The organism is Microbacterium sp. NPDC057741, from assembly GCF_042798735.1.
In the GTDB taxonomy this organism is placed as follows: Bacteria; Actinomycetota; Actinomycetes; order Actinomycetales; family Microbacteriaceae; genus Microbacterium.
This window is the reverse complement of record NZ_JBHVJW010000004.1, coordinates 1-54,315: the sequence shown is the minus strand read 5'-3', so window position 1 is coordinate 54,315 and position 54,315 is coordinate 1. Positions and strand designations below refer to the sequence as shown.

Here is a 54,315-nt window from a genome sequence, read left to right as displayed (position 1 = left end):
CGGCGCGAACATGCTGGCCGTGGCGCTTCGGCCGCACGGCGGCCTGGTGCTGTGGCGCGCCTTCGTCTACGACCACCACCAGGACTGGCGCGACCGGTCGACGGATCGCGCCCGTGCGGCATACGACCACTTCACCCCGCTCGACGGGGAGTTCGCGGACAACGTCGTGCTGCAGGTGAAGCACGGTCCGATGGACTTCCAGGTGCGCGAGCCGCTGTCACCGGTGCTCGCGGCGATGCCGAAGACCAGGCTGGCGCTCGAGCTGCAGGTCACGCAGGAGTACACCGGGCAGCAGCACCACGTCTGCTATCTCGGCCCGGCGTGGAGCGAGTATCTGCGCTTCCGGTTGGACGGGCGGCGCACGGTGGCCGAGATCGTCGCCGGCGAGGAGGGCCGGCCGTCGGGTGGCGTTGCCGCGGTGTCGAACGTCGGCACAGACGAGTTCTGGACCGGCCATCCGCTCGCGCAGGCGAACCTGTACGCCTTCGGCCGACTGGCGTGGGATCCGCTGCTCGACCCGTGCGCGCTCCTGGACGAGTGGATTGCGCTGACCTTCGCGGCATCCGATGACGTGTCGCTCGCGCGCATCCGCACTGCGCTGCACGCGATGATGGATGACTCGTGGCAGCGCTATGAGGCGTACACGGCGCCGCTCGGGGTCGGGTTCATGGTGACCGCATCGCAGCATTACGGCCCGGGTATCGACGACTACGAGTACTCGATGTGGGGCACGTACCACTTCGCCGACCGCGACGGCGTCGGGGTCGACCGGTCCGCGTCGACCGGCACCGGTTATGCCGCGCAGTACCCGTCGCCGTGGTGCGAGACCTATGAATCGCTGCAGGCGTGTCCCGACGAGCTGCTGCTGTTCTTCCACCACGTGCCCTACGGGCACGTTCTGCACTCCGGCAAGACGGTGATCCAGCACATCTACGACTCGCGATCGGATGCCGCGGAGCAGCTCGACCAGGTGCAGGACGCCTGGGACTCGCTCTCCGACCTGATCGGCTCGGCCGCCGTGCCGTCCGAGCTGGACGAGCGGATGCGGGAGCGCCTGGCCGAGCAGCGACGCAGCGCGATCGAGTGGCGCGATCAGGTGCGCAGCTACTTCTTCCGCAAGTCCGGCGTCGCCGACGCGACCGGCCGCACGATCTACTGACGGTGGCACCCGGGTAGGCTCGTCGGGTGCGTCTCGTCATCGCCCGCTGTGCCGTCGACTACTCCGGCCGCCTCAACGCCCATCTGCCCCCGGCCACCCGTGTGCTGATGCACAAGGGCGACGGCAGCCTGCTCGTGCACTCGGACGGCGGCAGCTACAAGCCGCTGAACTGGATGAGCCCGCCGTGCTCGCTCACCACCGAGGAGCCCGGTGAGGAGGAGGCGTCCGCCGGCGTCGTCGAGGTCTGGCGAGTGACGCACAAGAAGACCGGCGACGCGCTGCGCGTGCAGATCTACGAGATCCTGAGCGACTCGAACCACGACCTCGGCATCGACCCCGGCCTGCAGAAGGACGGCGTCGAAGCCGACCTGCAGCGACTGCTCGCCGAGCAGGTCGACCTGATCAGCGAGGGCGCGACTCTGGTGCGCCGCGAGTTCCCGACGGCGATCGGCCCGGTCGATCTCATGGTGCGGGATGCCCGGGGCGCAGCCATCGCGGTCGAGGTGAAGCGGCGCGGCGACATCGACGGCGTCGAGCAGCTCACCCGCTACCTCGAGCTGCTCGGCCGCGACCCGCACCTGGCGCCCGTGCAGGGCGTATTCGCGGCGCAGGAGATCAAGCCGCAGGCCCGTGTGCTCGCCGAGGACCGCGGCATCCGCTGCCTGGTCCTCGATTACGAGGACATGAAGGGTACCGAGTCGGGCGCTCCGCGCCTGTTCTGAAAACTGAGCCCATGATGTTCGGCTCCGAGATCAGCCGTATTGAGGCCGAGATGCGGGCAGCCGGCTGGGCCGGTCACACGAGCCTGAGGCAGGAGCTTCAGATATGGAGACGCCTCGCTGCCGAAGTCGCCTCGTATGCGGCGACGATCGACGACTACACGAACGACCTGTGCTCACGGGATTACGTCGCAGAGTTCTCAGTGGCGGCATCGGCCGAGGTGCAGGAGTACATCGCACGTGAGGTTGCGGCGGCCGATGAGCGATTCAGGGCTTCAACCATGCCCGACATCGAGGGCCTCATCGGCGAGTATTTCAGGATTGACACCCGCGATGGCTGGTGGTGGCGTCGACGTCCAGTCGACGGCCCCCTGGCGCACTACCTGACCGAGGACTGAGGAAGCCCGGACCGCGGCACAAGCGCGGGGTGAGCTCTTCACCGGCACGCCTGCAGGCGCCGATCATGGATGCGGGCCAGAAGCCTCTCGATTCCGCCTGCATCCGTCGTTCCTGCCTGCAGATGTTGACGGAGATCAGCCGACGTCCGGCGCCACCGTCTTCGCGTCCTGCGCGGGGATCGTCACCTGACGGATGATGATCAGCACCGATGCGGTGATCGGGATGGCGACCAGTGCGCCGAGCAGGCCCATCAGGGCCGCTCCGGTCATCGCGCCGATGATCACGAGCACGCCCGGCACGGCGACGGCCTTGCCCATCACGCGCGGAGTGACGTAGTAGGCCTCGATCTGGATGTACGCCAGGTAGCCCACCAGGAAGATGACCGCCTGCCACGGACCGACGAAGAGCGCGGCCACCGTGCCGACCACGAGGAAGATCATCGAGCCGATCATCGGCACGAGCGTGATGAAGAACGCGCCGATCGCCAGCAGCACGGCGATGTTCGACCCGATCACCAGCTGCAGCACGAAGACGACGGCGGCGTTGATGGACGACAGCGTGATGCCGCCTGCGACGAACCCGCCCACTGACGCCGTGATCTGGTCGGTCAGGCTCGAGAAGGTCGCCCGGCGGTATTGCGGCACCAGCATCGCGAGCGCGCCCTTCATGGTCTCGAGCGACGCGATGAAGTACAGGGTCAGCACGACCACGAGCACCGTGCTGGAGATGCCGGCGACGATCCCGCCGGCGGCCTTGAGCACCCCGCCCGAGATCGCGAGGAACGACGAGATGCTCACCACGGAATCCAGACCCTGCGCGATCGCGGCGCTGAGGTCGATCCCGAGCGCGTTCTCGATATTCTGATACCAGTCCGTGGTCTGCGCGTGAGCGAGCCATTCCGGTGCGGTCTCCACGATGTGCACGAACTGCTTCACCGTCGCCGGCACGACGATCAGCACGATCGCCACGACCAGCACGAGCACCGCGAGTGCGACGGTGACGATCGCCCACGGGCGCTTCATGCCTGTGCGCTGCAGCTGCCGAACGGCGGGGTCGAGCCCCAGCGCCAGGAACAGCGCGAGGAACAGCGACATCAGCACCGACGACAGCGAGACGAACACGAGGGCGAGGGCGATCGCGAGCAGCACACCGATCGCCACGAGGAATCCGGAGCGCAGCGGAGCGGCCGGCAAGATGCGCCAGGGGCGGGCCGACTTCGACGGGCGCTGCGCGCCGCCCTCGTCGATCACCGCGGCGGCCCGGTCCTGCTCGCGCTCTTCGCTGTTGCTCACCCAGGCACAGTATCCCGCGCCGTGCGGCCGCGTCACGGGACTCGCCCGGCCCGGATGACCTGCGTGCGCGCTGGGCGCGCGAGGTGTCAAGATGCCGCCACCCGGAGGCGGACGGCGCCTCCTGTCACCGGAGGGGCAATGAACACTCTCGCCGCCATGCGTGATTCCGTGTTCTTCGAAGGGCCGGATGCCAGACACCGCGACTCGCGGTTCTGGATGCTGCTCGTGCTCGCGAGCATCATCGCCAGCGCCGGCGTCGTCGGGGATTCGACGGCGACGGTCATCGGCGCGATGATCGTCGCGCCGCTGATGACCCCGATCCTCGGCATCGTCCTGGCGACGGTGCTCGGAAGTCGGCGCAATCTCATCCGCTGCTGGATCCTGGTGATCACCGGCGCGCTCTGCGCCATCGCGATCGGCTATCTCGTCGGCCTGTTCGTGCAGTCGCCGATCATCGCGCAGACGGACTCCCAGGTCGCCGGGCGCGTCTCGCCTCATCTCATCGACCTGCTGGCGGCACTGGCCACCGGTGTCGTGGGCGCCGTCGCCCTTGTCCGAAAGGACATCTCCGACACCCTCCCCGGCGTCGCGATCGCGATCTCGCTGGTGCCGCCGCTGTGCGTGGTCGGGCTGACGATGGAGTCGGGCGCGTGGGACGAGGCCGGGGGAGCACTGCTGCTGTTCGCGACGAACGTCGCCGCCATCCTCGGCTCGGGCATCGTCGTCCTGGCGCCGCTGCGTGCGAAGTGGGAGGGGATCGCCGAGGAGGATGCCGCGACGCCGGCCCGCCCGTACCGTGCGCTGATCTCGATCATCGTGTCGCTGGCGATCATCACGATCCCCCTCGCCAGCACCTCGGTGCGGTTCACGACGGATGCCGTGCTCGAGTCGAAGGTGCGTGCCGCGGCGGAGCCCTGGGCGGACAAGGCAGGATGGCAGATCGACGCGCTCACCGTCAACGGCGGTCGCGCCGAACTGACACTGACCGGCGCTCCCCCACTGCCGAGCACGGAAGATCTCGCCCGCACTCTGCTGGACGCCGGCGTGGATCCCGCCGACGTCGACGCGGAGTTCGTCCCCGCCTACCGCGTGAACCTCGGCGACGAGCCCGCTCGCTGAGCGCCCATAGGGTGGACGCATGCCCCGTTTCTCCTGCATCCTCTGGGATGTCGACGGCGTGATCGCCGACGCGTCCGCCGGCATCCTGCCCCGCCTGCGCGAGGTCTTCACCTCCTACAGCATGCAGCCGCCGGCCGCGGAGGAGCTGTCGCGCTGGATCGGGCCGCCGATGTACGAGTCGTTCCAGCGCTCCGGCATGAGTGTGGAGCAGTCGCTCGAGGCCGTCGCCCGCTATCGCGAGCTCGCGGCGCGCGACGGGTATGCGGCATCCGTCGCGATCTACCCGGGTGTGCCCGAAGTGCTCTGCGCGGTGCGGGACGCCGGCATCCCGCAGTCCACGGCCAGCTCGAAGCCTGAGAACCAGGTGCTCGCGATCCTGGAGCACTACGAGCTGAAGGATCTGTTCACCGTGGTGGCCGGGTCGCTGCCCGATCCGACGACCGGCGGCAACGAGGACAAGGCGACCGTGATCGGGCGTGCGCTGACGCTGCTCAAGGCCGCCGGCGCCGATGTCTCGAGGCCTGTACTCGTCGGCGATCGGGTGCACGACTTGGAGGGCGCGGCGCAGTACGGCATACCGGTGATCTTCGCGGAATGGGGTTTCGGCGAGTCCGGCGAGGCGGAAGGGGCGATCTCCCGGGTCTCGAGTGCCGCCGAACTGAGCCGCGAACTGCTCTCCTGACAGCGGGGTACTGTACCGTGATCTAGGGCGTGTCGACGATTGTCGCGCGATGCGGAGCGCGATCAGAGACGAAGGAGCAGCAGTGGCTGAAGTGCCATCCACTCGCAAGGTGCAGATCACCGTCCCCGTCGCCGACACCAGCGTGATCGAATGGCTCGACCTGCAGTACTCGGCATCCGACTCGTTCCGACGCCTGATCCGCGAAGCGATCGCCCGCGAGGGCTACGTCGACGTCGCGAATCGTCCTGTACGCCCTCCGGCCGAGCCGGTGCACGTCGCGGAGGAGTTCGCCGACGACGTCGAGGCACCCGCACCCGCGCGGCGCCCCGCCAAGACGGATGCCGCGAAGCCGGCCGCCGCCAAGGCCGCGGCCCCGGAGCGGCAGGAGCCCGAGACCGCGGACGCGAAGCCCGCGGTCGCGAAACCTGCGGCCGCGAAGACCTCCGCGCCCAAGGCCGAGGCTGCCTCGGCCACGATCGACGATCTCCTCGGTCTGTAACCCGCTTCCCCCCATCTCATCCCGACACTCGGAACGAAAGGTCTCCCCCATGAGTTCGGACATCATCAACCTCACCGGCGGCATCGACGTCGGCAACGGCTACGTCAAGGGCATGATCCTGAACACCGACAACGGTGTGCGCGATCGTATCGACCTGCCCAGCGCCATCGTGGCCACCCCTCGGCAGTCGCCGAAGGTGCCGCTCGAGGACGCCGAAGCCGCTCAGACCATGAACGACGCCGACGAGGACTTCTACAACCGCCTCGATGCATCGTTCTCGTCGCCGCTGGTCTCCGACAGCGACCGCCGCATCTTCGGCCGTTCCGCACTCAGCGTGCGCGGCTCGGTGTTCAGCGAGTTCGAGGTGCACGACGGACACGCCAGCAAGGCCGACCAGCAGCTGAGCAAGATCCTCGTGCTGGGCGTGTACGCCGCCAAGGCGCTCCGCGACTACGTGCGCGAGCACGACGCGCTGCCCGACCACGAGCTGCGCGTGAAGGTGCGTACGGGTCTCGCCCTGCCGATCAGCGAGTTCGTCGCGCGCCGCTACGGCTACGCCGGCGAGTTCATCGGCTCGAAGGGCTCGGCCGTGCACCTGGTCACGATCAAGAACTTCAACACCCCGGTCAGCATCCGTCTCGAGTTCGTCGACGTCCAGGTGGTCGCCGAGGGCGCCTCGGCGCAGTACGCGATCTCCGACAAGGGCGAGCCCCTGGCCGACGCGCTGCTCACCGACCTGCGCTCCCGCGAGGCCGACGTGCTGCCCGGTGTGACCGGCGCCGACCTGGTCGCTGCGCAGAACACGATCGGCATCGACGTGGGCGAAGGAACCGTGAACTTCCCGGTGTTCACCAACGGCCGCTTCAACGCCGAGGCCGCGTCGACGCTCGACATGGGCTACGGCACGATCCTCGAGAACGCCCTCGACCGTCAGGACGAGGCGGAGCTGCGCTTCACCAGCCGCAAGCAGCTCGCCGACTTCCTGCAGTCGACCCCGTCTGTGCTTCAGCGCAACCGCCACCAGCGCGCGGTGGTCCTGGTCGAGCCCGACGTGAAGCACCTCGTCGAGCAGATCCGCCGTTCGTTCAGCGAGACGCTTAGCCAGTCCGGTGAGTCCACCGAGGTCGTGTACGTCTACGGCGGCGGCTCCGGCCCCATCAAGGACGAGCTCTACCCCGAGCTGATCCGCGCCGCCGGCGACGTGCCCGTGCTGTACCTCGACGCCCGCTACTCGCGTCACCTCAACCGCGAGGGCCTGTTCCTCGCCGCGCGCGCCGCTGAGGAGGCGGCCGAGGCTGCCGCCGCGGCTGTCGAGCAGGTGGCCGCCGAGAACAGCCGTCGCGCCGCCCGGAAGAGCGAGAAGGCCTCTGCCTGACCGGCATCCGCACTGACAAGAACCCCGCCGCGCTGCGTGAGCAGCTCGGCGGGGTTCTTTGTTCCCTCTGGGAGGATTCCTCCTCAGAGCGGACGGATGTTCTCCGCCTGCAGGCCCTTGGGACCCTGCGCGATGTCGAACTCGACGCGCTGGTTCTCCTCAAGAGTGCGGTAGCCGGAAGACTCGATTGCGGAGTAGTGCGCGAACACGTCGGCGCCACCCTCATCAGGGGAGATGAAGCCGAAGCCCTTCTCCGAGTTGAACCACTTGACCGTGCCCTGGGTGCTCATGTACTGCCGTTCTGCTTGTTGCGAAGCCGACGCGGGCTGCACCGACTGTAGAGCTAACGCTAGCCGAGGCAGGGGATCGGTGGACATCCCCATTTCGAAGGTGACGAAAATGTTGCATCCGGGAAAAGTGATGGCCCTCATCGCGGGGGGAGCGATGAGGGCCGAAGACGACCGGAGGGTGCGTCAGATACAGCGTACAGCCTTTGTCCCCCTTTTGGGGGACTTTTGTCCCCCAAAAGGGGGACAAAATCCGAGAAAAGGTGGCATCATAGATGCACGACCTTCCGAGCGGTCCAGTGGGGACTGGGGCGCGAAGCAGGACGTAGGGGATTCCAGCACTCGTTCTGGGGAACGAGGTTCATCTTCTGGGGAGATGTGGGAATCCGGGAGGCGGGAGCAGCCGGGGGAGGGCCCGACACAACCGCAGACACAACGAAGGCCGGGAGAGACGCCTCCCGGCCTTCGATGTGTCTCAGGCGATCACTTGGCTCCGCGGGCCGCGGAGACCTCGACTGCCTTCTCGATCTGCTGCGAGACGGTGTTCCCCGCCTCGTCGACACCGGTCACGCGCAGGTCGATGAACCCGCCGGCATCCGGCACAGGCAGCCGGGCCGAGAAGGATGCCACGAACACGTGCCCGTTCGCGAAGATGCCGGTCATCTTGCCCGGTCCGTCCTTGCTGATGGACTCGGTCTTCAGGGCGACCTTCTTCCACTCGCCGCCCGGCAGGCGCATCTCCAGCGTCGCGGACTTGACCGGCGCGCTGCCGACGGCGCCCTCGAGGTGCGAGACCTGCAGGGTGAACGGCACGGCGGCACCCTTCTTGCGGTTCGCACCCGCGGTGCCGTCGGCGGCGAGGTCGAAGCCGTAGTACGCCTGCAGCATCGGCAGGAAGCCGTCGCCGAGGTCACCGCCGGACTCGAACTCCCACGCGGTCTCGACCTGCGTGCTGGTGCTCAGCCAGGTGCTGTCGTGACCGGTGCTGATCTCGTAGCGCAACCGGTGCTGACCGGCGGGCACGTCGGTCCACGGCGGAGCCTGACCCGTGACGTCGCGCACCTTCTTGCCGTCCGCGTACAGCGCACCCGTGTAGGTGGTGCCTTCCGCGTCGAGCGCTCCGGTGCGGTCGGGGTTCGCGCCGTCGGCCTGGGCAGGGATGTTGATCGACAGCGAGTCGTCCTGACGTCTGGGCGCCCAGTACCCGTTGCCGATGTAGGGTCGCACGACCGGACCGAAGTACGAGGTGCTGACCTTCTGCCCAGGCTTGTAGGAGCGCACGATGTCGCGCACGTTCCACATGCCACCCGCGGCGTACGCGTCCTGGTACCACCGGATGTTCTCGGTGCTCACCCAGTCCACGCGGTCGGTTCCGCGCTCGACGGCGTTGGCCGGCCCGGTGCCGTGTGTGGTGCCGGGCACCATGTCGACGCGCAATTCGGCGGCGTCCTGGCCCTTCTCTCCGTAGTAGCGGGTGTCGATCCGAGCAAGCTTCGGCTTCCACCCGGTGAGGTCCTGCGGGATCTCGCCGTCGGCGTAGCGCGCGATATCCCAGATCTCATCGGCCAGCGGCGTGCCTGCGGCGACGATCTGCTGGTTGCGAGCGATCTTCTTCAGCAGGTCGCGACCCTGGATGCCGCTGATGCCGGCGACCGGGATCGCCGTCTCACCGACCCAGGTGAAGTACTCCTGGTCGGCGCTGTTGATCAGCACCAGCATCCGTGCCCCGGCTTTCGCGGCGCGCGCGGCGATCTCTTCTGGCGTCGTCTCGGATGACAGCGTCGCGATCGCGACCGTCCCCTTGACCGACTTGCCGGCGAACCCGGCGTCCGTGCCCGTGCCGACGTCGACGCCCTTGGCCTTGAGCCGACCGTCGAACGGCACGGCACCGGCCTGCGGGATCACGTCGAGCCTGGTGCCGCCCACCGACAGTGTCAGCGCCGGGTGCTGCATCCGCCAGCGCGCCGTGAAGCCGAAGCTCTCGGCGTCGGCGACCTTCTGCGGCTGGGCGTAGATGTCGTCGGCCCAGATCGGCACGACCGCGGTTCCACCGATGCCGTCGGCGGTGTAGTCCATCCGCCGGTAGGTCGGCTCGGCGTCGGCGTCACCCACGTCGGCGGTCACCTTGACGGCTGTGCGGGCGTCGAGCGAGACGGACTTCGCGCCGTCCAGCACCACGTCCGGGTCGCCGACGAGCGCGACGCCCTGGGCATCCGGCTGCGGGAAGATGTCCATCATCGACATGATCCCGTAGCGGCCGGCCGGCATCCGGAGTGTCGTCTCACCGTCGACGGCGAGCACGCCCGCGATCTCCTCGGGGAAGTTGCTGGTGATCCACGCGTAGGTGCTGGCCGGCTTGCCGTCCAGCCCGGTGGCCGAGACCTTCAGGTCGTAGCGCTCGGCCTCGACCGAGACGCCGAGCGCACTGCGGGTGACCGCCTCGCCGTCGATCGACCCGATCAGGTAGCCGGTGAACCGTGCCCCCGCGGGCACCTCAGCGGGGTCGACGTCGATCGTGACCGAGCGGGTCTCGCCCGCGGGCACGACCAGCGAGTCGGCGCTGAGCTTCAGCACGCCGCCGGTGTCACGGCCGCCGCCATCGCCGGTCGCGTCGACCAGCTTCGCGTCCAGCGCGATCGTCACGTCGGCGTCGCCGCGGTTGGCGTACTCGAAGGTGCGCTGGACAGGCTTCGCGTCGCCGCCCCACGGCACCATGCCGAAGTCGCCCGAGCCGGACGCCACGACATCCGTCTTGATCGCGCGGGCGACATCCAGCACGCCGGCGCCGATCTGGTACGAGCTCAGCGCACCGTCTTCACGTGTGCTGCTGGTGAGCAGCGTGCGCAGCTGCGCACCGGTGAAGTCCGGGTGCTGCTGCTTGAGGATCGCCGCGGCGCCCGCGACGTGCGGGGTCGCCATCGACGTGCCGCTCATCGTCACGTAGTCGCCGCTGCCCGGGCTCATCGACGAGCGGGCCGCGGTGACGTCGTTGCCGGGGCCAGCGATGTCGGGCTTCAGCGCGCCCGAGCGGAACACCGGACCCTGGCTGGAGAACCAGGACAGGTCGCCGGAGGGGTCGTCGACCGATCCGACGGTGAGCGCGCCGGAAGCGGCGCCGGGCGAGCCGACGCTCTCGGGCGACGACGCGTTGCCCGCAGCGACGATGAACAGCGTGCCGTTCTGCTCGGTGAGGTTGTTCAGCGCCTCCGACATGACGTCCTTGCCGTCGGAGGGCTCCTGGGTCCCGAGGCTCATCGACACGATCGGGGCGTTCTTCGACGCCCACTCCATGCCCGAGATGATCCAGGACTCCTGGCCGTACCCGTCATTGCCGAGCACCTTGCCGAACAGCACGTCGGCGCCGTCGGCGACGCCGCGGTTCTTCCCGTCGGATGCCGCACCCGTGCCGACCACGGTCGACACGACGTGCGTGCCGTGCCCCTGCACGTCGTCGGTGTAGCCCTCACCGGGTACGAAGCTCTTCGAGTCCGCCGAGACCTTGTCCTTGAGGTCGGGGTGGGCGGTGTCGACACCGGTGTCGAGCACGGCGACCGTGACGCCCTCGCCGTCGAAGCCGGCCGCCCACGCCTCGGGCGCGCCGATCCACGGCACGCTGGAGTCGAGGGTCGCGGCGACCTTGCCGTCGAGGTGGACCTTGGTGATGCCGCCGGCCAGCTGGCCGGGCTTCGACGCTCGGGCCTTCGAGGTGGTCAGCGCCTGCCAGGTCTGCTCGGCGGCATCCTTGTCAGCGCTGGCGGCTGCCCCCTCGACGCTGGGCAGGGCCTTGCCCACGTCCAGTCCGGGGACCGATGCGGAGCGCTGCTTCGGATTCTGCTCGACGATGAGCGGGATCGCGTCGACGGAGGCGTCGTCGTAGCCGTCGGCGATCAGCTTGGTGACGTTGAAGAGGTCCTGGTCAATCGAATCGGCCGCGAGGAACGGCATGGCGGCATCCGGCACGACGAGCAGGTCGTCGCCGGCCTGGATCTTCTGCCAGCCGGCGCCCGGGATCACGGTGTCGACGTCGACGGTGGTGATCCCTCCCGCTTCGGCGACGTGCACGACGTCGCCGGTGAGGAGCGTGATGTCATGCTCCTCTCCGTCTGCCGCGTCGATGTTCGGATGCGTGGTGGGCGGCTGCACCGGCGGCTGGGCGAACGCCGGTGCGACGCCGAGTCCGGCGACGCCGATGGCGATCGTTCCGACGCCGGCGACGAGGGCTCTGCGCCCGCGCCGTGGCTGTCTGGGGGAGGTGGACATACCTGGGTCCTTCCTTGCTGGGGAATCTGCACTGGGGATGCACTCAAGAACCTGTCACAGCGGCATCATTGGATGGGTGGCGTTCTGACGCCATGACGACGATCCGCCAGCGTCCGGCGGCTGCACGCTCGAGGAGGCGCTGTGCTCGATCCGATCGGTCTCGATGAGCTTCAGGTCGCGGTGTACCGCTCCCTGCTCGGGGTGCCCTCCGCGAGCGTCGACGAGGTGGCTGTGGCCGCGCAGCTCACACGCGAGCGCACCCTGCAGGTGCTGGGTGCGCTCGAGGAGCAGGGGCTGGCCGCGCGCCGCGCCGCAGATGCGGGCCGCTATGTGGCATCGCCGCCCGGACTGTCGCTCGGGCCGCGCCTGGACGAGCAGAAGCACCGGCTCGCGCAGGCGCAGGAGACGCTGGAGTCCCTCGCCGAGCTGTACCGCGAGGGAGCAGTGCACCGCGTGGCGCCGGATGTCGTGGACGTGGTCGTGGGGGCCGATGCGCTGCGGCAGCGGGTGTTCCAGGTGCAGAGCTCGGCGGACACCCGCATCGACGTGTTCATGCTCAGCGACGTGGCCGTCGTCTCGGCCGAGGAGAACGATGCCGAGGCCCAAGCTCTCGCCCGCGGCGTGCGGTACCGGGTGCTGGCGGAGCCGGATGTCGTGGCGCGCCCTGGCTTCATCGAGAGTGCGCGGGAAGTGGTCGCGCACGGCGAGGAGATCCGCGTGCTGGCCGGGCTGCCGACACGGCTGATCATCGCCGACGGACGGCTCGCACTGCTGCCGATGTTCTCGCAGGCGGACCAGGGATCGATCGGTGGCCTGCTGGTGCGACCGAGCGGTCTGCTCGACCTGGTGAACGGCATGTTCGAGCGGTGCTGGGAGGCGGCGACCCACCTGATCGATGACGACACCAACACGCTCGCCCGCGAGCACGGCATCGACCGCGAGCTGCTGTCGATGCTGCTGCTGGGCATGACCGACCCGGCCATCGCCGACCAGCTCGGCGTCTCGGCACGCACGGTGCAGCGGCGCATCGCAGACCTCATGGAGTCGGCGGGCGTGACCACCCGCATCCAGCTCGGTGCCGCCGCGGTGCGCCTGGGCTGGGCCTGAGTAGAGTCGGAGCACGCATCGTCCCCCGGTTCGTCCCTGAAGGAGCATCCGTCATGAGCACACCTTTCGCCGTCGTCGGCACGACCATCGTCACCGGTGATCGCGAGGGCACGCTCCTCGCCGACCACACCGTCATCGTGGACGGCACGGGCACGATCAGCGCCGTCGGCCCGAGCGCCGAGATCACCGTGCCCGCGGGACACCGGTCGATCGACGGGGCGGGGCTCTTCCTCACCCCTGGACTGATCAACGCGCACGCGCATCTCTTCGCCGACGGCAAGCCGCTGCCGGCGTTCATGACCAGCGAGACGATGGAACAGGCCGTCGCGTGGTTCATGCACGGCCCGCTCGGACGCCCTCTGCTGGACTCCCGTACGAAGAAGAACGTCGTCACGCAGCTGAACAGCGGCGTGACCACCATCCGCAGCCTGGGCGACGCCCGCTACGAGGTGGTCCGTGCGCGCAACGCGATCGAGGCCGGGAAGTATCTCGGCCCGCGACTGTACCCGTCGGGTCCGCTGCTCGCGGTGAGCGGCGGCCATGGCGCCCCGCAGATCGCGCTGATCAGCGATGACCCGTGGACGGCGCGCAAGAACGTGCGCATCAACCTGCGCAAGGGCGTCACGGCGATCAAGATCGCCGCGACCGGTGGAGTCACGGATGCCAGGGCGATCGGCGAGGCCGGGCGCCCGCAGATGACCGAGGAGGAGATGCTCGCGATCTGCGAGGAGGCGCACAATGCCGGCATCCTGGTCGCCGCCCACGCGCAGAGCGCGGAGGGCATCGCCGCCTGCCTGCGGGCCGGCGTCGACACGATCGAGCACGGCGCGGGAATGAACGACGAGATCATCGCCCTGTTCAACGACAACCCGCGATCGCTGCACGGCCGCTCTGCCCTGATCCCCACGCTGCAGGCGTGCCTGCCTCTGGTGAAGCTCGACCGCAGCGTCACCGGCGTCAACGAGATTGTCAAGGCCAACGCCGAGATGATCCTGGACGAGATGCTGCAGGGCATCGCCGACGCGCTCGCGAATGATGTGACGATCGGCATGGGCACCGACTCGGCGCTCACCTACGTCACGCACTACAACACCTGGCGCGAGGTCGATTTCCTCACCCGGCACGGTGGCCTGACGCCCGCGCACGCGCTGAACGCGGCGACGCAGACGAACGCCGGTCTGCTCGGGATCGACGGCATCACCGGATCGATCGAGACGGGCAAAGCGGCGGATCTGGTGCTGCTCGAGAGCAATCCTCTGGACGGTTTCCGCGCCTTCGACGAGCCGATCCTGGTCGCGGCCCGCGGCGAGCTGATCGAGACCCCGACCGTGACCCGGTTCCCCGAGATCGATCGGCTGCTGGACGGGCTCTGAGCCGCCGCAGCACACACCGATGAGCGGACGATGAGCGGTTCAGAGGCGGTGCCGACCGCCGGGCGCCGCCTTCTGCTGCTGTCGGCGCTGGCCGTGGTCGTCGCGATGGTCCCCGTCGGAGGGGCGTGGCTGCTCGGCGGTGCCCTCGTGGCACAGGCGCTGTACCTCGGCATCGTGCTCACCTCAGCGGTGGTGCGCTCGCTTCCGCTCGGGATGCAGGCGGCGAGCGCCGTCTGGTTCGCCGTGGTCTCTGCGGCCGGCATGCTGATCGGGCCGCGGCCCATGCCGCTGCTCATCGCAGTGGTGCTGTGCTGCCTCGCGCAGGCCCCGATCACCCGGATGGATGCCAGAGCCGTGGCCGTCGCCCCGGCGATCCTGGTGTTCTACGCCCTCATCCCGCCATCGGGATCGGCCGGAACAGTGGCGGTGGCCACGTTGATCGGTGCGGCATTCATGATCGGCGTGGCACGTCTCGCGAAGATGGTGCCGGTGGCGCAGCCGCTGGACACGACCCGCGCCGTCGTGCACTCGGTGCTGCTCGCGGTCGGATGCGCTGTGCTGCTTCTGCTCGGGCCGGTGCTGGGCATGGGGCGGATCAACTGGGGACTGCTCGCGTTCTGCCTGGTGTTCGTGCCGGGTCGCGGCTCGGCGGCCGACGCGCTGCGCTACGCCGCGGCGACCGCCGCCGGTACCGTCGCCGCGGTGCTCATCGGGCTGCTCGCCCCGCCGTGGCTGGTGCTCGTGGCCGTCTTCGCCGGCGCCGTGCTCACCGTCGCCTACTCGCTGCAGCGCCGCTCCACGTTCGCGATCGCCTTCATCGCGGGCACCGTCATCCTGCTCGGCACGCTCGCTCCGGGCGCGGATGCGACGCTGCTGGGCGCCCAGCGCCTGGCGTCCGCTCTTCTCGCCGTCGCGATCGCGATCGTCCTGATGGCGGTCGCCGACCCCGCCGAGCGGATGCTCGCGCGCCTGTTCTCCCGAAACCAGCCGGAAGGATCCTCCTCGTGGACCCGCTGATCACCACCTTCGTCGTGCTTGCGGCGGCGATCGTCGTCTTCATCTCGAACCGCCTGCCCGCGCCGCTCGTCGCACTGCTGGTGGCGCTCGCGCTGTTCGCCTTCGGCGCGGTGACCTTCGAGCAGGCGATCGCCGGGTTCGGCGACCCGATCGTCGTCTATCTGGCGGGGCTGTTCGTGGTGAGCGAATCTCTCGAGGCCACCGGCGTCACCGCCTGGGCCGGGCAGCAGCTGACCAGGCGGGTCGGTGATCGGAAGTCGGCGGTGCTGATCGCGCTGATGCTGCTCTCGGCGCTGCTGACCGCGCTGATCAGCGTCAACGGCGCGGTGGCCGCACTGGTGCCCGTGGCGGTCGCGCTGGCCGCGCGGATCAAGCAGCCGCCCTCGCAGATGCTGATGACGGTGGCCTTCGCCGCGCATGCGGGTTCGCTGCTGACGATGCTGGGCACACCGATCAACGTGCTGGTCTCCGAGCTTTCGGTGAACGCCGGCGATCGGGCGTTCGGCTTCTTCGAGTTCGCGATCGTGGGCGTTCCGCTGCTGGTCGGCGTGATCATCATCTGCGTGCTGCTCGGCCCGAAGCTGCTGCCGCACCGCACGCCGGCGAACGCGCCCTCCGACCTCAGCGACTACGCGGCGACGATCGCCGCGCAGTACGGGCTGGACCCGAAGGTGGCTGTCGCGGGCGCGGACTACGGCCTCGCCGAGATCGTGATCCCGCCGCGGTCGCCGTACATCGGCGACCACGTCTTCCCCGGCATGCAGATGGAGTCGGCGAACCTCATGATCGAGGCGGTGCAGCGCGGTGGCTCGCAGGTCGAGGCGACCGACCTGCGCGCCGGCGACGTGCTGGTCGTGCGCGGGGCCTGGGACGAGCTCGGCCGCGGCGCGACGCAGCGCGGTGTCGTCAGCGTGGAGGATCCCGACCGGCTGCGCCGCAGCACTGTCGCCTGGAGCACGCGCGCCACGGTGGCCGTGTCGATCCTCGGCGCGATGTGCGTGCTGCTGGCCACCGGCCTGGTGCCGCCGGCGATCGTCGTGATGGGCGCCGGCGTGCTGCTCATCGGCCTTCGCGTGATCACGGTCGGGCAGGCGCAGCGCTCGATCTCGCTGACCACGCTCGTGGTGGTGGCGGGCATGATCCCGCTGTCCACGGCGATCCAGACCAGCGGCGCCGCCGACCTGATCTCCGACACCCTGCTGTCGTGGTTCGGGCAGGGTTCGCCGACGATCCTGCTCGCCGGCATCGTGGTCGTGGTGATGGTGCTGGGCCAGTTCATCAGCAACCTGGCCACGGTGCTGATCGTGGCGCCGATCGCGATCGCCGTCGCCGAGACCGCACACGTCTCGCCGCTGCCGATGATGATGGCGATCACGGTCGCCGGTGCGGCATCCTTCCTCACGCCGGTCGCCACCGCAGGCAACCTGATGGTGCAGGAGCCGGGCGGCTACCGGTTCGGCGACTACTGGAGGCTCGGTCTGCCGTGCCTGCTGCTGTTCGCCGCGGTCGCGATCTTCGTGGTGCCGCTGATCTGGCCGTTCTGAGCGTCTCTGCGCTCAGCGCAGCGAGGTGTGGCGCTCGACGGAGCGCGCGCCCCACCAGGCCAGCACCACCATCACGACGAGGGTCGTGAACACGAAGCCGAGACCCAGCACCTCGGGCTGGTAGCCCGGGTTGTCGATGGCCTTCATCACGTCGTCGAGCATGCTCTGGGGCACCAGCTGCCCGGCATCCGGGCCGCTCAGGCGGATGCCGAACGGGATGAACAGGATGCCGATGAACGTGACCACCTGCATGACGAGGTACAGCACGATCGCGCCGATGACCGGAGCGCCGAACCCGAGGTGGTTGAAGCGGCCCTCCGCGCCGATCGTCATCATGGCGGATCCGGCGACGACGAGATAGGCGAGCTGCAGGATGATCGCCAGCGCACCGAGCCAGGCCATCCACGGCTCGACGGCGGAGAGCCCGTCGACGACGAACCCCCACGGGTCGTCGCTCTCCGGCATCGCGAAGACGAGGGCGCCCACCAGCAGTCCGGCTGCGGTCACGATGAGCGCGACCAGCGAGCTGACCAGACCGTAGAGCAGCTTCGCGGTGAACAGGGTGCGGCCGCGCACGGGGATGGCCATGGTGAAGTAGCCCTCGCGGCCGTACATCGTGCGCCAATAGTTCTCGGCGAGCAGGACGAGCACGATGGGCACGAGCGCGATGAACGCCACGATGCCGAGATACAGGCCGAGGCCGCCGAGAACCGGCACGTTCAGCGCGGCGAACACGTACGAGACCCCGGCGACCAGGACGACGGCGCCGATGACGGTGAGCAGGCCCTTCTTCGTGGAGCGGAAGTCCTGACCGAACAGCGTGCCGATCATGATGCGTACACCTTTCGGAAGAGAGCGTCGAGACTGACGCCGTGCTCGGCGCGCAGGTCGTCGGCGCCGCCCTGCAGCAGCACCGCGCCCTCGCGCAGGAACAGGACGGAGTCGACGATCTGCTCGACGTCCTGGATCAGATGGGTGGAGATGAGCATGAGCGCGTCCTCATCGAAGTTCGACAGGATGCCGCGCAAGATGACGTCGCGGGAGGCGGGGTCGACGCCCGATATCGGCTCGTCGAGCAGGTAGATCTTCGCGCGGCGTGACATGGCCAGCGAGATCTGCAGCTTCTCGCGCATGCCCTTGGACATCTCCTTGAGCGTGCGGTCCCACGGCAGGCCGAAGAAGTCGATCATCTGCCGGGCCTTGGCCTCGTCGAAGTCGGCGAAGAAGCGGGCGAACTGCGCGATGGAGTCGCCCGGCCTGTGCGAGTCGGGCAGGAACGAGGCGTCTGGCAGGAACGACACCAGCGCCTTGGATTCCGGTCCGGGAATATGTCCGGCCACGCGCACCTCGCCGTCCCACTCTGCGAGCACGCCGGCGAGGATCTTTAGCAGCGTGGTCTTGCCCGAGCCGTTGTCGCCCATGAGGCCGACGATCTGACCCGGCGCGAGGGAGATGTCCAGGCCCGCCAACGCGGGCCGTCCTCGGTAGGACTTGGTGAGGCCCGTGATCTCGATGACGTTCATCGGGTCTCCTTTCTGTCGTTGTCGTGGGGTGCGTCGCCCTGCGCCCAGCGCAGGGCGAGCAGGTCGGATGCCTCGGCGAGGGTCATCCCGATGCCGCGAGCCGCGGCGACGAAGCCGTCGGCGGTGGATGCGGCGAGCGCTGCGCGTCCGTCCGCGACGGCGTGCTCGTCGCGGGTGACGAATCGACCCGCGGTGCGCTCGGTGGTGGTCAGCCCGAGTCGGTCGACCTCGCCGAGCGCCTTCTGCACGGTGTTGGGGTTGACGCCGAGCTCGAGGGCGAGTTCGCGCACGGACGGCACCTTGGCCCCGGGCGACCACTCGCCCGCGGCGATGCGCCGACGGAACTCGTCGACCAGCTGCACCCAGATGGGGCGGGACTCGTCGGTCTGCATGTGTCTTACTGTATTACGACACTAATACAGATGCAAGCAGGACCTCTCAGAGAGGCATCAGCAGCGGCACGAGCAGCACGCTGACCACCAGCGTGACCAGTGTGAACGGGGTGCCGATCTTCACGAAGTCGGCGAACCGGTAGCGGCCGGGTTCGACGACGAGGGTGTTCACCGGCGACGACACCGGGGTCATGAACGCCGACGACGCGGCGAGCGCCACCATCATCGCGAACGGGTACGGCGAGACGCCCAGGTGCACGGCGGTCGAGATCGCGATCGGTGCCATCAGCACGGCGGTCGCGGTATTCGACACGAACAGGCCGATCACCGCGGTGAGCAGGAAGATCGCGCCGAGCAAGATCGTCGGACCCGCGCCGCCGAGAGCCGCCAGCAGTCCGTCGACCACCAAGTCGACACCGCCGGTGCGCTGCAGCGCCAGCGCGAAGGGCAGCATGCCCACGATCAGCAGCAGGGTGGGCCAGTGGATGGCGCGGTAGGCGCTGCGCATGTCGACGCAGCGGAAGATGCCCATCAGCAGACAGGCGATGAGCGCGGCGATCACGTTGGGCACAAGGCCGGTGACCATCAGCACGACCATAATGAGCACGCTCGCGATCGCGAAGATCGCCTGGTTCGCCGCGGGGGCAACTTCGGCCGATTCCGCCGGAAGGTCGAGCAGGATGTAGTCGCGGCGGGTGCCGCCGAGGGCCTTCACGGCGTCCCAGGATCCGGTGACCAGCATCGTGTCGCCGGCCGCGAGGCGCACATCGGCGAAATCGCTGTCGACTGTGCGGCCGCGGTGCCGGATGCCGACCACCTCCAGCGCGTGGGCGGCATTGAAGCGCAACATCCGCACGCTCTTGCCGATGGCGGCCGAGTCGGGGGCGATCAGCGCCTCGGCCATGCCGACCTGGCGGGAGTAGCCCTCGAGGTACTCGTCGGTGGCGGGCTGCGCCTCCAGGCGCAGCCCCCTCAGCTCATCGGCCGAGAGCTCAGCATCCGTGAAGAGGGTGTCGCCCTTGGCGACCTCGACGTCGTCGGCCGTCAGGTGCACGGTCTTCCGGAACAGCCGGGAGCGCTCGATCATCAGCACCCGCGCGCGCCGGCCGGCCCGCAGGTCGAGGTCGGCGAGCCGAGTGTCGATCAGCGGCGAGCGCGACGCGACGCGGAAGCGGTGCGTCCTGGCATCCACACGGTAGTCGGTGAGCAGACTGCGGAAGGTGCGGCGCGAGTCCTCGGCGCCGTCGGCGTCGCCGGCGAGGAACCGCCGGGCGAACAGCATGTAGCCGATGCCGAGCGCGAGGATCACGATGCCGAACGGTGTGATGGCGAAGAACCCGAAGCCCTCCATGCCCGCGCGCTGCAGCTCGGCGTCGATCACCAGGTTCGGGGTGGTGGCGATCAGGGTCAGCATGCCGCTGATGAGGCCGGCGAAGCTGAGCGGCATCATCAGCATGCGGGTGGGGATGCCGGTGCGGGCGGCGATGCTCACCGCGACCGGGATGAAGATCGCGACGACGCCGGTCGAGCTCATCACCGCGCCGAGCAGCGCGACCGAGAGCATGAGCAGCACGATCAGCCTGGTCACGCTCGCACCCGCGGTGCGGGCCAGCCAGTCGCCGAGCCGGTAGGTGACGCCGGTGCGGGAGAGCCCCTCACCGACGACGAAGAGCGCGGCGATGAGCACGACGTTCGGGTCGGCGAAGCCCTCCAGCGTCTCGGTGACGGTGAGGATGCCGGTGAGCGGCAGCGCCACGATCATGATGACCGCGACCACGTCCATGCGCGGCCGTCCGATCGCGAACATCGCCACCGCTGCGACGAGCAGCACCAGCACCATCGCGAGATCGGTCGTCATCGGTCGTCTCTCACATCACTCGACGTGAACGGATCGACCTGCCGCCGCCGGATGCCCGGTCGGCGGCAGGTCGCAGGTGATCAGGCGAGGGCCTTGGCCTTCAGCTTCTCGTACTCCTCGGTGGTGATCGTGCCCGCTGCGAGCAGCTTCGCGGCATCCGCGATCTCGTCCGCGGCGCTCTTGCCGGCAGCCTGACGGATGTAGGCGTCAGTGGCCTGCTGCGCCTGTCGCGCCTGCGCGGCGCTGCGCTCGGCCATGCCCTGGCCGCGAGCGATCAGGTAGACCAGCGCGGTGATCCACGGCACGAAGATCAGGAAGATGATCCACAGCGCCTTCCACCACCCGTTGAGCTTCCGGTCGCGGAACAGGTCGCCGAAGATCGTGAACAGCACCATCAGCAGCGCGATGAAGAGGAAGATCTCGACGAAGATCCAGATGGTTTCCCAGAAGTTCATGGCGACGCCTTTCAAGTATTTGAGTCGTTGTCTCGAACGTTAGTGGTTTCGGGCTGCGATGTGGGGTGTGCGAGGGCGATCCGGGCCATAATCGAGCCAGAAGAGGCGGGACGGGGCCATCATGAGCGACGTTGAGTCGGGTTCGACCGAAGCGGATGCCGCGGTGCCGGAGGACGCGCCCGCCCGGACCCCATGGTGGCGGCGCCCCTGGGCGCTGGCCACCGGAGCAGGCATCGCAGTGATCGCGCTCGGCATCGGCGGCGGGCTCATCGGTTCCGGCATCCTGAACGGGTCGGGAGGTGCGGGCGCCTGCAATGCGATCTCCGTCTCGGAACGCGCGCTTCCCTCGGTGGTCACGGTGTGGGCGACCGGACAGGGAGGAAGCGGCAACGGCAGCGGCGCCGTGATCGACTCCGACGGGCTGATCGTCACCAACGACCACGTGATCGCCGCCGCCGTCAGGGGCACGCGTGTCACCGGCACGCTGGCGGTGACCCTGGCCGACGGCGAGCGCCTGGATGCCAAGCTGGTCGGCCGCGATCCGCAGACCGACCTCGCGGTGCTGCGCGTCTCGCGCGACGGCGGGCTGCCGCAGATCCGGTTCGGCGACTCCGCGCAGGTGCGCACCGGGCAGCCGGTGGTGGCGCTGGGCGCACCGCTGGGGCAGTCGAACACCGTGACGGCGGGCATCATCAGCGCGCTGAACCGCTCCCTCACCCTGCCCACCGGAGACGGCGGCGTGACCGTCATCACCGGGGCGCTGCAGACGGATGCCGCGATCAACCCGGGCAACTCGGGCGGCGCGCTGGTCGACTGCGACGGACGCCTGATCGGTGTGAACACGGCGATCTCGACCGTGCCCGACAGCGAGGGGAACGGCTCGGGCGGCAGCATCGGCATCGGGTTCGCCGTGCCCGCCGACACCGTGCAGGCGATCACCGACGAGCTGGTCGCGAGCGGTCGGGTGGATCATCCGTCGTTCGGGATCGAGGTCAGCACGCTGACGCCGCAGGCCGCCGCGCAGTTCGGCGTGCCGCCGGGGCTGGTCATCACCTCGGTCGTCGACGGCGGCTCCGCCGACCGCGGCGGGCTGCGGGTCGGCGACCTGATCACCCGGATCGGCGGTCAGTCCGCGCCCACCGCCGCGCACCTCGCGGCGGTCACCGTGCGCGCAGCACCGGGCGACGAGGTCGAGGTGACGTTCCTGCGCGAGTCGAAGACACGCACTGTGAAGGTCACGCTGCAGCCGAACCCGACGTCCTGAGCCAGGGCGTCAGCTCGGGTGCACCACCCGGAAGATCTCGCAGACGACGGGCATGTTCGGCTCGTAGCCGCGCGGGTTCTCGGAGTTCTCGCGCCAGTAGCGCTCGTGGATGTCGCGCCAGGCCTGCAGGGTGCGATCACCCTCGCCCTCGGCGAAGGCGTGCTCGGCGCTGACCTCGTCGAAGGGCACGGTGCGCACGGAGGTGGTCTGGATCACCGCGCGCGGGGAGCCCGTCCCATCGAGGATGATGCTGTAGTCGCCCTCCGCGGGCAGCGGTTCGTCGGCCACCTCGTAGTCCCAGAGGGAAGATGCGGTGCCGGTCTTCACGCCGGCGAGGACGAGCTCGAGCAGGCTGTCGGCATGCTCGGGTGTCGCGCCGAAGCCCCACGCTTCGGGCGCGGCATCCGGCAGTTCGGGGTGCGCGGCGCGCGCCGCGCGCCAGTACGCGTCGATCTCAGGGTTCTCGTCCACACGACGACTCTACGGATGCCGCTGATGCTGCATCGCATCGCCGACGAGCCGGACGAGGCCGGCCAGGGCCGCGCCGACGACCGCGCCGACGGTGTTCCAGAGGACGTCGCCGATGTCGGGCACGCGGCCGGGGATGCGGTTCTGCATCATCTCCACGCCGAACGAGATCGCGAACCCGATGATGGGCGCGAGGATCCACCAGCGACGACTCAACAGCAGGGCGAGCGCGGCGCCGAGCGGCACGAACAGGAGGGCGTTGAGCGTGCTCTCGACCTGCAGGAAGGTCATCGGCTCGACCACCGGCCCCGCCCACCCGCGAGCCACCCTCATAAAGAGGCTCCTCGCCGGCGCCACGATCCAGCGGGGTGAGAACGTGAGTGCGAGGACCGCGCCAAGGGTCATGAACGTGGCGACGATGCGGGGGCCGAAGGAAGTGCTCATGCTTTCAGTTCACGCGAGCGGATGTTGCGTGAGCGTATGCGTTTGCGTGCCCGGAGCTCGGTGACGAGCGCGGGACTCGCCCATCTAGGATGAGCGGCATGGGACGCACCGGTCCGCATTCGTCCACCCGCGCAAGGGGCCGCGTCTCCGCCGAGGGCGACGACCTCTTCTACAAGGTCACCGGCGACGGCGCGCCGATTCTGATGATCGCCGGAGGCGGCGGAGACGGAGACTCGTTCCTCCCCCTTGCGGATCAACTTCGCGACCGGTTCATGGTCATCACCTACGACCGGCGGTCGAACGCACGCAGCACGGCGAACGACCCGTCCGCGTTCAGTGTCCCGCAGCAGGCCCGGGACGCCGTCGCCGTGCTGCGTGCGGTCGGCCTGGAATCCGCAGACATTCTCGGCAGCAGCAGTGGCGCCGTCATCGCACTCGAGCTGGCGCGTGCGCACCCCGATTCGATCAGGAGGGCGATCTTCCATGAACCGCCCCTGACCCGATGGGCACGGGACCCCGAGAAGTGGCAGGCGTTCTTCGAGGACTGCTACCGCGTCTCGCAGACGAAGGGAGCGTCCAAGGCGGCGACGAAGTTCGGCGCGGGCGTTCTCGGCAGGCTGACCGTCGCGCCGCTGCTGGCAGATCTGACGTTGAAGCGCTACCTGCGTGACGAACCGAAGCAGGCGGACGAAATCCGAATCCCCGCGCGAATGACCGATTCGATCTTCATCGATCACGAACTGCTCCCGGTGACCGGGTACGAGCCCGACGTCGAGGCCCTTCGGCGGATGTCGAAGAACCTGACCTTCACCGCCGGCGAGTGGACCGTCCGCAAGGGCATTTGGCTCGCGGACGTCGCGCAGTCGCTTGCCGACGAGACCGACAGCGCCTTCCTCACTCTTCCCGGCTCACATGTCTCCTACATGGATAAGGCGGCGCGGTGGGCCTCAGTCGTCGCGTCGACGTTCACCGCAGGGAGACAGTGACATGTCCGGGCACGCGAGCAAAGTCACACCGGAGAGCATCCTCACCGGCGTGCAGGCACAGCTGCAGCGCGCCGGACGGTTCGTCGACACGATAGATCCTGCCGCCGCGTTGAAGACGTACGGGCGGCTCATCGACCTGCTCAAGCCTCGACTCGCAACCCTGCGCGTCGCCGCCGGCCTGCCGCCGGAGCCTCCCGCCTGGGCGAGCTGGCGTGCGAGAGAGACTCACCGCTACCGCAGCCTTCCGGCGCCCTCCGATCGCGTCTTCACCTATTGGGACAGACCGATTCACACCGCGCCGCCCCTCGTGCAGGCGTGCATCGCGCAGATGCGTACCGTCTATCCCGCACTGCGAGTTCTCGACGGGGCGTCGGTTCGGGAGCTGATCACCGTGCCGGAACGTGTCGAAGAGCTGCTGGAGAAGGAGCGCCCTGCGCACTTCTCCGACTACATCCGCACCAGGCTGCTGGAGGTGCACGGAGGAATCTGGGTCGATGCGACCGCCTGGGTCGGTCGCAGCCTCGACCGAGAGCTTGAGGGGAAGTATCTTCGGAGCGGCACGGTCTTCCCACGCTGGACGAGACGGGCCATTGCGAACTGGTTCATCGCCTCGCATCCTGGTTCACCTCTGATCGCGATGCAGCGCATGGCACTGGAGACCTGGTGGGAGGAGAACGACGACCTGCCGGAGTACTTCCTCTACCACCGCGTGTTCGAGGTGCTCCAGGCCCTCGTTCCCGAACTGAGAGGGCAGTGGAATGCGACACCGTTCTTGTCCGCGGCCGACGCTCACCTGCTGCAGCTGGAGATGATGCAGCCCTGGCGGCCGCAGACGCTGGAGACGATCGTGAGCATCGCCCCGCTGCAGAAGCTGAGCTACAAGTACGACACGGTTCCGGAGGGATCCGTCTTGGAGCACCTCACGCGCGACTATCTGGGGTGAGCCTCCGGCGTGGTGGAGTCCTGATCGAGATGGCATCATCCTGCGCGCACAAATGAGTAGGACCCCTAGTCATCGACCCGGGGTCCTACTCGTCTGTGCGCGAGGGGGGACTTGAACCCCCACGCCCTTGCAGGCACTGGCACCTGAAGCCAGCGCGTCTACCTATTCCGCCACTCGCGCATGTCGGTCCGTGACGAACCAACCGCACAAGCCTAACATGCGTTTTCGGCGCCGATGAACACGCCTGCGCGCCCGGCATCCCGCGAGAAATGGGCCCGGGCGCGAGAAAGGGCGGCATCAGGCATGTCCCGTGCCAGGAGACGTTTCTCGCGGCAGGGCGACGAGGCAGAGGCGTTCACTCAGCCGGGCTGGCTACGATGTGCGTACCGGTCAGCCATGCCTTAGGAGCCCAGTGGGACTACTTGACAGCTTCGAGAAGGGTCTCGAGCGCGCCGTGAACGGCGCGTTCGCGAAGACCTTCCGCAGCGGCGTCCAGCCGGTCGAGATCGCCTCGGCCCTGCGCCGCGAGGCCGACACCACGGCCGCGGTGGTCAGCCGCGACCGCATCATCGCGCCCAACGAGTACCTGGTGCGCCTCGCGTCCGACGACGCCCAGCGGATGCAGGCGCTCGGCGGCGCACTCACAGACGAACTCCTCGCACTGATGACCTCGCACGCCACCGCGCAGGGCTACAGCTTCGCCGGCCCGCTCATCATCAGGCTCGAGGCCGACGACAAACTCAGCACCGGCACCGTCCGCGTCGACTCCGGCTCCGTGCAGGGGAAGGTCACCTGGCAGGGCGTGGTCGAGGTCGGCGGACGCCGCGTTCCGCTCACCAAGGCGCGCACCGTCATCGGCCGCGGCAGCGATGCCGACATCACCATCTCGGACGCCGGTTCCAGCCGGCGTCACGCCGAGATCCTCTGGGACGGCGAGCGCGCCCTGCTGCGCGACCTCGGCTCCACCAACGGCACGAAGATCGACGGGCAGAAGATCCGCGAGGCTGCGCTGCCCACCGAGACCACCTTCATGATCGGACGCACCGATCTCACCTTCCGCGTGGTCCCCGTTGCCGGCCACGACGACGCCACCCGCGCGATGGGCGCGATCTCGTGAGCGCCCTTCGTCTGGGGAGCGCCCTTCGTCTCGCTTCGCTCGCTCAGGAGCCGGTGATGCGATGAGCGAACTGGTCCTGCTTCTTCTGCGCATCGCGTTCCTCGTGCTGCTGTGGTTCTTCGTGTTCGGCGTCATCTACTCCCTGCGGGCCGACCTGTTTGGCGTGCGCGTGCGCAAGATGCCCGCCGGCGAAGCCGCAGCATCCGCTCCGGCCGCTCCCGCCAAGCCGCGCTCGACGGGACCGGCGACCACGGCGACCGCGACCAAGCTCGTCATCACGTCCGGCCCGAAGTCCGGGCTCGAGGTGCCGCTCGGCACCGAGCCGCTGAGCATCGGACGTTCCAGCGAATCCGGTCTGGTCATCCGCGACGACTACACGTCCAGCCACCACGCGCGCCTCGTGCCGCGAGGCGGCACCTGGACCATCCAGGATCTCGAGTCGACCAACGGCACCTATCTGAACGGCCAGCGCCTCACCGGCCCGCCCGTCCCGATCTCGATCGGCATGCCCATCAAGGTGGGCGCCACGACCTTCGAGCTGCGAGCCTGACCGCGGACATGGTCTTCGAGGGCTCGAGCGCAGCGATCTCCCACACCGGGAAGGTCCGCTCCAACAACCAGGACTCCGGATACTCCGGGGCCAACCTGTTCGTCGTCGCCGACGGCATGGGCGGCCACGCCGGCGGAGACGTGGCCTCGAGCATCGCCATCCACCGCATCGAGGGCCTCGACCACGCCTACGAGTCCACCGACGACGCGCAGGCCGAGCTGCAGGCGGCGGCCACCACTGCCGCGGCCGACCTGGTGCGCGCCTCGAAGGACCGCCCAGAGCTGGCGGGCCTCGGCACCACCCTCAGCGCCATCATCATGGTCGACGACTACGCCGTCATCGGCCACATCGGCGACTCGCGCATCTATCTGTTCCGCGACGACGAGCTCACCCAGATCTCGGCCGACCACACCTTCGTGCAGCGTCTCGTCGACTCCGGCCGCATCACACCGGAAGAGGCCCGCTACCACCCGCGTCGCTCGGTGCTCATGCGCGTGCTCAGCGACATGGACATCGACCCCGAGCTGGACATGTTCGTCATGCCCACACATCCGGGCGACCGATGGCTGATCTGCTCGGACGGCCTCTCCGGGGTCGTCGACGAGCTGCACATCGCCAAGGCGATGCGCCTGGGCCTGGCCCCCGGCCGCACCTCCGACATCCTGCTCAAGCAGGCGCTCGACGGCGGCGCCCCCGACAACGTCACCATGGTGCTCGTCGACGTCGGCGGAGCGCACCCGCTCTCGTCCGGCACGCCCACGGTCGTCGGCTCCGCCGCCAACCCGCAGGGCGTCATCGTGCCGGCCGCCCGGTCGACGCTCACCGGATGGCTGCACCCGGTGCGTCAGGCCGCCAACGAGCCCACCCACTTCGAGCCGGCCGCCGACTACCTCGAGGAACTCATCGAGGAGGACCGCCGCCGCTCGCGCCGCCGCCGGATCGGCTGGATCACCGCGCTGGTGGCCGCGCTCGCTCTGCTCGTCGGCGCAGGATTCATCGCCTACAACTGGACGCAGACGCGCTACTTCGTGGGTGCCGATGACGACAGCGTCGTCATCTTCCGCGGCGTGCAGCAGAGCATCGGACCGTTCACGCTCTCCACCGAGATCGACGACACCGGCATCCTGCTCGCCGACCTGCCGCCGTACCAGCGCTCGGCCGTTGAGCGCACGATCAACGCCCGCTCCCTCTCGGATGCCGAGGCGATCGTGAACCGTCTGCGCGCGAACGCCGACGAGGTCACCGGCGAGACGCCGAGCCCGACTCCGACTCCGACTCCGAGCGGGGTGCCGACACCATGACATCCGTGACCGCCGACACCACCGTCGTCAAGGCGCTGAAGAAGATCCGTCAGCCGCAGAAGCAGCGCAACCGCGAGTTCTGGCTGCTGCTGTTCGCCTGCGCGATCTCCGGCTTCGCGCTCACCCTCGTGCAGCTGGGTGCGCTGGACCGCATTGACCCGATGATCCTCGTGATCGGCGGCGGCCTGGCGGTGCTGGTGTTCGCCCTGCACATCGTGCTGCGGGTCGTGGCGTCCGACGCCGACCCGTTCGTGCTGCCCATCGCGACCCTGCTGACCGGGCTGGGCATCGCGATGATCTACCGCCTCGACATCGCCGAGAAGTTCATCGGCTGGGGCGCGTACTCCAACAAGCAGCTGGTCTGGACGGCGATCTCGATCGCCCTCGCGATCGCTCTGGTGATCGCACTGCGCAACTACCGCGTGCTCTACCGGTACACCTACATCTTCGGCCTCGCCGGAATCGTGCTGCTGATCCTGCCGTTCATCCCCGGTCTGCGCATCGCCGACGCGAACGCCCAGGTGTGGGTGTCGGTCGGCGGGCTGTTCTCGTTCCAGCCCGGTGAGCTGGCGAAGATCTGCCTGGCGATCTTCTTCGCCGGCTACCTGGTGCGCACCCGCGAGAGCCTGGCAACGGTGGGCAAGAAGTTCCTCGGGATCACCTGGCCGCGCATGCGCGACCTCGGGCCGGTCATCGTGGTCTGGGCGCTCTCGCTCGGCATCATCGTCATCCAGCGCGACCTCGGCACCGGAATGCTGATCTTCGGCATGTTCATCGCCATGCTCTACGTCGCCACCGGCAAGACCAGCTGGGTGCTGATCGGACTGGCCGGCGTCGCGATCGGCGTCTTCCTGGCCGCACAGGTGCTGTCGTACGTGCAGGGTCGCTTCTCGGCCTGGCTGCACGCCTTCGACCCGGCGCTGATCGAGAGTCTCGGCGGCAGCTATCAACTTGTGCAGGGCATCTTCGGGCTCGCGCACGGCGGTCTGATCGGCACCGGATGGGGTCAGGGTCGCCCCGACATCACTCCGCTCGCGCACAGCGACTTCATCATCCCCAGCCTCGGCGAGGAGCTCGGCATCGTCGGCCTGTTCGCCATCCTGTGCCTGTACATGGTGTTCGTCAGCCGCGGCATCCGCATCGGCCTGGCCGGACAGGACGACTTCGGCAAGCTGCTCGCGATCGGGCTGTCGTTCACGATCGCCCTGCAGGTGTTCATCATGGTCGGCGGCGTCACCCGGGTGATCCCCCTGACCGGCCTGACCACGCCGTTCCTCGCGGCCGGCGGTTCGTCGCTGGTCGCCAACTGGCTCATCGTCGCGCTGCTGCTGCGCATCAGCGACGGCGTGCGCCGCCAGCCCAGGGTGGTGATCGGATGACCAAGGAACTGCGCCGCCTCACCATCGTGATCCTCGCGATGTTCCTCGCACTGTTCGTCGCCACCAGCTGGATCCAGGTGGTCGCCGCCGACACGCTCGCCCAGAACCCCGAGAACACCCGCACCAGGCTGGACACCTACCAGATCCAGCGCGGCGCGATCATCGCCGGCGGCACGGCGATCGCCTCGTCGACTCCGGCCGACGACAAGTACCGCTACCAGCGGGTTTACAAGGATGCCCCGATGTGGGCGCCCGTCACCGGCTACTTCAACCCCGCGCTGGGCTCTGCCACCGGCATCGAGAAGGCCCTGAACGCCGAGCTCTCCGGCACCGGCTCCAGCGCCTTCTTCGCCGAGGTCGAGCGGATCTTCTCCGGTCAGCCGCAGCAGGGCCTCAGCGTCGAGCTCAGCCTCGACCCCAAGGTGCAGAAGGCCGCCTGGGACGCGATGGGCGACCTGCAGGGCGCGGTCGTCGCGATCGAGCCGAAGACCGGCCGCGTTCTCGCGATGGTCTCGAAGCCCAGCTTCGACACGAACACGCTCGCCGTGCACGACGCGGATGTCGCGAACGCGGCGTACAACGCGCTCGACGAGAACCCCAAGAACCCGCTGTACAACCGCGGCATCGGCGGTGACCTCAACCCGCCAGGATCCACGTTCAAGGTGGTGGTGGCCGCGGCCGCGGTCAACGGCGGCGACTACACGATGGAATCCACGCTGCCGAACCCGGCCCGCTACACGCTGCCGGGAACGAAGACACAGATCTCGAACGCGTGGGGCGGCACCTGCGGCTCGGGGGCCACAGTGACGATCGCCCAGGCGATCCGACTCAGCTGCAACATCCCGATGGCGGAGCTGGCGGTCGAGCTCGGCGACAAGCGCATCCGCGAGACGGCCGAGGCGTTCGGATTCAACAGCTCCTTCGAGACACCGCTGAAGTCGACGCCGTCCAGTTACCCGAGCGGGCTGAGCGACGACGAGACCGCGCTCACCGGATTCGGCCAGGGCAAGGTCACCGCGACGCCGCTGCAGATGGCGATGGTGTCGGCAGGTCTCGGCAACGGGGGCGTCGTCATGAACCCGCGGATGGTGGATGCCGTCATCGGCGACGACTTCGCCGTGCACAAGGAGTACGAGAACACCGAATACGGCCGCGCCGTAGACCAGGACACGGCTGCCGCGGTGACGGCGGCAATGGTCGCGAGCGTCAAGGACGGCGCCGCGCAGAATGCAAGAATAGACGGTGTCGATGTGGCCGGTAAGACGGGCACGGCAGAGAACGGCAAGTCCAAACCGTACACACTGTGGTTCACGGGATTCGCTCCGGCGGTGAACCCCGAGGTGGCGGTTGCAGTCGTCGTGGAAGACGGCGGTGGTAAGGGTCAGTCCGGATCCGGCGATGCGATCGCCGCTCCGATTGCGAAGAAGGTCATAGAGGCGGTGCTGGGCAGATGAGGCCGACGCAGGGTGTGTCGTTCGGTGGTCGCTACGAGCTGCAGTCGCGGATCGCGATCGGCGGCATGGGCGAGGTGTGGGAGGCGACGGATCACGTCATCGGACGCATCGTCGCCATCAAGATCCTCAAAGACGAGTACATGGGCGACCCGGGCTTCCTGGAGCGCTTCCGCGCCGAGGCCCGCCACGCCGCGCTCGTCAACCACGAGGGCATCGCGAGCGTGTTCGACTACGGCGAGGAGAACGGCTCCGCCTACCTCGTCATGGAGCTCGTGCCCGGCGAGGCGCTCTCGACCCTGCTCGAGCGCGACGGCGAGCTGAGCGCCGACAAGACGCTCGACATCGTCGCGCAGACCGCCTCGGCACTGCAGGCCGCGCACGCGGCCGGCCTGGTGCACCGCGACATCAAGCCCGGGAACCTGCTGATCACGCCCGACGGACGCGTGAAGATCACCGACTTCGGCATCGCCCGCATCGCCGACCAGGTGCCGCTGACGGCCACCGGTCAGGTGATGGGAACGGTGCAGTACCTGTCACCCGAGCAGGCATCCGGCCACCCGGCATCCCCGGCGACCGACATCTACTCGCTCGGAATCGTCGCCTACGAGTGCCTGGCCGGCAGGCGCCCGTTCACGGGCGAGTCGCAGGTGGCCATCGCGATGGCGCAGATCAACGAGCAGCCCCCGCCGCTGCCGGCGACCGTGCCGCAGCCGGTGCAGAACCTCGTGATGGCGATGATCGCCAAGAAGCCGGCAGACCGGCCGTCCTCGGCGGCGACCGTGGCCCGCGCCGCACAGGCGCTGCGACGCGGCGACCTGAACTCCGCTGCGATCGCCGTGCCCGCCATCGCGGCCGGTGTCGCGGCCGCCGGCGTCGACGACGCCACCCGCATCCTCGGCGTGGACGACTCGACCAGCATCATGCCGACCACCGCCCCGCTGCCCGCCGAGGAGGCGGCAGAGGAGGCCGAGGCCGAGAAGAAGAAGCGCAGCCCGTGGACCTGGCCGCTGATCGCTCTGATCGTGCTGCTGCTGCTGGTCCTCGGCGGCACGCTGTTCGCGCTTTTCAACAACAACGGATCGCCTGAGCCGAAGAAGACCACGCCGACGGCGATCGAGACCACTCCGGAGAACTCACCGACGCCGAGCACCCCGCCGCCGCCCACGCGCGCCGACGTGCCCGGCGACCTGGTCGGGCTCAGCTGCGACGCCGCCACCGCGAAGGTGAAGGCCGCGGGCCTCGAGGCCAACTGCACCACCGGCAACACTCCGGCCGGCTCGAAGGAGCAGGTCGGCACCGTGCAGAGCGTCAACCCGACCGGAACCGTGCCGCTGGACTCGATCATCACGCTGACCCTGTACGCCGACATGGTCGCCATCGGTGCGCCTTCGACGCCGCCGACCTTCGCCACCGACCCGGTGATCGAGGGCCAGCCGGCCACGCTCAACTGGGCCGCCTTCAGCTGCCCCTCGGGCGCCGGCGACGTCACCTCCTACGAGGTCACGCTCACCAACGCGGTCTTCGCAGGCGGAACCGAGACGACGAAGAGCTTCGGCCCCGGTGAGCTCACCGCGCAGGTGACCGCCGGTGCGGCAGGCCAGCCCATCGGAGCGACCTACAAGGCGTTCTGCGACAACCGCGCCTCGGGCGCCTCCCCCGCGGGCCAGTCCGGCGTGGTGCAGCCCGCCGTGGCCGACGGTTCGGGCGACCAGCCGCCCGCAGGCTAATCTGGATCAGTCGCCACCGAGGTCATCATCACGCAGTCAGAGATCGTCACAGAGGGGAAGCAGCCCGTGTCAGCAGAGCCGCAGATCCTCGCCGGTCGCTACCGTGTCGATGAGATCATCGGTCGCGGCGGCATGGCGAAGGTCTACCGCGGGTACGACCTGACGCTGGGCCGCCAGGTCGCCATCAAGATCCTCGATCCCGAACTGGCCAGGGATGCTGCATTCCGCACCCGGTTCCGCCTGGAGGCGCAGGCCGCATCGCGGATGTCGCACCCGTCGATCGTTCGCGTCTTCGACGCGGGGGATCCGTCTGACGGCAACACCGCGGGTGAACCGCCGTACATCGTGATGGAGCTGGTGCACGGCACCCTGCTGAAGGACATCATCGCGGCCGGCCCCGTGCCGCCCGAGGTCGCCGTGCGGTACACCGACGGCATCCTCGAGGCGCTGAACTACTCCCACCGTGCCGGCGTGGTGCACCGAGACATCAAGCCCGGCAACGTGATGATCACCGAGAACGGTGCCGTCAAGGTGATGGACTTCGGCATCGCGCGCGCGGTGTCCGACTCCTCGTCGACGGTCGCCGAGACCACGCAGATCATCGGCACCGCCGCATACTTCTCGCCCGAGCAGGCGAAGGGCGAGCCGGTCGACGCCCGCACCGACGTGTACTCCACCGGTGTGGTGCTCTACGAGCTGCTCACCGGCCGCCAGCCCTTCCGCGGGGACTCGCCGGTCGCCGTCGCCTACCAGCACGTCAGTGAGACCCCGGTGCCACCCACCGAGGTCAACGAGGCCGTTCCCGCTGGCCTCGACGCGATCGTGCTGCGCGCTATGGCGAAGGACCCGTACCAGCGGTTCCCGGATGCAGCGAGCTTCCGCAAGGCGCTCGACGGTGCGGTCTCCGGCCGCGCACCGAGCAAGAAGGAGATCGGCGCTCTCACCAGCGAGCTGTACGGTCCGAACCCGCGCCAGGCGCAGGAGACCGCCCGATCGCTGCGTCAGCTGAGCACTGACACCACGATGACCCGCACGCAGTCCGGTCCGCCGGTGGCGTGGATCTGGGCCGGTGTCGCACTGCTCGCGGTGCTGCTGATCTCGGTGCTGTTCTGGGTGATCAGCATGAGCATGCGTCCGCCCGAGGTGCCCAGCACCTCTCGCACCGTGCCGAACCTGGTCGACCAGACCTCCGAGTCCGCGCAGAAGCAGCTCGAGAACCTCGACCTGTTCTCGAAGGTCGTGAAGGAGTCGAACTCCGACTACGACGAGGATCACGTGTTCCGCACCGATCCGGTCGCGGGGCAGACCATGAACAAGGGCGAGACCGTCACGATCTACGTGTCCACGGGCGCCGAGCTCGTCACCGTTCCCGTGCTGGAGGGCCTCTCGCAGGATGCCGCGAAGCAGGCGATCGAGGGCGCGGGTCTGGTCTTCGGCGAGGTGCGCACACAGAACGACCCCGCCGAGAAGGCCGGCACCGTGCTGCAGGCGAGCCAGGACGCCGACGCGGAGGTGCCGCCGGAGACCGTGGTCGACCTCGTGGTCGCGAGCGGCGTGATGACGGTCGACAACATGACGGGCTGGACTCTGGACGCCGCCACCGCGCGGCTGAAGACTCTCGGGATGACCGCGAACCCGGTGAAGGACGACAGCTGCCCGGCGTCGAACCCGGCGACGGTGAAGTCGATGTCGGTCGCTCCCGGCGACGTGCCGATCGGCACCACGGTCGACCTGAAGTACTGCAGCGGCGGCGAGTAGCCCGTTTCGTCTCGGTCGCTGCGCTCCCTCGCTCAACGACCGGTGATGGAGCCCAGCCAGTTGCCCAGTAGTCGGTGACCGCTCTCGGTGAGGATGCTCTCGGGGTGGAACTGCACCCCGGCGATCGGCAGGCTCTCGTGCGCGAGCGCCATCACCGTGCCGTTCGCGGTGTGCGCGGTCACGCGGATCTCGGGAGGCAGGTCCGCCTCGTCGAGCGCCAGGGAGTGGTACCGCCCGGCGTCGAAGGGCGAGCGGATGCCGGCGAACAGCCCGGTTCCGTCGTGCTGCACCTCGGACACCATGCCGTGCATGAGCTCGGGCGCCGCGACGATCGGAGCACCGTAGGCGACGCCGATCGCCTGATGCCCGAGGCACACGCCGAGCAGCGGCATCCGCTTCACGGCCGCGAGGCGGACGATGTCGACGGATGCCCCGGCCTCCGCGGGCGCCCCGGGGCCGGGGGAGATGAGCACTCCGTCGTACTCGTCGATCAATGCGGCGAAGAACGCCGCGTCACCGGCATCCGCTTCGATCATCGTGACCTCGGCGCCGAGCTCGCGCAGATAGCCGATCAGCGTGTGCACGAAGCTGTCGTGGTTGTCCACGACGAGGACGCGCGCGGTCACTGGACGTCGACCTCGCCGGGGGTGATGAACGGGCTCACCCAGGGGAAGACGCAGAAGAACAGGCCGTAGAGCACGGCCGCCAGCACGACCAGCAGGATGATCGTGCGCACCCACCAGGGCCCCGGCAGCAGGCGCCACAGTGCGGCGTACATCAGCGGACTCCTTCGGCGGAGGGGGTGGCGACGTCGACGGGCGCCAGGGATGCCGGTGGGCCGTCCGCGCGCGGCTGGAAGCCCTCGAAGACGCCGTAGGCGACGATGCGCTCGGCGAGCGAGTACAGCGGCGAGCAGGCGGTGAGGGTGATGTACCGCTCGTCGGTGGAGAGCTCGGGCATCTGCGGCACGTCCAGCAGCACATCGGTCTGCGTGGGCTTGACGTACTCGAGCGTACGGAACCGGTAGGTGTACCAGCCGTCGCGGGTCTCGACCACGATGGCGTCGTCCAGCTTCAGCTTGTCGAGCTTGTTGAACGGCTTGCCCCAGGTGGTGCGGTGGCCGGCCAGGGCGAGGTTGCCCACCTCGCCGGGCATCTTCGACTCGGTATACAGGCCGATGCCGATCTTGTCCAGGGTGCGAGCACGGCTGGTGCCGCCGGCCATGTTCACGTCGTAGTCGTCGCCGAAGCGGGGGATGTGCATGTTGGCGAAGATCTCGGCGTCGGCCGGATGCGGAGGAGTGGGCGGCAGCGCGACGGTGGTCGTGCCGTCGGGAGCCTTGGTGGGTGTCGGCGGCGCGGGGGCCGGCATCGACTCCCATTCCTGCGACAGCGCCGAGCCCTTGGCGTTGTTCTGCGCGCCGATGATGATGTCGCCCACCCACAGCTGCCAGACCACGAACAGCAGCACCAGCGCGCCGGCGGTGAGCAGCAGTTCGCCGAGCACGCTCGCGAACGTCGCGCGCGAGCGACGTCGAGGAGGTGCATCGGCCATGATCAGAAGTCTATTCCGGCGCGTGAAAGCGCCAGGTGTGCGCAGGTAGACTGTCGGCATGGCACGTTCCCGCAAACCCGAAGAGCCCGCCGTCGAGCGCGCCGAGGGCGATGACGCCCCCAACGCCGTCTGGTTCAAGCCCGTCATGGTCGGCTTCATGCTGCTCGGCCTGATCTGGATCCTGGTCTACTACATCTCCGGGCAGGGCTTCCCCATCCCCGGGATCGGCGCCTGGAACCTTGCCATCGGCCTGGGCATCGCGCTGATCGGCTTCCTCATGACCACACGCTGGCGCTGACCGGCCTCCGCTTCTCGACACGAAGAAACCCCCTCACCGAGGGGGTTTCTTCGTATATGCGGGCTGTGGAATCACATGTGTGTAATTCTCCCCATGCTGTGCACAACCCTGTGGATAACTCTGTGTGTCAGGCGAAGACGCCGGCAAGGATCAGCGCCGGCGGCACGAACGCGACGATCACGAGCAGGCCGACGACCACGGCCGAGAGCAGAGCGATCTGCAGACCTCGCTGCTTCGGCCGCTTGGTGCGGGTGTAGATGAACGCGACCAGCGCGCCGACCAGTGCACCACCCAGGTGCGCCTGCCAGGAGATCGTGCCGCCCTGCGTGAATCCCCAGGCGAAGTTGATCACCAGGATCACCAGGATGCCGGTGACATTCGCGCCGAGGTGGCGCCCGACGATGAGCAGCGCTGCCATCAGGCCGAAGATCGCACCGGATGCACCGACGGTCGGAGAACCGGGTGCGATGCAGGCCACGGCGACCGAGCCGCCGAGGGTGCTGATCAGGTACAGGGCGAGATAGCGCCAGCGGCCGAGCATCGGCTCGAGCGAGCGTCCGATCATCCACAGCGCCAGCATGTTCAGCGCCAGGTGCACGAATCCGCCGTGCACGAGCGCCGTCGTCAGCAGACCCCACGGCTGGAAGGGCCCCGCGAAGAGGTTCGGGTAGAGATTCGGCGCGAAGAACCACAGCGCGTGCGTGATCGAGGTGCCGATGCCTGGGATCATCGCGATCAGGCTGACCAGGCTGGTCACCGCCATGATCGCGTAGGTGACGATCGGCTTGCCGTCGGCGGCCGACGACATGCCCCACTGCCGGCGCGCGCGGCGCTGGGCGGGGGTCTCGGCCTTGCGCTGTGCCTTCAGGCACTCAGGGCAGATGACGCCGACCGGCCCCTGCGTCTGGCACTCCGGGCAGATGGTGCGGAGGCAGCGCTGACAGAGCACGAAGCTCTGCCGATCCGGATGCCGGTAGCAGAAGTTCTCACGGTTGGCCGTGAACTCGGGCGTGGTCATCCGGATCGGCGGGCGCGATCAGGCCGCGACGATGTCGACCGACTGCAGCACGACCGGCTCGATCGGGCGGTCGCCCGCGGCGGTCGGGACGGCGGCGATGGCGTCGACGACGGCCTTCGAAGCGTCATCGGCGACCTCGCCGAAGATCGTGTGCTTGCCCTGCAGCCACGGCGTCGGGTCGGTGGTGATGAAGAACTGCGAGCCGTTGGTGCCCTCGGCCTGCCCGGTGATGGCGTTGCGACGCAGGCCCGCGTTCGCCATGGCGAGGATGTACGGAGCGTTGAAGTTCAGCTCCATGTTGATCTCGTCGTTGAAGGTGTAGCCGGGACCGCCGACGCCCTGACCGAGCGGGTCGCCGCCCTGGATCATGAAGTTCGGGATGATGCGGTGGAAGATGACGTCCTTGTACAGCGGGCCCTCACCGGGCTTGCCGGTGGCCGGGTCGGTCCAGGAGCCGGTGCCGTCGGCCAGACCGACGAAGTTCTTGACCGTGTTCGGGGCGTGGTCGCCGAACAGGTTGATGACGATGTCACCGTGGTTGGTGTGCAGGGTTGCGACGTGCGAAGCGTGAGGCATGCCCTCCATTCTCGCAGAGGATGCTTTGAATGCGGCCGGTTCTGTGCCGTCAGCGGAATGCATCTGGCAGGATGGGGGCAACGAACTCCGATCGACGGGAGAGCAACGTGAACCTCAGCCGCAAGCGCAAGAAGGAACTGCGCAAGCTTCAGGACGACGCGAACAAGCTGTGGGAGTCGCAGCAGGTGATCGTTGGCCAGGCTGCCGATGTGGCCCGTGAGGCCGGTCGACAGCTCGGCAACTTCAACCGCGAGCAGGTCGTGCCGGTCGTGCAGGACACCTACAACCGCAAGGTCGCTCCTGTGGTCGATCAGGGTGTGCGCTACGGCCGCCACGTCGTCGACGACAAGGTCGTCCCCATCGTCGGCGGTGTCGTGGGCACTGCGCTCTCGGCATGGGATGTCGCCAACGCCAAGCGTCAGGGCGTCGCGCGTCAGGCCGTCGTCGTCCCGGAGAAGAGCGGGCTCGGCCTGGGCCGTGTCATCGCCATCGTCCTCGGCGTCGCCGCCGCGGTCGGCGTGATCGCCGCCGCCTGGCAGGCGCTGCGCGCCGACGACGAGCTCTGGGTCGCGGACGACCCGCTGTCGCCGCCGAACACGTGACATCTTCTTCGGCCCCTGAGCCGGCCGAAGGGCACTCCCGAGTGCGTGACGCCGCGGCCGCCCGTGGACTCGAGATCGAGATCCGTGAGCGTCCCGCGGCGAACAGCCTGCCCGAAGCGGCGGCGATCCTCGGCATCCCGGCATCCGGCATCGTGAAGACGCTGGTCGTGAAGCGGTCGGATGACACCTACCTGTTCGCCCTCGTGCCCGGCGGCCGGTCGATCTCGTGGCCGAAGCTGCGCGCCGTCGTGGGCGTGAACAAGCTGCGACTGCCGGAGGCCGAACTGGCGCTGGCGGCCACCGGTTACGAGCGCGGCACGATCACTCCGGTCGGCAGCACCACGGACTGGCCGGTGTTCGCCGACGAGAGCATCGTCGGGCAGCGCGTGGCGATGGGTGCCGGCGCGCACGGCTACAGCCTGTTCGTCGACGCCGACGCCCTCATCGCCGCCTACGGCGCGACCGTCGCCGACATCTCCGAGCCGGAGCAGCCCCGGGGCTGAGACATCCGCGGGATTCGCGTGAGATCTCGCCGACACCCGCGTGGCGCGGATCAACGCGCGAAGAGAAGCTTCCACCGCCGAGACCCGCACGAGATCGCGCCGAGACCCCGCACCCGGCATGAGACCCACGTCCCGAACATGGGTCTCACGCAGAACTCGGGAGGTCGCGCGGATCTCGAATGCGGGATGCCGGTCGCCGGATGCCGGCCGGCGTCGGCGGATGCCGCGCCGCACGCCGGAAGTCGGATGCCGCATGGCGCGCATCAACGCGCGAAGAGAAGCTTCCACCGCCGAGACCCGCACGAGATCGCGCCGAGACCCCGTACCCGGCGTGAGACCCACGTCTCGAACATGGGTCTCACGCAGAACTCGGGAGGTCGCGCGGATCTCGGATGCGGGATGCCGGTCGCCGGTCGGCGGATGCCGCATGGCACGCCGGAAGTCGACACCCGCGGGGCGCGCATCAACGCGCGAAGAGAAGCTTCCACCGGCGAGACCCGCACGAGATCGCGTCGAGACCTCGCACCCGGCGTGAGACCCACGTCCCGAACATGGGTCTCACGCTCGGGAGGTCGCGCGGATCTCGCGCGCCGCGCGCGGTGACTCAGCGCGTGAAGAGCAGCTTCCCGCCGCCGATGACGCGCTCGCGGGGGAGCGTGCGGACCAGCGCGTCCATTGGGTTCTCCGCGTCGATGAGCACGACGTCGGCGCGCGATCCCGCCGCGAGGTCGTTCTGCGCGACACCGGCGAACGGTGCGGCCGCCGAGGTGGCCAACTGCACGACGCGCAACAGGTCCTCGTCGCGGACGACGCCGGAACCGCGCGCGTACTGCCAGGCGATGCCCATCAGGTCGCCGGTGCCGTAGGGGCTCCACAGGTCGCGGATGCCGTCGGTGCCGAAGCCGAATCGCACGCCGGCGTCGTCGAACTCGTGCAGGTTGAACTGCGTCATCCGCACCGGCGCGACCGTGGTCATCGTGATGTCGAGCTCGGCCATCTGCGCGAGCAGCTCTGCGCGCCGCTGCGGAGTCTGGTCGACGATCGCGAAGCCGTGCGCGATGTTGACCTTGCCCTGCAGCCCCAGCTTGCGGGTGCGGTCGATGATGAGGTCGAACTGGAACGCACCCAGCGAGCCGCCGTCGTGCAGGTGGATGTCGACGCCGGTGCCGTACTCGGCTGCGAGGCCGAGGATGGCGTCGATCTGGCCGACCGGGTCGCGGTCGATGCCGGCCGGGTCGAGGCCCCCGATGTGCTCGACGCCAGCCTTCGCGGCATCCTCCAGCAGGGCGAGCACGCCGGGACGGCGCAGCACGCCGTCCTGCGGGAAGGCGATGATCTCGCAGGCGAGCGCGCCGTCATAGGCGGCGACGGCCTCACGCACGGCCTCGATGCCGCGCAGTCCGAGTCCGAGGTCCACGTCGACGTGGGTACGGATCTCGGTCGTGCCGGTCTTGACCGATTCGGCGAGCACAGCGCCGGTGATCTCGACGCTGGGGATGCCGAGCTCGTCGCGGCGAGCCCGCTCGTGACGGATGCGACCGTCGGTGCCGCCCTCGCCGCCGTATGACTGCCAGGGGTGACCCCACCACGACTTGTCGACGTGCGCGTGCGTGTTCACCAGGCCGGGGATGGCGAGCAGGCCCCGCCCGTCGACCTCGGTGTCGGCGATCGGAGCATCCGTCGCGGGGACGACCCGCGTGATCTCGGAGCCATCGATGAGGATGTCGCTTGCCTCCCCTCCCCAGGGGCGGACGTTGCGGACTGCGGTGACTGCGGGGAAGGAGGTGCTCATCGCTCCATCCTCGCGGATGATCAGCGGATGCCGGCCATCCGCAGAGCGATGTCGACGAGCTTCACCCGGTGCAGGCTCTCGACGCGCGCCGGCGTGAACCATCCGGCCCGATCCGTGGATCCGTTCTCCTCGAAGCGCAGCTTTCCGCCGGTGACCTCGGCGCGGTACACGATCCTCAGCGTGTGCAGCGGCTCCTCCGAGTGAGTGATCCGACGCGTCGCGGGGATCACGCGGGAATGGATGCCGAGCAGCTCGCGCACCGCGATCGAGTACCCGGTCTCCTCGCGGACCTCGCGGCGCACCGCGTCTTCGGGATCCTCGCCGTCCTCGAGCCCGCCGCCTGGCATGGTCCAGGCGATACGCCGTCCCTCGGTCCAGCGGGCGAGCAGGATCCGATCGCTGTCGTCGGTGACGACGGCGTAAGCGGCCACACGCAGATCCATGAATTCACAGTAGCCGTCAGGAATCGAGAAGCGACCCCCTGTGACCCGGCCGTACCGTGAGAGCACACCCCAGGAGAGGACGCATCATGGACACCACGACCGAGACCACGGTGAACTTCACCGACGCCGAGCGCGCCGCCATGAAGGAGCGCACGAAGGAGGCGCGCACGGCGCGCAGTCGCGCGAAGAAGGCGCCCGAGGAGGTCTACGCGGAGGGCCTCGCCGAGGTGCAGGAGAAGATCGCCGGGCTCCCCGACGAGGACCGGATGCTGGGTGAGCAGCTGCACGCCCTCGTCACCGAGAACGCCCCGCACCTGGCACCGCGCACTTACTACGGCATGCCCGCGTGGGCGAATGCCGCCGGCAAGGTCGTGTGCTTCTTCAAGCCGAAGTCGAAGTTCAAGGTGCGCTACGCGACCTTCGAGTTCGAAGCTCCCGCCTCGCTCGACGAGGGCAACGTGTGGGCGACCGCGTTCGCGGTCACCCGCCTCGAGGACGCCGATCGGGAGTTCCTCGCGGCACTCGTCCGCCGCGCGGCATCCTGAACCGCGCCGGCGCCCGCACTCCAACCGGTTCCGGTCCCTCGGAACGAGGACACCGCCGGCAGACCGTAGGCAGACCGGCTGCACTCAGGCCGGCGTCACGCCGATCCGGTCGAGGGCGTCGGCGAGGCGGGCGACCGTCCCGTCGACGTCACCGAGCTTGTCGAGGCCGAACAGGCCGATGCGGAACGTCGAGAAGTCCTCGGGCTCGCCGCAGTGCAGCGGCACGCCGGCGGCGACCTGCAGCCCGGCCTCGCGCAGGCGCGCCCCGGTGCGCAGACCTGGGTCGTCGGCGTGCACGACGACGACGCTGGGCGCCGCCCAGTCGGATGCCGCGACAGAGGGCAGCCCGCGAGCGGCGAGCACCTCGCGCACCTTGGCGCCGAGTTCGGCCTGCGCGTCGCGGACGGTCGCGAAGCCCCGGTCCCGGGTCTCGATCATCTGGGTCAGGTTGTGCGCGATCGAATCGGTCGGCATGGTCGCGTGGTACGCGGCACAGCCGTCGACGTAGGCGTCCGCCATCGCCAGCCAGGTCCGAAGGTCGAGGGCGAAGCTGCTGGACTCACGGGCCTCGACGACCTCACGTGCGGCGGCGCTGAGCATGACGAAGCCCGTGCCCGGCGTGCCGCTCCACCCCTTCTGAGGGGCGCTGATCAGCACGTCGACGCCGAGATCCTGCATGTCGACCCACATCGCGCCGGAGGCGACGCAGTCCAGCACGAACAGTCCGCCAACCTCGTGCACGGCCGCGGCGAGTGTTCGCACGTAGTCGTCGGTGAGCATGATGCCGGCGGCCGTCTCGACATGGGGCGCGAAGACCACCTCGGGCTCACGGGCGCGGATGACTTCGACGACCTCGTCGACGGGCGCAGGGCTCCAGGCGGCCTGGTGCGCGTCGGAGTCGGGTCTGGCCAGGCAGACAGTGACGTCGGAGGCGAACTCACCCGCATCCAGGATCTGCGACCAGCGGTACGAGAACAGGCCGTTGCGCACGACCAGGGCGCGGCGGCCGGCGGCCAGGTGCCGGGCGACCGACTCCATCGCGTAGCTGCCGCCGCCGTTCACGATCGCGACGCTGTGCGCGTTGTACGCCTCACGCAGGATGCCGAGGGTCTGCTGCATGACGCCGATGAAGCGCTGCGACATGTGGTTCAGGGAGCGATCGGTGAAGACCACCGAGTACTCCAGCAGACCGTCCGGGTCGATGTCAGCGTGGGGAAGGCTCATGCTCCCCAGCTTGCCACGGCGGTCCGCGCGGCGTCAGACCTCGCGGACGCTGAGCAGCTGGTAGCCCTCGGGAATCTTCGCCTGCAGCGCCTCGAGGTCATCGGCCTCGATCTCCTGCAGGCCGTCACGGCGCTCGATGCGGGCCTCCGCGGTGAGGACGGTGTCCTTCTTCGCCATCGCGACGGGCGCCTGCACGAGCAGCCACCCCGGAGGGGTCTCTGCGGCGATCAGATCGTTGATCTCCTCGAACTCGTGCCCCTGCACGGTGACGTTCTTGAATTCGACAGGACGGACGACACCGATGAGCACGCTTCGATCCTAGGCGCTGGGAACGACCCTTGCGCCTTCGGCACGATCGAGAAATACTTAGCCGTATGGCAAAGTATGACGGACTCGATGAGGTCTTCGTCGCTCTCGCCGACCCCACCCGTCGCGCGGTCATCCGCCGGCTCGGCGGGGGCCCGGCGAGTGTGAGCGAGCTCGCCGCGCCGTTCCCGATAACGCTGCCGTCGTTCATGAAGCACGTGCGGATGCTGGAATCCAGCGGACTGATCCGCACCGCGAAGACCGGACGGGTGCGCCACTGCACCCTCGACCGGGAGCGGCTGGCGCTCGTGGACGACTGGCTCGCGGAGCAGCGCGACCTGTGGGCCCGGCGCACCGACCGCCTGGAACGATTCGTCACAGACCTGGAGGAGACCCCATGAGCACCTTCGACCCCGCGCTCGACCTGTCGCTGGAGCGCACCATCCGCGCTCCGCGCGAGACGATCTGGAGCGCCTGGACCGACCCTGCGCAGCTCGCGCAGTGGTGGGTGCCCGCGCCCACCGTCGCGCGTGTCGAGCGCCTGGATGTGCGACCAGGCGGGGCGTTCGTCACGAGCATGAGCGATGACGGCACGGCGTTCGTGCCGCACACCGACGGCATCTTCCTCGTGGTCGAGCCGGGGGAGCGCCTGGTCTTCACGAACGCGATCGACAGTGCCTGGCGGCCCGCGACCCCGCAGCCGGTCGCGATGACCGCCGAGATCACGCTGTCGCCGGATGCCGCCGGCACCGCCTATCGGGTGGTCGTCCGACACCGCGATCCTGCGACACGCGACCGCCACGAGGAGCTCGGGTTCTTCGAAGGATGGGGCACCGTGACCGCCGCCCTCGCGGCTCTCGCTGAAGCATCCGTCTGAGTCGCGGCAGCCTCGCAGACTGCTGATCCCGTCGCAGTCCGGCGCGGTGTTCGGCCCCGGGTCTACCATGCGTAGCGGAGCAGCTCATGGATCCGCACGCCGAGCAGGATGCCGCAGGCCGCGGCGGTGATCGCCACGGCCCTGGCCTGCGCTGGCCCGCGCTGTGCTGGGGCACGATCCTGCTGCTGATCGGTGTCGTGCAGATCGTGCGCGCGCAGTGGTTCGACACCGCGGTGTTCCTGACCGCGGCGGTGGCCGTCGCCGCGAGCACCGTGCTGCCGCGCCGCGTGCCCGCTGCCGTGCCGCTGCGACCGCTCGCCGCGGCGGCAATCGGGCTCGGGGCATTCCTCTGTCTGATGCCGCGGCACAGCGCAGGAATGGCGGCGGTCGTCCTGCTGACCGGTGCCGGCTCGCTCGTGGTCGCGTGGCGGGGAGGAGCCTCCGCCGGTCCGCGTCAGTGGACGCCCGGCCTGCGCCGCCTGGGCGCCGTGTGGGCGGTGGCGCTGATCGCCGGGTGCGTGTGGGAGCTGGTGCAGTTCATCCTCGGAGAGACTGCACCCGACCGCCCGACGTACGCGCTCAGCGACCTCATCGACCCGCTGCTCGACGGCACCGCAGGGCGCTCGGCGTTCATCGTGGCCTGGCTGGCGTGCGGGGTCTTCCTGCTTCGCCGGGGAAGGCGCCGCTGATGGCGTTCAGCATCGCGTTCTTCGCACTCTGCGCCATCGCGCTCTGGCTCGCATCCCGGGGCATCCGCATGCGGCATCCCGAGGCGACCGTGAGCGAGCTCTTCGACCGCCTGCTCGACGATCGATCGGTCCGGCTCGCGGTGATCGTGATCTGGTGGTGGCTCGGCTGGCACTTCCTCGCCGGCGCGACCCTGTGAAGTTCGTCAGGCCGAGGCGACGACCTCGGCGGTCTGGGCGCGGTCGAAGGACTCGCGGGCGTACGCGATCTGGTCCTGGTGCTCCTCGGTCCAGTCCACGAGCGTCTGCACGGTGCGGTGCAGAGTGCTGCCCATGGTGGTGAGGCGGTACTCCACGCGCGGAGGCACCTCGGCGTAGATGGTGCGGTGCACCAGGCCGTCGCGCTCGAGATTGCGCAGCGTGACCGTCAGCATCCGCTTGCTGACGCCGTGGATCTCGCGGCCGAGTTCGCCGAAACGCATCGACCGGGTGTCGAGCAGCGCGATCACCAGCAGCGACCACTTGTCGGCGATGCGGTCCAGGATCTGGCGCACCTCGCAGTCCTCGCGCACATCCCACTGGAACGGGTCGCCGACCTCGACGCAGTCCCGTGCGGCGGGGGTGGGTACTTCGAGGGAACTCGGGAACGTTGAAGTGCCTTCTTGTGCCATGCCCCAATGGTGACTGAACATGATCGAGGTTACAAGAGGTAACCATGAATCGTTCATGATCGAGGAGACGAACGTGACTGATCTGAAGAACCCGCCACCGCCGGCGGTGGTCGCCGCGAAGGGCGCATGGGGTGTGCTGGCGGTCGTGACCGGCGCACTGTTCCTGGAGGGCATCGACGTCGCCATGCTGAACGTCGCGGTGCCCAGCATCGCCGGCGACATCGGCCTGCCGACCGGCTCCGCGCACTGGATCATCAGCGCCTACGTGCTCGCCTACGGCGGGTTCATGATCCTCGGCGGCCGCGTCGCCGACCTGCTCGGCCGCCGGCGGGTGTTCCTCACGGCGCTCGCGGTGTTCACCGTCTTCTCGGCGTTCGGCGGCTTCGCGCAGGAGTCCTGGATGCTGATCGCGGTGCGCCTGGTGACCGGCGCCGCGGCCGGATTCATGACCCCGGCCGGCTTCAGTCTGCTGACGACGAGCTTCCCGGAGGGGGAGCGGCGGGGCAGGGCGCTGGCGATCTACGGTGCGATCGGTGCCGCCGGCTTCTACCTGGGCGTCGTCGCGGGCGGGGTGATCACATCGTTCGGCTGGCGCTGGGTGTTCTTCGTGCCCGCCGCGATCGCACTCGTCTTCCTCGCGCTCGGCGCGCGCGGCATCCCTCGATCCGATGCCGGTGCGCGGCCGCCCCGCGGCGGCTTCGACGTCGGCGGTGCGGTGACGCTGACGGCCGCGATGATGTCGTTCATCTACGGCGTGGTCACCGTGGGCGAGCATCCTTCGGATCTGCTCGGCTACGGGGCGCTCGCGCTGTCCGCTCTGCTGTTCGTGGCTTTCCTGGTGCTCGAACGGCGGGCCGCCGACCCGCTCGTGCCCGCCGGTGTGCTCACCCAGGGCCGGCTGCCGTGGATGAGCGTCGTCGGCATGCTGTTCATCGGCGGCTTCTTCGCCTGGCAGTTCCTGCTGACGCTGTTCCTGCAGCAGCACCTGGGCTGGGGACCGCTGGAGACCGGACTCACCTTCACGGCGATGGGCCTGGAACTGCTGATCGCGCCGACGCTCACTCCGAAGATCGCTGCGCGCTTCGGCAATCTGGCCACTCTCATCGCCGGCCTGGTGTCGATCTCGGCGGCGTTCCTGCTCACACTGCGCCTGGACGGCTCGGCCGGGTTCTTCGACCTGTTCCCGTCACTGATCCTGGTCGGCGTCGCGTTCGCCCTCATCTACGGCCCGCTCACCGCCGCTGCCGTCGAGGGCGTCGACGAGGAGCAGCACGGCGTCGCCGGAGGCATCGTGTACACCGGGTTCCAGTTCGGCGCCGCGCTCGGGGTGTCGATCGTCACGATCGTGCTTCTCGCCGGCGGGGCGGAGCCGAGCGGAGCCGACTACACGCGTGCGCTGTGGGTGCCCTTCGCCTCAGTCGTCGCCGGGCTGGCGGTGGCGGTGCTTGCGCGGTTCAGTTCCCGCGGGGCTGAAGCTCGCTGATCGCGGCCCAGTCGTCCTGGCCAAGGCCGTCACGGATGGCCTGCTCGAAGACCGTGCGAAGCAGCTCGCCGACCGGCAGCGGGACCTCGTGCTCCGCTGCCGTGTCGAGCGCGAGGCCGAGGTCCTTCTGACCGAGCTCCGTCGTGAACCCGGCGGGCTGGTAGCGGCGGTCCGCGATGAGCATGCCGTAAGAGGAATAGACCGGCCCGGGGAACAGCGTCGAGGTGAGCAGCTCCACCAGCTGGTGCGGGTCGACGCCGCTGGCCTCAGCAAGGCTCACCGCTTCGCCGAGGGACTGGATCGCCGAAGCGATCAGGTAGTTGCCGAGGATCTTCACCAGGTTCGCCTGCTCCGGGGCATCCCCGAGCCGCCAGGTTCGCGTGCCGATCACGTCGAAGAACGGCTGCACGCGGTCGATCAGATCCGCGGGTCCCGCGGCCAGGACATTGAGGTTGCCGGCTTCGGCGACCGGCACACGCCCGAAGACCGGGGCGGCGACATAGCCTATGCCGCTCGCGGCATGCACTTCGGTAGCGCGGCGGGCGAGTGCGGTGCTGACCGTCGCGAGGTTCACGTGCACGGTGTCCGCCGGCGCCTCGGCGAGCACTCCGGAGTCCAGGAACGTCGCCGCGACCGCGGCATCGTTCGACAGCAGCGAGAACACGGTGCCCGACTGCAGCGCCTCGGCGACGCTCCCCGCTGCGCGGGCCCCTTCTGCGACCAGCTCGGCGACCGGCCCGGCCGAGCGGTTCCACACGGTGACCTCGTGTCCGGCGGCGAGAAGGTTGCGGGCGATCGGTCGCCCCATGGCTCCGAGTCCGACGATGGCGATGCTGCTCATACCGGCCACCCTACTGGCGCCGATGCAGGTCGCCACCCCGACCGTCACATGGGCAGCATCTGGCGTCCCGCGCCGTGCGCGACGTACCGTGGGGGCTGTGACCACTCCCTTCCCCGCATCCGTGTACGCCGATCGCCTGGGCCGTGCCCGTGCGCTGACCGCTGAGGCGGGCCTCGCCGCGATCGTCGTCGGGCCTGGGCCCGACCTGACCTACCTCGTCGGCGTGGAAGGCGACACGATCGAACGCCTCACGGCGCTGGTGATCCCCGCCGACGGCGAACCGACCGTGGTGGTGCCGCGCATGGAGCTCGCCAAGGTGCGCGACACCGCCGTCGGCGAGCTCGGCCTGGCGATCGCGGACTGGGTGGACGGTGAGGATCCCTACCCTCTCGTCACCGCGGCGATGGGCGACTCGGTCGCCCGCTTCGGCGTCGCCGATGCGCTGCCGGCCCTGCATGTCGTCCCGCTGACGGATCGTCTGAACGTCCGTCCTGAGTTGGCGACTCCCGTGCTTCGCGAGAGCCGCATGATCAAGGATGCCGCCGAGGTGGCCGAGCTCCGCCGTGCCGGTGACGCGATCGACGCCGTCCACCGTCGTGTTCCCGCCCTGCTGCGAGCCGGTCGCACCGAGCGCGAGGTCGCCGCGGACATCGCCGCCGCGATCATCGAGGAGGGGCATCGCACCGTCGAGTTCGTCATCGTGGGGTCCGGCCCGAACGGCGCGGATCCGCACCACGAGGTCTCGGATCGCGTCATCCAGGATGGGGAGATCGTCGTCGTGGACATCGGCGGCGCCGTGCCTGCCGGGTACAACTCCGACAGCACACGGACGTACGTCGTGGGCACCCCGGATGCCGAGGCGGCGCGACGGATCGCCGTGCTGGTCCGAGCCCAGCAGGCGGCCGTCGATGCGGTGCGCCCCGGTGTCACCGCCGAGCAGGTGGATGCCGCTGCCCGCGACGTGCTCGCTGCGGAAGCCCTGGCTGACGCTTTCCTTCATCGGACCGGGCACGGCATCGGGGTGACGACCCACGAGGAGCCGTACATCGCACCGGGGAACGCGCTGCCGCTGCGAGAGGGCATGGCGTTCAGCATCGAGCCGGGGATCTACTTCCCCGGCGAGTGGGGCGCCCGCATCGAGGACATCGTGGTGGTCACCGCCGATGGCTGCGTGAACCTCAATAACACCCCGCACGACCTCACGCGGGCCGGCGTCTGACGGGGCTCTACGGGATCAGCCGATCGACGAGCTCGAACGTGTCATAGCGCTGGTCGTAGTCGCCGAAGTGCCCTTCATCCCGGACGATCTGCGTGCCGCCGAGACGATCGAACATCAGCCGACCCTGACTCGCATCGCACCCGTACGGATCGGTCACCGAGTTGATGAAGTACAGGTCTCCGGCGTTCGCGCGGATCCGGTCCCAGTCGTAGGACTCCTGCAGCACGGGCTCGTCGGTTCAGACCGACCGGACGATGTCGCTGCCGATGACGTCGCCCTGCGGGCCCATGACAGTGATCGTGACTGTCGTGCTCGTCTGCCCAGTGGTGTTGATGCCGAAACCGGTCGACGCGATGCCAGTGAGGGTGATGGCCAGTTGCGGGGACGGGCCCTGCGTGGGCGCGATCTCCGCGACGGTCGCTCCGGAGAGTGCCCAGGCGTCGTAGACGGCGAAGGCATCGCCTCCTCCGGAGGTGCGGTCGATGAGCACGGTCGCCGTCGTCCCCGGCTGAAACTCCACCGTCCCATTCGGATCGGGGATCGCGCCGAAGGACCAGGGGATGCCTGCCGCGCCGACCAGCGGATCGGAGAACACCCGCACAGCAGGATCACCGCTGGCCGCCCGGGCCGGCGACGCCACCGCAGCGGCGATGATCGGTACGGACCATGCCGCTGCCTTCACGAGCGTGCGACGATCGGGGCCGGTGTTCTTGTCGGTCTGGTCGGACATCTTGTTCCGTTCCTCGTCGTGTCGATGCGCGTCCCCAGATGGCGCCGTGTCACGGCGCGTCCACAGCGCGCCGTGCTCGAGTCTCCCATGAGCGCCCCGGTTGCCGGTGGAATCACGGCGAACTCACCCAGGTGAGTGCCGCGTGAGAGCAGAAGAACCCCCGGCCGGTGGCCGGGGGTTCTGACTGTGGAGCCTAGGAGATTCGAACTCCTGACATCCTGCTTGCAAAGCAGGCGCTCTACCAACTGAGCTAAGGCCCCGAGCGGGAGGATTCCCGCGGGTTATCCGCGAGCGGAGTGTGGGGCTACCAGGACTTGAACCTGGGACCTCTTCATTATCAGTGAAGCGCTCTAACCGCCTGAGCTATAGCCCCGTCAACCTCAAAGACTTTACCGGACTACGCCGGAAAATCCGAATCGAGGCCGACCCTCCCGATCAGCGGCCCGTCCGCAGGTTCGCCGTGCCCGCGGAAACCGACACCTCGACCTGGTTCGACGAGGACGAGGACTCCCGCAGGTCACTGTTCAGCGTGCCGGCGGAGACGTCCTTCCGCACGTTGTACTCGTCGTCGGGAACGGTCAGCGTCAGCTGCCCGGCAGACACATCCGCAGTCACGTTCCGCGGCACCGTGGAGAGGTCCGCGGTCAGCCTTCCAGCCTGCACGGTGAACTCCGCGTCCTGCACATCGGCGAGTGCGATGTCCGCCCGCCCGGCGTTCACCTCGGCGTCAAGGCTGCGCGCCGAACCGTCCAGGTTCAGGGCACCCGCGTTCACCGTGGCATCCAACGAGCCGAACTCGCCGTCCACTCGCAGCGCACCGGCGTCCACGTCGAACTCGGCGTCCAGCCCGCTCAGCGACTCCGGCAGCAGCAGCGTGACGGTCTCGCCGTCGTTCAACCAGTCCGGCAGGAACCAGTTCCAGCCGCGATCGGGGCTGCGCAGCTTCAGCTCATCGCCGTCGCGGTACAGCCGCCAGCCGTCCAGGTCGCCGTTGTCGCTCTCCAGGCGGGCCTGCGTGCCCTCGTAGAACTCGACCCGTACGTCGGCGGCATCGACCGTGACGTTCAGGTCTGTCACGCCCGTGACGCCTGCCGTCGTGGATGTCGGCCCCGTCATCAGCACGTTCGCTCCCGTGAATGCGGCGGATGCTGCGGTGCCGGCGATCGCGACACCGCCGACCACCGCGGTCACGATGGTGATCGCGCCGATCCCTGCCTTCGTCGTCGTGTTCATCGGATGCCTCCCTGCTGGGGCGGGGTGCCGTTCTGGCCGGCTCCGCCTGGTGTGCCTTGGTTCTCGATGTGGGCGAGAGCCGCGAGCACCCGGCGGTTGCCGGACTCGTCGGGCTCGAACCCGAGCTTCTGGAAGATGGAGGTGATGTGCTTCTCGACACTCGCCTCGCTGAGGAACAGTGCGGCGGCGATCGCCTGGTTCGACTTGCCCTCGGCGATCAGTGCGAGCACCGTTCGCTCGCGGTCGGTGAGCCGCAGCATCCGCTCGTCGCGGTTGCGCCGCGTGAGCAGCTGCGCGACCACCTCGGGATCGAGCACGGTGGCGCCGTCGAAGATCCGCTGCACGGTCTCGACGAACTCGGCGACATCCGCGACCCGATCCTTCAGCAGGTAGCCCAGTGGCCCGCCCCCTGCTGGTCCGCCTTGGGCGGCGATCAGATCCGACGCGTAACGCTCCTCGACGTACTGCGAGAGCACGAGCAGCGGCAGCTGCGGGTGCGTGGCCCGCAGGCCCAGCGCTGCGCGGATGCCCTCGTCGGTGAACGTCGGCGGCAGCCGCACGTCGAGGATGCAGAGCTGGGGATCCTTCTCGGCGACGGCGTCCGTGAGGTCGTGGGTGTCTGGCAGGGCCGCGACCACCTCATGGCCGGCGTCTTCGAGCAGCCGCACAAGGCCCTCGCGCAGCAGGACGGAGTCCTCGACGATCAGGACGCGCATGGCACCGTCACCTCCAGGCTGGTGGGACCGCCCGCGGGGCTGTCCAGTCGGATCGTGCCGCCGGCGGCGAGCACACGGTTCGAGATGCCGTCCAGGCCACCGCCGGGCTGCACCTGCGCGCCGCCCATGCCGTTGTCCTCGACTCGCGCCCAGAGCAGGCCGCCCTCCCGGCTGCGCACCACCACCCGGCATTCGCTGGCGCGGGAGTGCTTGGCCGCGTTGGTCAGCGACTCCGCGATGGCGAAGTAGACGGCGGCCTCAGCATCCCGGCATCCACTGTTCGCTCCGGTGGAGCCGGGCTCGAGACGCACGTCGAGTTGCACGGGGATGTGCGAGCGGCTCGCCAGCGCCGACAGCGCCGCGTCGAGGCCGCGGTCGTCGAGAACGGAGGCGTGGATGCCGCGCGCCAGCTGGCGCAGCTCGGTGATGGCGGCCTTGGTCGAGGTGTGCGCCTCAGCGATGAGCGCCTTCGCAGCTGCCGGATCGGAGTCGATCTTCTGCTGGGCGAGGCCCAGCGTCATGCCGACCGAGACCAGGCGGGGCTGGACGCCGTCGTGCAGATCGCGCTCGATGCGGGTGCGCTCGACGTCAGCGGCGCGCACGGCGCCCTCGCGCTGCGCGCCGACGGTGCGCACCTGCTCGGTGAGCTCCGCCTCGCGGCTGGGGACGATGAGCGCACGGGTCAGCACGCGGTGCAGCAGCGCCAGTCCGACGATCGCCGCGGCGCACACGACCGCGCCGAGGATGCCCGCGAGCGGAGCCCAGGATGCCAGGAACCTGCCGCCCCACGGCCCTTGGACGGTCTCGGAACCGGTCAGCGGAGCGAAGGCCGTGATCGCCCAGAGGATGCCGCTCCACAGCAGCCGCAGCACGATCGCACCGGCGATGCAGGCGAGGGTGAAGTTCACGAGCGCGCGCCACATGCGGCCGTCGATCGACTGCCGGCCGATGGCGCGCAGCCATCCGCCGAAGCCCGGACGGGTCTGCGGGCGCAGCCGCAGGCGCTCCACCCCGAGGTCGTACAGGCCGTCGGCGCGGGCCACCTCGAACCAGCCGACGCCGAACAGGGCGTACACGAGGCCGACGAGGATGACGAGGCCGATCCCGAAGACGAGGGCGGTCGCGAGTCCTGCGGCGAGCAGGCTGCTGAGCGCGGTGAGCACTCCGGCGCCGATGACGCCGAGGCCCGCGAGCTGCAGGACGGTCAGCAGGATGCGCAGCGGCGGTGTGGGACGCTCGGGTGCGGATGCCGCGGGGACGGTGCCCGCGACGGTCGGCGCCGCGGGCGCCGGCGCACCCGTTGCCGGCGCACCGGGTGCCCTCACTCCGGATGCCGGAGGTGCCGGGGTTCCCGGCGTCACGCCCGCCGGCGGCGGCGTGAGGGGTGTCGGATTCGTGGTCATGGCCTCCACGCTACGCAGGCGCGTGTTTCCGCGATACGGAGGAACCCCCACACCTCGTTTCGGGTTTTCCCTACTGTGCCCCTGCCGCTACGCGCGACGTTCGTGGTTCACTGGGCGTCATGGCCGATCAGCAGGGGGTGCATGCGGACGAGCCGCATGCCGGCGGTGTCAATCAGCGACTGAACTGGCTCCGCGCCGGTGTGCTCGGCGCGAACGACGGCATCGTCTCGGTCGCGTCGCTGGTGGTGGGCGTCGCCGGCGCCACCACCGACAACGGCGCGCTGCTCGCCGCCGGTCTCGCAGGGCTCGTCGGTGGCGCGATCTCGATGGCGCTCGGTGAGTACGTGTCGGTGAGCAGCCAGCGCGACAGCGAGCGTGCGCTGATCGCGAAGGAGACGCACGAGTTGCGCACCATGCCCGACGAAGAGCTCGATGAGCTCACCGAGCTGTATCGCCAGCGTGGGCTGAGCGCCGAGACGGCACGGCAGGTCGCGGTCGAGCTCACCGAGCACGATGCCCTCGCCGCACACCTCGAGGTCGAGCTCGGGATCGACCAGGACGATCTGGTGAACCCCTGGCACGCCGCGATCTCGTCGGCGGTCGCGTTCACCCTGGGCGCGCTGCTGCCGCTGCTCGCGATCCTGCTGCCACCGCCCGCCCTTCGCGTTCCGATCACTTTCGTCGCCGTGATGCTCGCCCTTGCCGCGACCGGTTACATCTCCGCCAAGCTCGGCGACGCACCTCCCGGCCGCGCGATGGTCCGCCTGCTCGTCGGAGGCGCCCTCGCCCTCATCGCCACCTGGCTGATCGGCACCCTCCTCGGCACCACCGGCATCGCCTAGAGCTGCGCCCTTCGTCTCGCTCGTTCCTCGCTCGCTCAGGACCCGGGGTGGGAGGGGACGCCCTTCGTCTCGCTCCGCTCGCTCAGGACCCGGGGGAAGGGCACGCCCTTCGTCTCGCTCCGCTCGCTCAGGACCCACCCGGTGAGGAGGAGAAGCTCGGAAGGGCCGGAAACCTCACCCCGCACCCACCCCACCCCAATACCTCACCCCGGTGAGAATGCTCCTCCCCAGAAACACGAGCGGGCGAGGAGGTTCCCGGAGCGAGCATAGGGAGGGGCCGCTGGCTGGAGCGGGCTTGCCCG

At 69.1% G+C, this 54,315-nt stretch carries 58 protein-coding genes and 3 tRNA genes (1 of these 61 only partly in view); 32 read left to right on the top strand and 29 right to left on the bottom strand.

The window, feature by feature from the left end; genetic code table 11:
- The 3 genes in view from ACFVDO_RS13615 to ACFVDO_RS13605 are tightly spaced (at most 26 nt apart) and all read left to right on the top strand, a layout consistent with a single transcriptional unit that may run on beyond the window.
- Positions 1 to 1,159, top strand: partial view of an alpha-glucuronidase gene (locus ACFVDO_RS13615; RefSeq protein WP_378858698.1) — the 3' portion only. It extends 878 nt beyond the left edge of the window; only the last 1,159 of its 2,037 coding nucleotides appear in the window; its start codon lies beyond the left edge, outside the window; its stop codon occupies positions 1,157 to 1,159.
- 26 nt (positions 1,160 to 1,185) lie between these two features.
- On the top strand, positions 1,186 to 1,881 hold the full coding sequence (nucS, locus tag ACFVDO_RS13610; RefSeq protein WP_378858697.1) for an endonuclease NucS: 696 nt from the start codon (positions 1,186 to 1,188) through the stop codon (positions 1,879 to 1,881).
- Positions 1,882 to 1,892: 11 nt separating this feature from the next.
- Positions 1,893 to 2,276 carry a hypothetical protein gene (locus ACFVDO_RS13605; protein ID WP_378858696.1) on the top strand — a complete coding sequence of 128 codons (384 nt, stop codon included), beginning with the start codon at positions 1,893 to 1,895 and terminating at the stop codon, positions 2,274 to 2,276.
- Between the two features lie 135 nt (positions 2,277 to 2,411).
- Here the strand turns inward: ACFVDO_RS13605 and ACFVDO_RS13600 are convergent, their stop codons facing one another.
- A complete protein-coding gene (locus ACFVDO_RS13600; protein ID WP_378858695.1) occupies positions 2,412 to 3,569 on the bottom strand; it encodes an AI-2E family transporter in 1,158 nt (385 codons plus the stop codon).
- Between the two features lie 156 nt (positions 3,570 to 3,725).
- Between ACFVDO_RS13600 and ACFVDO_RS13595 the strand changes: the two genes are divergently transcribed.
- The 4 genes from ACFVDO_RS13595 to ACFVDO_RS13580 all read left to right on the top strand — a co-directional run bounded on the left by ACFVDO_RS13595 (position 3,726) and on the right by ACFVDO_RS13580 (position 7,244).
- Complete coding sequence (locus tag ACFVDO_RS13595; protein ID WP_378858694.1) at positions 3,726 to 4,688, top strand: DUF389 domain-containing protein; 963 nt, start codon at positions 3,726 to 3,728, stop codon at positions 4,686 to 4,688.
- 19 nt (positions 4,689 to 4,707) lie between these two features.
- On the top strand, positions 4,708 to 5,370 hold the full coding sequence (locus tag ACFVDO_RS13590; protein ID WP_378858693.1) for an HAD hydrolase-like protein: 663 nt from the start codon (positions 4,708 to 4,710) through the stop codon (positions 5,368 to 5,370).
- 82 nt (positions 5,371 to 5,452) lie between these two features.
- On the top strand, positions 5,453 to 5,869 hold the full coding sequence (locus ACFVDO_RS13585; protein ID WP_378858692.1) for a hypothetical protein: 417 nt from the start codon (positions 5,453 to 5,455) through the stop codon (positions 5,867 to 5,869).
- Between the two features lie 49 nt (positions 5,870 to 5,918).
- Positions 5,919 to 7,244, top strand: coding sequence for a hypothetical protein (locus ACFVDO_RS13580; RefSeq protein ID WP_378858691.1), 1,326 nt, complete (start codon positions 5,919 to 5,921; stop codon positions 7,242 to 7,244).
- A gap of 83 nt (positions 7,245 to 7,327) precedes the next feature.
- Here the strand turns inward: ACFVDO_RS13580 and ACFVDO_RS13575 are convergent, their stop codons facing one another.
- Together ACFVDO_RS13575 and ACFVDO_RS13570 are read right to left on the bottom strand one after the other, a co-directional pair.
- Positions 7,328 to 7,534 (bottom strand): cold-shock protein, encoded by a 207-nt coding sequence (locus tag ACFVDO_RS13575; protein WP_236126218.1) that lies wholly within the window; start codon positions 7,532 to 7,534, stop codon positions 7,328 to 7,330.
- Between the two features lie 480 nt (positions 7,535 to 8,014).
- Positions 8,015 to 11,791 (bottom strand): S8 family serine peptidase, encoded by a 3,777-nt coding sequence (locus ACFVDO_RS13570; protein ID WP_378858690.1) that lies wholly within the window; start codon positions 11,789 to 11,791, stop codon positions 8,015 to 8,017.
- Between the two features lie 141 nt (positions 11,792 to 11,932).
- Here ACFVDO_RS13570 and ACFVDO_RS13565 point away from each other — a divergent pair, with 141 nt between their 5' ends.
- The 4 genes from ACFVDO_RS13565 to ACFVDO_RS13550 are packed head-to-tail and all read left to right on the top strand — an operon-like array spanning position 11,933 to position 16,832.
- Positions 11,933 to 12,898 (top strand): helix-turn-helix domain-containing protein, encoded by a 966-nt coding sequence (locus ACFVDO_RS13565; RefSeq protein ID WP_378858689.1) that lies wholly within the window; start codon positions 11,933 to 11,935, stop codon positions 12,896 to 12,898.
- 53 nt (positions 12,899 to 12,951) lie between these two features.
- On the top strand, positions 12,952 to 14,271 hold the full coding sequence (locus tag ACFVDO_RS13560; RefSeq protein WP_378858688.1) for an amidohydrolase family protein: 1,320 nt from the start codon (positions 12,952 to 12,954) through the stop codon (positions 14,269 to 14,271).
- Positions 14,272 to 14,301: 30 nt separating this feature from the next.
- On the top strand, positions 14,302 to 15,288 hold the full coding sequence (locus tag ACFVDO_RS13555) for an FUSC family protein (RefSeq protein WP_378858687.1): 987 nt from the start codon (positions 14,302 to 14,304) through the stop codon (positions 15,286 to 15,288).
- Entirely contained in the window at positions 15,276 to 16,832 is a 1,557-nt protein-coding gene (locus tag ACFVDO_RS13550; RefSeq protein ID WP_378858686.1) for an SLC13 family permease, read from the top strand. Before ACFVDO_RS13555 ends, ACFVDO_RS13550 begins: the two co-directional genes overlap by 13 nt.
- 12 nt (positions 16,833 to 16,844) lie before the next feature.
- On the opposite strand, the gene ACFVDO_RS13545 is transcribed toward ACFVDO_RS13550, so the two are convergent.
- The 5 genes from ACFVDO_RS13545 to ACFVDO_RS13525 form a co-directional block, all read right to left on the bottom strand.
- Positions 16,845 to 17,663 carry a hypothetical protein gene (locus ACFVDO_RS13545; RefSeq protein WP_378858685.1) on the bottom strand — a complete coding sequence of 273 codons (819 nt, stop codon included), beginning with the start codon at positions 17,661 to 17,663 and terminating at the stop codon, positions 16,845 to 16,847.
- A complete protein-coding gene (locus ACFVDO_RS13540; RefSeq protein WP_378858684.1) occupies positions 17,660 to 18,355 on the bottom strand; it encodes an ABC transporter ATP-binding protein in 696 nt (231 codons plus the stop codon). Before ACFVDO_RS13540 ends, ACFVDO_RS13545 begins: the two co-directional genes overlap by 4 nt.
- On the bottom strand, positions 18,352 to 18,747 hold the full coding sequence (locus ACFVDO_RS13535; protein ID WP_378858683.1) for a GntR family transcriptional regulator: 396 nt from the start codon (positions 18,745 to 18,747) through the stop codon (positions 18,352 to 18,354). Before ACFVDO_RS13535 ends, ACFVDO_RS13540 begins: the two co-directional genes overlap by 4 nt.
- A 46-nt stretch (positions 18,748 to 18,793) precedes the next feature.
- Complete coding sequence (locus ACFVDO_RS13530) at positions 18,794 to 20,605, bottom strand: SLC13 family permease (RefSeq protein WP_378858682.1); 1,812 nt, start codon at positions 20,603 to 20,605, stop codon at positions 18,794 to 18,796.
- Positions 20,606 to 20,685: 80 nt separating this feature from the next.
- Positions 20,686 to 21,060, bottom strand: a complete 375-nt coding sequence (locus ACFVDO_RS13525; RefSeq protein WP_378858681.1) for an SHOCT domain-containing protein — start codon at positions 21,058 to 21,060, stop codon at positions 20,686 to 20,688.
- A 121-nt stretch (positions 21,061 to 21,181) separates the two neighbouring features.
- Here ACFVDO_RS13525 and ACFVDO_RS13520 point away from each other — a divergent pair, with 121 nt between their 5' ends.
- Complete coding sequence (locus ACFVDO_RS13520) at positions 21,182 to 22,324, top strand: S1C family serine protease (RefSeq protein ID WP_378858680.1); 1,143 nt, start codon at positions 21,182 to 21,184, stop codon at positions 22,322 to 22,324.
- Positions 22,325 to 22,333: 9 nt separating this feature from the next.
- Here ACFVDO_RS13520 and ACFVDO_RS13515 read toward each other — a convergent pair whose 3' ends face one another.
- Positions 22,334 to 22,795 carry an ASCH domain-containing protein gene (locus ACFVDO_RS13515; RefSeq protein WP_378858679.1) on the bottom strand — a complete coding sequence of 154 codons (462 nt, stop codon included), beginning with the start codon at positions 22,793 to 22,795 and terminating at the stop codon, positions 22,334 to 22,336.
- Positions 22,796 to 22,804: 9 nt separating this feature from the next.
- Entirely contained in the window at positions 22,805 to 23,236 is a 432-nt protein-coding gene (locus ACFVDO_RS13510) for a VanZ family protein (protein WP_378858678.1), read from the bottom strand.
- A 98-nt stretch (positions 23,237 to 23,334) separates the two neighbouring features.
- Between ACFVDO_RS13510 and ACFVDO_RS13505 the strand changes: the two genes are divergently transcribed.
- Positions 23,335 to 24,222 (top strand): alpha/beta fold hydrolase, encoded by an 888-nt coding sequence (locus ACFVDO_RS13505; RefSeq protein ID WP_378858677.1) that lies wholly within the window; start codon positions 23,335 to 23,337, stop codon positions 24,220 to 24,222.
- Between the two features lies 1 nt (position 24,223).
- Positions 24,224 to 25,165 (top strand): capsular polysaccharide synthesis protein, encoded by a 942-nt coding sequence (locus ACFVDO_RS13500; RefSeq protein WP_378858676.1) that lies wholly within the window; start codon positions 24,224 to 24,226, stop codon positions 25,163 to 25,165.
- 96 nt (positions 25,166 to 25,261) lie between these two features.
- Here the strand turns inward: ACFVDO_RS13500 and ACFVDO_RS13495 are convergent.
- Positions 25,262 to 25,345, bottom strand: a tRNA-Leu gene (locus ACFVDO_RS13495).
- A 232-nt stretch (positions 25,346 to 25,577) separates the two neighbouring features.
- Between ACFVDO_RS13495 and ACFVDO_RS13490 the strand changes: the two genes are divergently transcribed.
- The 7 genes from ACFVDO_RS13490 to pknB all read left to right on the top strand — a co-directional run bounded on the left by ACFVDO_RS13490 (position 25,578) and on the right by pknB (position 34,451).
- Positions 25,578 to 26,282, top strand: a complete 705-nt coding sequence (locus ACFVDO_RS13490) for an FhaA domain-containing protein (protein WP_378858675.1) — start codon at positions 25,578 to 25,580, stop codon at positions 26,280 to 26,282.
- 61 nt (positions 26,283 to 26,343) lie between these two features.
- Positions 26,344 to 26,832 (top strand): FHA domain-containing protein, encoded by a 489-nt coding sequence (locus ACFVDO_RS13485; protein ID WP_378858674.1) that lies wholly within the window; start codon positions 26,344 to 26,346, stop codon positions 26,830 to 26,832.
- An 8-nt stretch (positions 26,833 to 26,840) separates the two neighbouring features.
- On the top strand, positions 26,841 to 28,133 hold the full coding sequence (locus ACFVDO_RS13480) for a PP2C family protein-serine/threonine phosphatase (RefSeq protein ID WP_378858673.1): 1,293 nt from the start codon (positions 26,841 to 26,843) through the stop codon (positions 28,131 to 28,133).
- Positions 28,130 to 29,512 (top strand): FtsW/RodA/SpoVE family cell cycle protein, encoded by a 1,383-nt coding sequence (locus tag ACFVDO_RS13475; protein WP_378858672.1) that lies wholly within the window; start codon positions 28,130 to 28,132, stop codon positions 29,510 to 29,512. Before ACFVDO_RS13480 ends, ACFVDO_RS13475 begins: the two co-directional genes overlap by 4 nt.
- Positions 29,509 to 30,966, top strand: a complete 1,458-nt coding sequence (locus tag ACFVDO_RS13470) for a penicillin-binding transpeptidase domain-containing protein (RefSeq protein WP_378858671.1) — start codon at positions 29,509 to 29,511, stop codon at positions 30,964 to 30,966. Before ACFVDO_RS13475 ends, ACFVDO_RS13470 begins: the two co-directional genes overlap by 4 nt.
- Positions 30,963 to 32,693: a serine/threonine protein kinase gene (locus ACFVDO_RS13465; RefSeq protein ID WP_378858670.1), complete on the top strand. Its 1,731-nt coding sequence runs from the start codon at positions 30,963 to 30,965 to the stop codon at positions 32,691 to 32,693. The genes ACFVDO_RS13470 and ACFVDO_RS13465 overlap by 4 nt, the downstream gene beginning before the upstream one ends.
- 66 nt (positions 32,694 to 32,759) lie before the next feature.
- Complete coding sequence (gene pknB, locus ACFVDO_RS13460; protein WP_378858669.1) at positions 32,760 to 34,451, top strand: Stk1 family PASTA domain-containing Ser/Thr kinase; 1,692 nt, start codon at positions 32,760 to 32,762, stop codon at positions 34,449 to 34,451.
- Between the two features lie 32 nt (positions 34,452 to 34,483).
- On the opposite strand, the gene ACFVDO_RS13455 is transcribed toward pknB, so the two are convergent.
- From ACFVDO_RS13455 to ACFVDO_RS13445, 3 genes are read right to left on the bottom strand one after another with little or no spacing between them, the layout of a single operon-like run.
- The gene (locus ACFVDO_RS13455) at positions 34,484 to 35,077 is read right to left on the bottom strand and encodes an anthranilate synthase component II (protein ID WP_378858668.1); all 594 of its coding nucleotides are present in this window, start codon (positions 35,075 to 35,077) and stop codon (positions 34,484 to 34,486) included.
- Positions 35,074 to 35,229 (bottom strand): hypothetical protein, encoded by a 156-nt coding sequence (locus ACFVDO_RS13450; RefSeq protein WP_378858667.1) that lies wholly within the window; start codon positions 35,227 to 35,229, stop codon positions 35,074 to 35,076. Before ACFVDO_RS13450 ends, ACFVDO_RS13455 begins: the two co-directional genes overlap by 4 nt.
- The gene (locus ACFVDO_RS13445; RefSeq protein ID WP_378858666.1) at positions 35,229 to 36,005 is read right to left on the bottom strand and encodes a class E sortase; all 777 of its coding nucleotides are present in this window, start codon (positions 36,003 to 36,005) and stop codon (positions 35,229 to 35,231) included. Before ACFVDO_RS13445 ends, ACFVDO_RS13450 begins: the two co-directional genes overlap by 1 nt.
- A gap of 58 nt (positions 36,006 to 36,063) precedes the next feature.
- Here ACFVDO_RS13445 and ACFVDO_RS13440 point away from each other — a divergent pair, with 58 nt between their 5' ends.
- Positions 36,064 to 36,303, top strand: coding sequence for a cell division protein CrgA (locus ACFVDO_RS13440; RefSeq protein WP_378858665.1), 240 nt, complete (start codon positions 36,064 to 36,066; stop codon positions 36,301 to 36,303).
- A 127-nt stretch (positions 36,304 to 36,430) separates the two neighbouring features.
- Here the strand turns inward: ACFVDO_RS13440 and ACFVDO_RS13435 are convergent, their stop codons facing one another.
- Both ACFVDO_RS13435 and ACFVDO_RS13430 read right to left on the bottom strand, forming a co-directional pair.
- A complete protein-coding gene (locus ACFVDO_RS13435; RefSeq protein WP_378858664.1) occupies positions 36,431 to 37,321 on the bottom strand; it encodes a rhomboid family intramembrane serine protease in 891 nt (296 codons plus the stop codon).
- An 18-nt stretch (positions 37,322 to 37,339) separates the two neighbouring features.
- Positions 37,340 to 37,897 (bottom strand): peptidylprolyl isomerase, encoded by a 558-nt coding sequence (locus ACFVDO_RS13430; protein WP_378858663.1) that lies wholly within the window; start codon positions 37,895 to 37,897, stop codon positions 37,340 to 37,342.
- Positions 37,898 to 38,004: 107 nt separating this feature from the next.
- Between ACFVDO_RS13430 and ACFVDO_RS13425 the strand changes: the two genes are divergently transcribed.
- Together ACFVDO_RS13425 and ACFVDO_RS13420 are read left to right on the top strand one after the other, a co-directional pair.
- Positions 38,005 to 38,499 (top strand): DNA helicase, encoded by a 495-nt coding sequence (locus ACFVDO_RS13425; RefSeq protein WP_378858662.1) that lies wholly within the window; start codon positions 38,005 to 38,007, stop codon positions 38,497 to 38,499.
- 41 nt (positions 38,500 to 38,540) lie between these two features.
- Entirely contained in the window at positions 38,541 to 39,002 is a 462-nt protein-coding gene (locus ACFVDO_RS13420) for an aminoacyl-tRNA deacylase (protein ID WP_378858661.1), read from the top strand.
- A gap of 604 nt (positions 39,003 to 39,606) precedes the next feature.
- Here ACFVDO_RS13420 and ACFVDO_RS13415 read toward each other — a convergent pair.
- On the bottom strand, positions 39,607 to 40,794 hold the full coding sequence (locus ACFVDO_RS13415) for an amidohydrolase family protein (protein ID WP_378858660.1): 1,188 nt from the start codon (positions 40,792 to 40,794) through the stop codon (positions 39,607 to 39,609).
- A gap of 20 nt (positions 40,795 to 40,814) precedes the next feature.
- A complete protein-coding gene (locus ACFVDO_RS13410; protein WP_378858659.1) occupies positions 40,815 to 41,237 on the bottom strand; it encodes an NUDIX hydrolase in 423 nt (140 codons plus the stop codon).
- 86 nt (positions 41,238 to 41,323) lie between these two features.
- Here ACFVDO_RS13410 and ACFVDO_RS13405 point away from each other — a divergent pair, with 86 nt between their 5' ends.
- Complete coding sequence (locus ACFVDO_RS13405; protein ID WP_378858658.1) at positions 41,324 to 41,782, top strand: hypothetical protein; 459 nt, start codon at positions 41,324 to 41,326, stop codon at positions 41,780 to 41,782.
- Between the two features lie 84 nt (positions 41,783 to 41,866).
- Here ACFVDO_RS13405 and ACFVDO_RS13400 read toward each other — a convergent pair whose 3' ends face one another.
- Positions 41,867 to 43,006, bottom strand: coding sequence for an aminotransferase class V-fold PLP-dependent enzyme (locus ACFVDO_RS13400; protein ID WP_378858657.1), 1,140 nt, complete (start codon positions 43,004 to 43,006; stop codon positions 41,867 to 41,869).
- A 33-nt stretch (positions 43,007 to 43,039) separates the two neighbouring features.
- Complete coding sequence (locus ACFVDO_RS13395) at positions 43,040 to 43,315, bottom strand: hypothetical protein (protein WP_378858656.1); 276 nt, start codon at positions 43,313 to 43,315, stop codon at positions 43,040 to 43,042.
- Positions 43,316 to 43,380: 65 nt separating this feature from the next.
- Between ACFVDO_RS13395 and ACFVDO_RS13390 the strand changes: the two genes are divergently transcribed.
- The 4 genes from ACFVDO_RS13390 to ACFVDO_RS13375 all read left to right on the top strand — a co-directional run bounded on the left by ACFVDO_RS13390 (position 43,381) and on the right by ACFVDO_RS13375 (position 45,075).
- Entirely contained in the window at positions 43,381 to 43,713 is a 333-nt protein-coding gene (locus ACFVDO_RS13390) for an ArsR/SmtB family transcription factor (protein ID WP_378858655.1), read from the top strand.
- Positions 43,710 to 44,189 (top strand): SRPBCC domain-containing protein, encoded by a 480-nt coding sequence (locus ACFVDO_RS13385; protein ID WP_378858654.1) that lies wholly within the window; start codon positions 43,710 to 43,712, stop codon positions 44,187 to 44,189. The genes ACFVDO_RS13390 and ACFVDO_RS13385 overlap by 4 nt, the downstream gene beginning before the upstream one ends.
- Before the next feature lie 86 nt (positions 44,190 to 44,275).
- Complete coding sequence (locus ACFVDO_RS13380; protein ID WP_378858653.1) at positions 44,276 to 44,878, top strand: hypothetical protein; 603 nt, start codon at positions 44,276 to 44,278, stop codon at positions 44,876 to 44,878.
- Positions 44,878 to 45,075 (top strand): DUF6186 family protein, encoded by a 198-nt coding sequence (locus ACFVDO_RS13375; protein ID WP_378858652.1) that lies wholly within the window; start codon positions 44,878 to 44,880, stop codon positions 45,073 to 45,075. Before ACFVDO_RS13380 ends, ACFVDO_RS13375 begins: the two co-directional genes overlap by 1 nt.
- 6 nt (positions 45,076 to 45,081) lie before the next feature.
- Here ACFVDO_RS13375 and ACFVDO_RS13370 read toward each other — a convergent pair whose 3' ends face one another.
- Complete coding sequence (locus tag ACFVDO_RS13370; protein ID WP_378858651.1) at positions 45,082 to 45,546, bottom strand: winged helix-turn-helix transcriptional regulator; 465 nt, start codon at positions 45,544 to 45,546, stop codon at positions 45,082 to 45,084.
- Between the two features lie 73 nt (positions 45,547 to 45,619).
- On the opposite strand from ACFVDO_RS13370, the gene ACFVDO_RS13365 reads away from it, so the two are divergent.
- The gene (locus tag ACFVDO_RS13365; protein WP_378858650.1) at positions 45,620 to 47,029 is read left to right on the top strand and encodes an MFS transporter; all 1,410 of its coding nucleotides are present in this window, start codon (positions 45,620 to 45,622) and stop codon (positions 47,027 to 47,029) included.
- Here ACFVDO_RS13365 and ACFVDO_RS13360 read toward each other — a convergent pair.
- Positions 47,001 to 47,870 (bottom strand): NAD(P)-dependent oxidoreductase, encoded by an 870-nt coding sequence (locus tag ACFVDO_RS13360; protein ID WP_378858649.1) that lies wholly within the window; start codon positions 47,868 to 47,870, stop codon positions 47,001 to 47,003. The two genes, ACFVDO_RS13365 and ACFVDO_RS13360, sit on opposite strands and share 29 nt — an antisense overlap.
- A 97-nt stretch (positions 47,871 to 47,967) precedes the next feature.
- Between ACFVDO_RS13360 and ACFVDO_RS13355 the strand changes: the two genes are divergently transcribed.
- The gene (locus ACFVDO_RS13355) at positions 47,968 to 49,089 is read left to right on the top strand and encodes a M24 family metallopeptidase (RefSeq protein WP_378858648.1); all 1,122 of its coding nucleotides are present in this window, start codon (positions 47,968 to 47,970) and stop codon (positions 49,087 to 49,089) included.
- Positions 49,090 to 49,096: 7 nt separating this feature from the next.
- Here ACFVDO_RS13355 and ACFVDO_RS13350 read toward each other — a convergent pair whose 3' ends face one another.
- From ACFVDO_RS13350 to ACFVDO_RS13320, 7 genes are all read right to left on the bottom strand, one after another.
- Entirely contained in the window at positions 49,097 to 49,315 is a 219-nt protein-coding gene (locus ACFVDO_RS13350; RefSeq protein WP_378858647.1) for a hypothetical protein, read from the bottom strand.
- A 12-nt stretch (positions 49,316 to 49,327) separates the two neighbouring features.
- The gene (locus ACFVDO_RS13345; RefSeq protein ID WP_378858646.1) at positions 49,328 to 49,819 is read right to left on the bottom strand and encodes a hypothetical protein; all 492 of its coding nucleotides are present in this window, start codon (positions 49,817 to 49,819) and stop codon (positions 49,328 to 49,330) included.
- Positions 49,820 to 50,006: 187 nt separating this feature from the next.
- Positions 50,007 to 50,079, bottom strand: a tRNA-Ala gene (locus ACFVDO_RS13340).
- A 39-nt stretch (positions 50,080 to 50,118) separates the two neighbouring features.
- Positions 50,119 to 50,192, bottom strand: a tRNA-Ile gene (locus ACFVDO_RS13335).
- Between the two features lie 62 nt (positions 50,193 to 50,254).
- Positions 50,255 to 51,052 (bottom strand): hypothetical protein, encoded by a 798-nt coding sequence (locus ACFVDO_RS13330; RefSeq protein WP_378858645.1) that lies wholly within the window; start codon positions 51,050 to 51,052, stop codon positions 50,255 to 50,257.
- Positions 51,049 to 51,768, bottom strand: coding sequence for a LuxR C-terminal-related transcriptional regulator (locus tag ACFVDO_RS13325; protein ID WP_378858644.1), 720 nt, complete (start codon positions 51,766 to 51,768; stop codon positions 51,049 to 51,051). Before ACFVDO_RS13325 ends, ACFVDO_RS13330 begins: the two co-directional genes overlap by 4 nt.
- Entirely contained in the window at positions 51,756 to 53,171 is a 1,416-nt protein-coding gene (locus ACFVDO_RS13320; RefSeq protein ID WP_378858643.1) for a histidine kinase, read from the bottom strand. The genes ACFVDO_RS13325 and ACFVDO_RS13320 overlap by 13 nt, the downstream gene beginning before the upstream one ends.
- Positions 53,172 to 53,290: 119 nt before the next feature.
- Here ACFVDO_RS13320 and ACFVDO_RS13315 point away from each other — a divergent pair, with 119 nt between their 5' ends.
- A complete protein-coding gene (locus ACFVDO_RS13315; protein ID WP_378858642.1) occupies positions 53,291 to 54,013 on the top strand; it encodes a VIT family protein in 723 nt (240 codons plus the stop codon).
- Positions 54,014 to 54,315 lie beyond the last annotated feature (302 nt).

Bases quoted from the DNA above. Each gene is read 5' to 3' on its own strand.
- ACFVDO_RS13360 (WP_378858649.1), bottom strand. From the start codon at position 47,870: ATGAGCAGCATCGCCATCGTCGGACTCGGAGCCATGGGGCGACCGATC.
- ACFVDO_RS13520 (WP_378858680.1), top strand. From the start codon at position 21,182: ATGAGCGACGTTGAGTCGGGTTCGACCGAAGCGGATGCCGCGGTGCCG.
- ACFVDO_RS13430 (WP_378858663.1), bottom strand. From the start codon at position 37,897: ATGCCTCACGCTTCGCACGTCGCAACCCTGCACACCAACCACGGTGAC.
- ACFVDO_RS13485 (WP_378858674.1), top strand. From the start codon at position 26,344: ATGAGCGAACTGGTCCTGCTTCTTCTGCGCATCGCGTTCCTCGTGCTG.
- ACFVDO_RS13405 (WP_378858658.1), top strand. From the start codon at position 41,324: ATGGACACCACGACCGAGACCACGGTGAACTTCACCGACGCCGAGCGC.
- ACFVDO_RS13560 (WP_378858688.1), top strand. From the start codon at position 12,952: ATGAGCACACCTTTCGCCGTCGTCGGCACGACCATCGTCACCGGTGAT.
- ACFVDO_RS13510 (WP_378858678.1), bottom strand. From the start codon at position 23,236: ATGAGCACTTCCTTCGGCCCCCGCATCGTCGCCACGTTCATGACCCTT.
- ACFVDO_RS13500 (WP_378858676.1), top strand. From the start codon at position 24,224: ATGTCCGGGCACGCGAGCAAAGTCACACCGGAGAGCATCCTCACCGGC.
- ACFVDO_RS13375 (WP_378858652.1), top strand. From the start codon at position 44,878: ATGGCGTTCAGCATCGCGTTCTTCGCACTCTGCGCCATCGCGCTCTGG.
- ACFVDO_RS13570 (WP_378858690.1), bottom strand. From the start codon at position 11,791: ATGTCCACCTCCCCCAGACAGCCACGGCGCGGGCGCAGAGCCCTCGTC.
- ACFVDO_RS13535 (WP_378858683.1), bottom strand. From the start codon at position 18,747: ATGCAGACCGACGAGTCCCGCCCCATCTGGGTGCAGCTGGTCGACGAG.
- ACFVDO_RS13580 (WP_378858691.1), top strand. From the start codon at position 5,919: ATGAGTTCGGACATCATCAACCTCACCGGCGGCATCGACGTCGGCAAC.
- ACFVDO_RS13390 (WP_378858655.1), top strand. From the start codon at position 43,381: ATGGCAAAGTATGACGGACTCGATGAGGTCTTCGTCGCTCTCGCCGAC.
- ACFVDO_RS13450 (WP_378858667.1), bottom strand. From the start codon at position 35,229: ATGTACGCCGCACTGTGGCGCCTGCTGCCGGGGCCCTGGTGGGTGCGC.
- ACFVDO_RS13445 (WP_378858666.1), bottom strand. From the start codon at position 36,005: ATGGCCGATGCACCTCCTCGACGTCGCTCGCGCGCGACGTTCGCGAGC.
- ACFVDO_RS13555 (WP_378858687.1), top strand. From the start codon at position 14,302: ATGAGCGGTTCAGAGGCGGTGCCGACCGCCGGGCGCCGCCTTCTGCTG.
- ACFVDO_RS13410 (WP_378858659.1), bottom strand. From the start codon at position 41,237: ATGGATCTGCGTGTGGCCGCTTACGCCGTCGTCACCGACGACAGCGAT.
- ACFVDO_RS13605 (WP_378858696.1), top strand. From the start codon at position 1,893: ATGATGTTCGGCTCCGAGATCAGCCGTATTGAGGCCGAGATGCGGGCA.
- ACFVDO_RS13440 (WP_378858665.1), top strand. From the start codon at position 36,064: ATGGCACGTTCCCGCAAACCCGAAGAGCCCGCCGTCGAGCGCGCCGAG.
- ACFVDO_RS13530 (WP_378858682.1), bottom strand. From the start codon at position 20,605: ATGACGACCGATCTCGCGATGGTGCTGGTGCTGCTCGTCGCAGCGGTG.
- ACFVDO_RS13415 (WP_378858660.1), bottom strand. From the start codon at position 40,794: ATGAGCACCTCCTTCCCCGCAGTCACCGCAGTCCGCAACGTCCGCCCC.
- ACFVDO_RS13595 (WP_378858694.1), top strand. From the start codon at position 3,726: ATGCGTGATTCCGTGTTCTTCGAAGGGCCGGATGCCAGACACCGCGAC.
- ACFVDO_RS13380 (WP_378858653.1), top strand. From the start codon at position 44,276: ATGGATCCGCACGCCGAGCAGGATGCCGCAGGCCGCGGCGGTGATCGC.
- ACFVDO_RS13525 (WP_378858681.1), bottom strand. From the start codon at position 21,060: ATGAACTTCTGGGAAACCATCTGGATCTTCGTCGAGATCTTCCTCTTC.
- ACFVDO_RS13320 (WP_378858643.1), bottom strand. From the start codon at position 53,171: ATGACCACGAATCCGACACCCCTCACGCCGCCGCCGGCGGGCGTGACG.
- ACFVDO_RS13545 (WP_378858685.1), bottom strand. From the start codon at position 17,663: ATGATCGGCACGCTGTTCGGTCAGGACTTCCGCTCCACGAAGAAGGGC.
- ACFVDO_RS13400 (WP_378858657.1), bottom strand. From the start codon at position 43,006: ATGAGCCTTCCCCACGCTGACATCGACCCGGACGGTCTGCTGGAGTAC.
- ACFVDO_RS13315 (WP_378858642.1), top strand. From the start codon at position 53,291: ATGGCCGATCAGCAGGGGGTGCATGCGGACGAGCCGCATGCCGGCGGT.
- ACFVDO_RS13330 (WP_378858645.1), bottom strand. From the start codon at position 51,052: ATGAACACGACGACGAAGGCAGGGATCGGCGCGATCACCATCGTGACC.
- ACFVDO_RS13435 (WP_378858664.1), bottom strand. From the start codon at position 37,321: ATGACCACGCCCGAGTTCACGGCCAACCGTGAGAACTTCTGCTACCGG.
- ACFVDO_RS13540 (WP_378858684.1), bottom strand. From the start codon at position 18,355: ATGAACGTCATCGAGATCACGGGCCTCACCAAGTCCTACCGAGGACGG.
- ACFVDO_RS13505 (WP_378858677.1), top strand. From the start codon at position 23,335: ATGGGACGCACCGGTCCGCATTCGTCCACCCGCGCAAGGGGCCGCGTC.
- ACFVDO_RS13470 (WP_378858671.1), top strand. From the start codon at position 29,509: ATGACCAAGGAACTGCGCCGCCTCACCATCGTGATCCTCGCGATGTTC.
- ACFVDO_RS13590 (WP_378858693.1), top strand. From the start codon at position 4,708: ATGCCCCGTTTCTCCTGCATCCTCTGGGATGTCGACGGCGTGATCGCC.
- ACFVDO_RS13385 (WP_378858654.1), top strand. From the start codon at position 43,710: ATGAGCACCTTCGACCCCGCGCTCGACCTGTCGCTGGAGCGCACCATC.
- ACFVDO_RS13370 (WP_378858651.1), bottom strand. From the start codon at position 45,546: ATGGCACAAGAAGGCACTTCAACGTTCCCGAGTTCCCTCGAAGTACCC.
- ACFVDO_RS13345 (WP_378858646.1), bottom strand. From the start codon at position 49,819: ATGTCCGACCAGACCGACAAGAACACCGGCCCCGATCGTCGCACGCTC.
- ACFVDO_RS13465 (WP_378858670.1), top strand. From the start codon at position 30,963: ATGAGGCCGACGCAGGGTGTGTCGTTCGGTGGTCGCTACGAGCTGCAG.
- ACFVDO_RS13480 (WP_378858673.1), top strand. From the start codon at position 26,841: ATGGTCTTCGAGGGCTCGAGCGCAGCGATCTCCCACACCGGGAAGGTC.
- ACFVDO_RS13325 (WP_378858644.1), bottom strand. From the start codon at position 51,768: ATGCGCGTCCTGATCGTCGAGGACTCCGTCCTGCTGCGCGAGGGCCTT.
- ACFVDO_RS13475 (WP_378858672.1), top strand. From the start codon at position 28,130: ATGACATCCGTGACCGCCGACACCACCGTCGTCAAGGCGCTGAAGAAG.
- ACFVDO_RS13575 (WP_236126218.1), bottom strand. From the start codon at position 7,534: ATGAGCACCCAGGGCACGGTCAAGTGGTTCAACTCGGAGAAGGGCTTC.